The sequence below is a fragment of the Billgrantia hypersalina genome (genome assembly GCF_052584175.1).
This window is the reverse complement of the sequence record NZ_JBMIQI010000011.1, coordinates 1-55,287: the sequence shown is the minus strand read 5'-3', so window position 1 is coordinate 55,287 and position 55,287 is coordinate 1. Positions and strand designations below refer to the sequence as shown.

Genomic DNA, 55,287 nt, shown 5'->3' with positions numbered 1-55,287 from the left:
AGGCGCTCCTGATCGGCGGCCCCTAGCCGGCGTATGACAGGATCAATCATCGGCACCGCCGTCATGCACCGACCAGGCCCGACGCCATTCCAGCAGGGCGGGCCACAGCGCACGCTTGGCCTTGCTACTCTGCGCCAGCTCTGCCAGGTCGGGACCCTGCCAGCCAGGCAACCCGAGCAGCCCGACCTGCCCCTCGCGCATCTCGAGCAGCCGCTCCAGGGTGGCATCCCGGCCGAATACCAGCACGCGTTCCGGCGTCCAGCCGCGCCGCCGCGTCCCTTCGACGAAGGCTTGCAAGCCTTGGCGCGCCTCTTCCAACGGTGCCTCGACCGGCAGGTTCTCCATCGGTGGCCAGCGAAACGCCTCGAAAGCCAGCGCCGACTCAATGTCGATCGCCGCTGCCTTGAGCAGATTGCCGAGCAACTGCTGCTGGAGAGCGTCCGGCGGGTTCTCCTGCGGCACGACCACCAGCCAGCGCCCACCTAGACACGCCACCTGAAGGACAAAGCGCAGCGGCTCCTGAGCCGGCCTCTCCGCCTCGGAGGGCACCTCTTCGCTCGCCGGGAGCGCCGTCTCCTCGACGGGAGGCTCGATACCCAGCAGCTGACGGGCACGCCTGGGGGTGGACGAACGTGGCGGCTCCGTGACGGGTGCCGTGGGCGTCGCCTGGCGTGCGGCGGTATCGGCCTCGTCCAGCAGGGCCTGCAAGCGTTCTGCGGGAGGCGAAGCCGCAGGGCGCTCGGGCAGTTCCCATTCGCAGGCTTCGGACGGTCGCGCATGGGGCAACCGGTAGCGTGCCACCCAGGCGGTCAATCCCATCGCCTCCAGATACTGAAGGCGCTGCGGCTCGGTGGTCACGCGCCGGCGCCCCGACAGTTGGGGGAGTCGGGCCGGGCTTCGCCGCGGGCCGCCCACTCCTGAGGGGTATAGAGATGCAGGGCCAGGGCGTGCACCGGCCCGGCCAGCTCGTCGGCAAGCAGCGCATAGAGGCGCTGATGTCGCTTCACCGGCATCAGTCCCTGAAAGTGCTCGGATACCACCGTGACCTTGAAGTGCGTCTCGGAGTTGGCGGGTACGGCATGTCGATGACTCTCGTTCTCCACCGCCACGTGGGTGGGCTCGAGGGCCTGCAGCTTCTCTTCGATGACGGCCTGGATGCTCATGAGGGCTCCTCGATCATGGATGTGACGTCATTGTACTCGCTTGTTCGGCGACTGCACCTGGGCCACCTTATCGGCAACTTCACTTGTCGGGGCGGTTTCGGCCAGCGGCATTCGCGCCAGACTGGCGGCAAGCGCCAGCAGGCAAGCCACGCATCCGGCCCACAGCGTGGCCTGCACCGGTGCATCGGCGGCCAGGAAGGCGCCGACCAGCGCCACGCCGAGCGACTGCCCCACGGTGCGCGTGGTACTGAGCACACCCGAGGCACTGGTGCTGAGTTCGCGCGGTGCGCTGGTCATCATCTCGCGATTGTTGGGCGGCTGGAACAGCCCGAAACCGATACCGCACAGGGCCGTGCGCCAAAGGCTGTTCAGCACGCCGGTATCCTCGGGCAGCATGGCAAGCGAGGCGAGCCCCAGCATCAGCAGCACCAACCCCAGGCTCGCCATGAGGCTGGGGTTCACGCGATCGGCCAGGCGGCCGGCCATCGGGCCGACCAGCATGATGGCGAGCGGCCACGGGGTGAACAGCCAGGCGGTATGCAGCGGGGAAAAATGCATCTCCTGCTGGTAGAGGAACGATAGCGCGACGAAGGCGAGCCCCTGGCCGACGAAGGCAAGCCCCGAGGCGGAGACCGCCAGGCGAAAGCGCGGCACCTGAAACAGACGCGGCGGCAGGAGCGGATGGCTGGCCCGGCGCTGGCGCCGCAGGAACAGCCAGCCCGAGCCCACGCTGAGCGTCAGCCAGGCCAGCGCCTGCCACAGCGGCGCGCCGTGCCCCAGGACATCCATGGCCAGGAAGAAACTGCCCAGCATGACCACCGAGCCCAGGGCACCTCGGCCGTCGAAGCCGCCGCGACGCCCTTTCTCGTGGGGCAGCGCACGCCAGGCCAGCCACAGCGAGACGAGCCCCAGGGGCAGATGAAGGGCGAAAAGCCAGGGCCAACTGACCATCGAGAGTACCACTCCCCCCAGGGCAGGGCCGGCGGCGTAGCCACCGGCCACCACCAGGGCCGAAAGCCCCAGGGCGCTGCCTAGCAGCCGCGAAGGAAAGATTGACCGATAGAGCGAAGGTCCGATGGAGAGCGTCGCTGCCGCCCCCAGCCCCTGCAAGGCACGGAAGACCAGCAGCCACTCCAGGCTGCGCGACAGTGCCGCCCCCAGCGAGGCGACAACGAACAGCGCCAGCCCCGCTACGTAGAGCCGCCGCCGGCTAATCATCTCGCTGAAGGAGGCGCACACCAGCAGGAAGGCGGCACAGACGATCTGGAACAGGTTGGTGACCCAGACCGATCTGGCGGCGGACACTTCGAGATCGCGCGCGATGGAGGGCAGCGCGATGTTGACCATCGTGACGTCCACCACGGCCATCAGCGTCCCGAGAATCAGCGCCAGCACCGCCAGGCGTCGCTCGGGCCCCGGCAGGCCGTCGTCGCCGGGCCGGGTCGAAAAGAGTCGGCTCATGCGGTTTCCATCAAGGCAAGGTGCGTAACGAGAAAACCGGCCGCAGCCGGTTTCCATGTATTGCTTCGGACGAGACGGTCAATCCTGGTCGGTTTCCAGCAGCAGGGAATCGTCGACCTCGGAAATCTCCAGCGCCGTCTCGTCATCCAGATCGATCGCCAGGTAGCTGTGCTCGACCTGCAAGAAGCGCTGGAAGAGCGCCCAGTCCAGAGCTTCGGGCCACTGGCGCTCGTCCTCTTCCCAGGCGCGCAGCTCGGTCTCGAGGATCTCGAGGTAGCGCTCCCGCACGAAGGCTTCCAACGCCTCGGGCGTGTCCATCTCGGGAATCAGATAGACGGTACTTTCGCGTTCGACATCGGCCAGGGTGAGGTCGTCCTCCCCCATGGTGGGTTCCAGAGCGTTGATCCAGTCCACGAAATGCCGGGTCGGCCTGACGCTCAGGGCGGAGCGGTTGAGCAGTTTCATCGCGGTCTCCTCGACGTCGAAACGGTGATCATTATGGGTGCTAGCGCCGCCGCTTACCAATACTTCCGCCCTTCGGCGTGGCGCAGCCCGGGACTTTGCCGGAGACAGGCCCCGGAGCGCCGGACCGTCGATGAGGCGCTGTGAACCCATCTCTGGGAGCTACTTTTTCCCTCCATGACAAAAAGACATCCTCTTCGGCCTCCCTCCGACGCCCCTCCTCAGCCACCGCCCCCGGCGGAAGGAGGCGAGTCAAGGCCAGTCGCTCATGCTTCGCCCATTCCCGGAGCAACTACGCCTGGCCGAAGCCCAGCCCCATCACTCAACCTCGGGGCGCATGGCCGGGAACAGCAGTACATCCCGAATCGAGGCGCTATCGGTGAACAGCATGACCAGGCGGTCGATACCGATGCCCTCGCCCGCGGTGGGCGGCAGGCCGTACTCCAGCGCGCGCACGTAGTCGGCATCGTAGTACATCGCCTCGAGATCGCCGGCCTCCTTCTCCGCCGCCTGGGCGCGAAAGCGCTCGGCCTGGTCCTCGGCGTCGTTGAGCTCAGAGAAGCCGTTGGCGATCTCGCGCCCGCCGACGAAGAATTCGAAACGCTCGGTGACGAAGGGGTCGCTGTCCTTGCGCCGCGCCAGCGGGCTCACCTCGGTGGGGTAGTCGGTGATGAAGGTCGGATCCTTGAGCCGGTGCTCGACCGTCTTCTCGAAGATCTCGATCTGAATCTTGCCCAGACCCCAGCCATCCTTGACGTCGATATCCAGCCGCTCGGCAATCTGCCGCGCGGCGGACTCGTCGGCCAGCGCCTCGGCGTGAATATCCGGGTTGTATTCGAGAATCGACTCGAACACGCTGATACGCCTGAGCGGCTTACCGAAGTCGTACTCGTAGGTCTCGAGCACTTCGCCTTCGGCGTTGCGCACGGTGTTGACCACCGTGGTAGTCCCCAGCACCTGGCGAGCGACGGTACGCAGCATCTCCTCGGTGAGGTCCATCAGGTCATGATGGTTGGCATGTGCCTGGTAGAACTCGACCATGGTGAACTCGGGGTTGTGGCGCGTCGACAGACCCTCGTTGCGGAAGTTGCGGTTGATCTCGAAGACCTTCTCGAAGCCGCCCACCACCAGGCGCTTGAGGTAGAGCTCCGGCGCGATGCGCAGGTACATGTCGATGTCCAGCGCGTTGTGATGGGTAATGAAGGGGCGAGCGGTGGCACCGCCGGGAATCGGCTGCAGCATGGGGGTCTCGACCTCCATGAAGCCGCGCTCCTCGAAGAAGCGTCGCATGGCGCTGATCACCCCGGCGCGGATCTCGAACACCTTGCGCGAATCGGGGTTCATGATCAGGTCGACGTAGCGCTGGCGATAGCGCGCCTCCATGTCGGTCAGGCCGTGGAACTTGTCCGGCAGCGGGCGCAGGCTCTTGGTCAGCAGCTTGGCCTCCTCCATCATCACATAGAGGTCGCCCTTGCCCGACTTGTGCACCGGGCCGCGGGCGGCCACGATGTCGCCGATGTCCCAGCCCTTGATGTCCTCGAGCACCGCTTCCGGCAGCCCCTTCTTGTCGACATAGAGCTGGATCGTGCCGGAGGGGTCCTGGATCACCAGGAACGGGCCGCGCTTGCGCATGATGCGGCCGGCCACCGCCGCCGAACGATTCAGCGACTCCAGCTCCGCCTTGTCCTTCTCGCCCAGCTCGGCCATGAGCTCCGCGGCGAGGCTGTCGCGACGGAAGTCGTTGGGGAAAGCGCTGCCGCCGGTCTCGACGGCACGCTGCCGGCGCGCCGCCAGCTTGGCGCGGCGCTCGGCGATCAGGCGGTTCTCGTCGGTCTGGGGGCTGTCCGGGGAGGAGCTCTGGTTGGCCATGTCGCTACCTGTTGGGTCATCAGTTCGATGTTGGAATCGGTATCACACCGGGAGCTGCGGAACGACGCCGAGGCAAGGCGCCCCCGGATGAGACCGCGACTTTGCCGCGTGTCTCGAATCGAGGGGCTGCACCGAATCGGCGAACGCAGCAGGCTATAGGCCCTGTTTCAGGCTGGCTTCGATGAAGGCATCGAGATCGCCATCCAGCACCCGGTCGCAGTTGCTCGTCTGCACGCCGGTCCGCAGATCCTTGATGCGCTGGTCGTCGAGCACGTAGGAGCGGATCTGGCTGCCCCAGCCAATATCGGCCTTGGAGTCCTCCGCCTCCTGCTTGGCGGCGTTGCGCTTGTCCATCTCGTGTTCCCACAGCTTCGCCTTGAGCTGCTTCATGGCGAAGTCGCGGTTGGCGTGCTGGCTGCGCTGGCTCTGACAGGCCACCACGATGCCGGTGGGCTCGTGGGTGATACGCACCGCCGAATCGGTGGTGTTGACGTGCTGGCCACCGGCCCCGCTGGAGCGATAGGTGTCGACGCGCAGATCCGCCGGGTTGATCTCGACCTCGAAGCTGTCGTCGATCTCCGGCGACAGGAATACCGAGGCGAAGGAGGTGTGGCGACGGCCGCCCGAGTCGAACGGGCTCTTGCGCACCAGGCGGTGCACGCCGGTCTCGGTACGCAGCCAGCCGAAGGCGTGATCGCCCTGCACGTGGAGGGTCGCCGACTTGATGCCCGCCACCTCGCCGGCCGAAAGCTCGGTGATCTCGGCCTTGAAGCCGTGGTGTTCGCACCAGCGCAGGTACATGCGCAACAGCATGTTGGCCCAATCCTGGGCCTCGGTGCCGCCGGAGCCGGCCTGGATATCGAGGTAGGCGTTGTTGGCATCCATCTCGCCGGAGAACATGCGCCGGAACTCGAGCTTCGCCAGGCTCTCCTTGAGCCCGTCGAGCTCCTTGCGCACCTCGGCGACCGTATCCTCGTCCGCTTCCATCTCGGCCAGTTCGAGCAGGTCGCGGCTGTCCGCCAGGCCCTGGTCGAGTTCGTCGATGGTCTCGACGATGGCCTCGAGGGAAGCACGCTCCTTACCGAGCTTCTGAGCGTAGTCAGGGTCGTTCCATACGCCCGGGTCTTCCAGCTCTCGGGAGACTTCCTCTAGCCGATCCTTCTTTTCGGCATAGTCAAAGATACCCCCTCAGGACGTCTGTCCGCTCGGCCAGGTCCTTGATGGTGTTGTGGATGGGGTTGGTTTCCAGCATGGGCTCGCTCGCCTGAATCGCATGGGAAGACGGCTGCCGCAAGGCAGGCCGGGGCCGGCCTCGGCGGCACGGAAAAGGCGGTTATTGTAGCGAACTTGCCGAGGGGGCGCATCTACTGCACGGCCACAACGCAAGCGACCCGGCCAAGGCCGAGTCGCTTGCCCACGCGAAGCCGATGCTTAGAAGCGATAGGTCAACTGAGCGCCGAAGCCATGGGCTTCGTTTTTGTAGTCGGCGGAATAAGTTGAAGACACGCCTTCTACTAGGCCCCCGGTGGCAGGATTGAAGACCGAATCACCTCTTTGTTGATCAACGCGGGTGCTACGCTCCGTCAAGTAGGAGTAGGCAAAGTCCAAGGTCAAATTATCCATGGGCGTCCAACCGGCACCGATAGAGAAGACGCGGCGGTCGTCGGAAGGAATCCGTGCGCTGCGGTACTGATCGCTGGTGGGCGTAAAGTCAAGGGTGAGGCCGGCACGCAGCGCCAGCTGCGGATTGAGCTGGTATTCACCGCCGACGCCATAGGCCCAAGCGTTGGAATAGTCCTGCTGTTCAGAAGTAATAGGGGGACCATCCGCATCGTTGGGATCGACCACGCGGATTTCATCGAAGCGGCTCCAGCGGACCCAAGAAGCACCTGCCATGAGCTTCAAGCGGTCACTCATCTGCTGGGTCACGGAGAAGTTGATCGTTTCGGGGGTTGTCAGGTCCAGTTGAGCATCTCGATTCAAACGCTCAGGGGCAAACGAATCTACAAGCCCGGAGGGATCCGTTGCACGGTAGTTCCCCGTCAGGGTGTAGCTAACCTTGGAGCGATACGTCAAACCAAAGGTAGTTTCCGGCACCGGCTGAAACAAGACCCCGAGGTTGTAACCCCACGCATCGTCGTCGCCCTCGATACGGGCATCGATATCAGCGTCGGTATTGTTTGGGCTAAAAGGATTTGCAACCTGCCGGCGCAATTCACCGTCCACCCGGTTATAAGTGATACCCGCACCGATGGACCACTGATCATTAAAGCGATAGGAGACAGTCGGCTGCGCACTCATGACACGCAGCTCGGTGTAATTGCCAAGGTTGCGTCCAATAAAGTCGTCTTCGTATTCAGTCTTGGAGCCGAATGGGGCATAGACACCGAAGCCGAAGGCCAGTTGCTCGTTTACCGGGTGCGCATAAAAGGCAAAGGGAACCAGCGTCCCCGGTACGATATCTCCTTCCGCTGTTCCATCAGTGTGGACCGGCACTCCGTTACGAGTAGCAGAGGCGTTGTCGATATCGGTGTTGACGTTCAGATAGGTCCCGCCCGCGGTCAGTTGCGCCCGGTCGAGGAAGGACATGCCTGCCGGGTTGCCGAAGACGATGGTGGCGTCGTTGACGTTGGAGCTCCGGCCCGCGTGGCCATAGCCCTGCCCGCTGACGCTCTGCTCGTTGATCTGGTAACCGCCGGCATTGGCCTGGCTGGCGAAGGCGGCGGCCGCGGCGGCCGCTATGGTCACGGCCCAGGTGATCTTGTTGAACTTGTTCTGCATGGTCTCGACGTCCTCTATCCAGATGCGAGCTGGAGCTGGTTATGTGTCCCGCCCTCGCCGGAGCGGTGCCCTACTCAGCCAGTTTTCGCCAAACATCCGTTCGGTTCAAGTGCAAACGTTCGTTTTAATGCGAGAAAAGCTCATACTTTAGTTGTGTTTCGACGTCAGCCACTGAACTTTTTATCTTTGCTTGGCCGCATACCGTTCCGGGGCCTCGCCTCTGCGCTTGACCTGTGGGTAACCCACAGGTTTTACACTTCAAGCATGGTTCACAACGCCACGGAGTGTTTTCCATGAAGGTCAGCGAACTGGCCCGGCGCGCCGAGGTTACCGCCGAGACGGTGCGGCACTATACCCGCGAAGGGCTGCTGCATCCCAAGCGCGATCCGGACAACGGCTATCAGCTCTTCGGTCAGGCCGACCTGGAGCGGCTGCGCTTCATCCAGCGGGCTCGCACGCTGGGCTTCAGCGTGGCCGAGATCGGCGACATCCTGGCCCACGCCGACCAGGGTGATTCACCCTGCCCCATGGTGCGCGACCTGCTGGCCAGCCGGCTGCCGCAGATTCGTGCCCGTATCCGCGAGCTCGAGGCGCTGGCATCGCGCATGGAGCAGGCGCTCGAGACGTGGGCCGAGATGCCCGACGGCACGCCCGACGGCCACAGCCTGTGCCGGCTGATCGAGAGCTTTCCCGAGGCAGCGCCAGGGCAATGCGCGCACGTTGGCGAGGAGACGAAATGAGCCGCTATCATCACGAACGCAGCGTGCCGGGCATGAGTTGCCAAGGTTGCGTGAAGCGCATGCGCGAGGCGATCCAGGCCCTCGACCCCGAGGCCGAGGTCACTGGCTTCCCGGCCGAGAAGCGTCTGGCCGCGGCAACCGCTCTCGATGGGGACACGCTCGACCAGGCCCTCGAAGCGGCCGGCTACCCCGCTGACGATGCGCGCAGTCCCGCGCGATCCGAACATGAGCGTCACGTACCCGGCATGAGTTGCCAGGGTTGCGTGAAGCGCATGCGCGAGGCAATCCAGACGCTCGATTCCGAGGCCGAGGTCACCGGCTTCCCGGCCGAGAAACGCCTGGTGATCGCCTCCACTCTGGATGACGCCCAGCTCGATGACGCCCTGGAGCAGGCCGGCTATCCGGCACGCCCCCTCACCGACGCTGTAGCGGACACAGCGGCGCCTGAGGAGCCCGCATCCACGCCGGCCGTGAAACCCGCCGCCCCGGATGAGACAAGCAACCCGGCGGGAGGCGTCAGCCACCGCCTGTCGATCTCGGGCATGACCTGTGCGAGCTGCGTAAAGAGCGTACAACAGGCCTTGGAGCGTACACCGGGAGTGGCCACGGCGACGGTGAACTTCGGTACCCGCATCGCCCAGGTCCATGGACGCGTCGATGTCGATGCGCTGATCCAGGCGGTGGAGGACGTGGGTTACGGCGCCGAGCCCATCGTCGACCTGCGCCAGGCCGAGGCGGCCCGCGCCGAGCAAGACGCGCGCGAGTATCGCCGCCGCCTGCGCGGCAGCGCATGGTCGCTGGCGCTGGCCGTCCCGCTGATGGCCAGCATGTTCATCTACCATCCGCACCCTGTCGGCTGGGGGCGTCTCTATTGGCTCGTGGTTGGCCTGCTGACGCTGGCGGTGCTGGCCGGCCCGGGGCGGCACTTCTTCGTCAACGCCTGGAAGAACTTCCGCCACCACCAGGCCAACATGGACACCCTGGTCGCCATGGGCACCGGCACCGCCTGGCTCTACTCCATGGCGGTAGTGGTCTTTGCGCCCTGGTTGCCCCATGTGGCCCAGGGCATCTATTTCGAAGCCTCGGCCATGATCATCGGGCTGATCCTGCTGGGCAACGCCCTGGAGCTGCGTGCCAGAGGGCGCACCAGCGAGGCGCTCAAGCGGTTGCTCGACTTGCAGAGCCGTACGGCGCGGGTAATTCGCGACGGCGAGGAGCGAGAGCTGCCCGTCGACGAGGTCCGCGAGGACGATCGTATCCGCGTGCGGCCCGGCGAACGCCTGCCGGTCGACGGCGTCGTCACCGAAGGCAGCAGCCATATCGACGAATCGATGCTCACCGGCGAACCGCTGCCGGTGGCCAAGGGTCAAGGCGACGAGGTCAGTGCCGGCACCGTGAACGGCAGGGGGGGCCTCGTCTATCGTGCCACACGCGTCGGTGCCGATACGCGCCTGGGACAGATCACCGAGCAGGTGGCGCTGGCGCAGAACTCCCGTCCGCCCATCGGCGAGCTGGCCGACAAGGTGTCGAGCATCTTCGTGCCCGCGGTGATGATCATTGCCGTGCTTACGGCGCTCGCCTGGTTCAATTTCGGTGCCGAGCCTCGTCTGATCCATATGCTCGTCACTGCCACCACGGTGCTGATCATCGCCTGCCCCTGCGCCCTGGGGCTCGCCACGCCCATCTCGACCATGATCGGGGTGGGCAAGGCGGCGGAGCACGGCGTACTGGTGCGAAGCGGCGAGGCGCTGCAGACGGCGAGCCGACTCACCACGCTGGTGGTCGACAAGACCGGCACCCTGACCGAGGGCAAGCCGCGCGTCACCGAGGCGCACTTCCTCGAAGGCGACGAAGCGGAGCTGCTGGGCCTGGTCGCGGCGCTCGAGCGCGGCTCCGAGCATCCGCTGGCCACCGCCCTTCTCGCCTTTTCTCAAGAACGGGCCGAACAGGTCGGCGACCGGCCCATGAACGTTCGCGATTTCGATAGCGTCACCGGTGGCGGCGTCAAGGCCACCGGCCCCAACGGCGAACCGCTGCTGCTGGGCAACGCCCGGCTGCTGCAGCAGGCCGGTGTCGATCTCGCTGGCGCCACCGAACTGACCGCTGATCTGGAAGGTAAAGCGCGAACGGTCGTTCACCTGGCCGCCGGCGGAAGGCTTGTTGCCCTGTTCGGCATCAGCGACCCCCTGCGCGGCGATACCGTCGCGGCGGTCAAGCGCCTGCAGGCCGACGGGCTCAAGGTGGTGATGCTCACCGGCGACAACGAGCACACTGCGGCGGCCATCGCCCGCGAGGTGGGCATCGACGACTTCCGCGCGGGGCTCCTGCCCGAGGACAAGCACGCCGAGATCGAGCGCCTGCAGCGCGCCGGCGAAGTGGTGGGCATGGTCGGTGACGGCATCAACGATGCCCCCGCGCTGGCACGGGCCGATGTCGGCTTCGCCATCGGCCAGGGTACCGACGTGGCCATCGAGAGCGCCGGCATCACGCTGATGCGCAGCTCCCTGCACGGCATCGCCGACGCCATCGAGATCAGCCGCCTGACCCTGCGCAACATCAAGCAGAACCTGGTCGGCGCCTTCGGCTACAACGTGCTGTGCATTCCCATCGCTGCGGGCGTTCTCTATCCATTCACCGGCATGCTGCTGTCGCCGATGATCGCCGGCGCCGCCATGTCGCTGTCGTCGATCACGGTCGTCAGCAATGCCAACCGCCTGCGCCTGCTCAAGACCCGCGGCGATACCCCGTCGGAGCGCCGCGTGGCGGTAGCCGAATCGAAGGAGGCGCTGTCATGAGCTGGATCATCAATCTGGCGGGCCTGGCCCTGATCGTCGCCATCGTGTGGTGGTTCTGGTGGCGCCGCTGAGCCGGACACGCCAAACAGGAATAAGCGAGATGCTACGCTGAAGGAAATGGCTGGAGGGAGGTGGAGCCATGCCCAAGCTCAACGGTGTGCTGGAAACCGCGCTCTACGTCGACGACATGGATCGGGCGCGGGTCTTCTTCGAAGGCGTGATGGGTCTCGAGCCCTTCAACGCCGACCATCGCTTTACCGCCTACGATGCCGGCGCCAATACGGTGCTGCTGCTTTTCCTGCAGGGCGAGACGCTGGAAACCGTGGTGTTGCCCAGAGAGATGGGGACCATACCGCCCCACGACGGCAAGGGGCGGGTGCACCTCGCCTTCGCTATCGCCGAGCCCGAACTGGCTGCCTGGGAGCGCCAGCTTGACGACCACGGCGTTACCATTGAAGGCCGCACCCACTGGCCCCGCGGCGGCGAGAGCCTCTATTTCCGCGACCCCGACGGGCACCTGATCGAGCTGGCCACGCCGGGGGTCTGGCCTACCTACTGAGACTCTCGCCAGCGAGAGCCTGCTTCTCTATGTCGGCCGCGACCCTGACGGGCACCTGATCGAGCCAGCGCACCGGGCGTCTGGCCTAACTATCAGGAAACACCCATGTAGCGGCCGGGCTTGTGATTGAGGGCAATGATCAGGTTCAGCGCCACGGCACCCAGCACGGATAGGCCGACCCGCTCGGGGGGCAGCACGAAGAAGGCGGCAAGCATGATCAACCCGTCGATGCCGAGCTGTACGTAGCCGGCGCGCAGGCCGTAACGGCCCTGCAGGTAGAGCGCCAGGATGTTGATGCCGCCAAGGCTGGTGCGGTGGCGGAACAGTACCAGCATGCCGATGCCGATCAGGCTGCCGCCCATCAGCGAGGCGTAGAGCGGGTTGAGGCTGTCGAAGGCGACCCACCGGCCGGTCAGCTCGGAGAAAAGCGATACCAGCGCGATGGCGACGAAGGTGCGCAGGGTAAACGACCAGCCCATGCGCTTCACCGCCAGGAAATAGAACGGCAGGTTGATCAGGAAGAACCACACGCCGAAGCGCCAGCCGGTGGCGTACTGCAGCAGGAAGGCCATGCCGGCGGTGCTGCCGGTGAGCAGCAAAGCCTGGGTATAGAAGGCCACACCGAGCGCGACGAACAGCGTGCCCACCAGCATGGCCATCACGTCCTCGTAGGGGTGATGGGGATCGGTGGGCAGATCTCGTGGATCCATGCATGTTTCCTTGGATGATAAAGGGCAGCGCCGAATGAGGGCGGATTCTAGCGGGTACGCCCCGCGAAATCATTGACCCCGCTCAGCGACCCGCCATCCAGTGTCAGCTGCCCTGCGGCTCGGCGTACTCCACCATCAACTGCAGCGACTCCTGCCCCCGCCAGCGATTGCGATGCAGCCGGTAGGCACAGCGCAGCGTGTCCCCCATGACGAAGGGCGGCAGCTCCCCCGGCGTGAGCGCCCGGAACCAGATCGCCTTGAGGCTTGCCGCTCCGGTGGAGAGCACCATCGACAGGTGGGTGCCGTCGGCTCCCACGGCGCGCATCGACTCGACCAGGAACTGACCCTCGAACAGCGGCGCGTCGAACTCCCGCCCGTAGGGGCCCAGCGTCTCCAGTTCGAGCAGCGTCGCCAGTTGGAACTGCTCGGGGGCGAGCGCCCCGTCGGTCAGTATGTGAGGGTACAGCTCGACCTCGCCCAACTGCTCCCTCACTGCCTGGAGGAAAGCCATCCGAAAGGCCTCCAGCATTTCGACCGGCACGCCGACGCCGGCCGCACCGCGGTGCCCGCCGAAACGCGGCAGCGCTTCGGGAGCAAGCTCATGAGCACGTTGCAGCGCGTCGCGCAGATGCAACGCCTCGATGGAACGCCCCGAGCCGGTGAGCATGCCGGGTGCTGCCGCCGGGGTCAGCACCAGCGCGGGCCGGCCGAAGGAATGCACCAGGCGCGAGGCGACGATGCCCTGCACGCCCGGATGACCGCTCTCGAGAAAGACCATCAGAGCCGGTTGATCGGTCTCGAGCTGGGGCATGGCCAGGGCGCGCGCCTCCTCCACCATGTCCGCCTCGATTGCCTTGCGCGACTGGTTGTCGTCATCCAGCGTCTGCAGATGGCGCGTCGCCACGGCATCGTCCTCGGCCAGCATGAAGTGCAGCGCCGCGTAGGGGTCGTCGAGGCGCGAACGGGCATTGATGCGCGGGCCCATCTGGAAGGCCAGCGTCTCGGCGGAGAACGGCACGCTGTCCTCGCCCAGGCGCGCCGCCATGGCGCGCCAGCAGGCGGCCTCCATGCGGTTGATCAGCGTCAGGCCATGGCTGACCACGGCGCGGTTGGCCGGGCTCGCCCCCAGCGATACGCAGTCGGCCACGGTGCCCAGCGCCACGTAGGAGAGCCAGGCGGAGAGCTTGGGCGTGGCCTCGGGAAGGGCGCCCCACTCGATCAGCACGCTGCGCGCCAGCGACATCGTCAGCCAGGCCACCATGCAGCCGGCGATGGTGCGGTCGGGATACTGGCAATCGCTGCGTGTCGGGTTCACCACCGCATGCGCAGAGGGCGGCGGCCCCTCTACCGGCAGGGCATGGTGGTCGCTCACTACCACATCGATGCCCGCCGCCTTGAGCCGGGCGATGCGCGGCTCGTCACTGCTGCCGCAGTCGGCGGTAATTACCAGGCTCGGCCGCGGCGCGAGCGCCAGCGCACGCTCCACCAGCGGCAGGCTGATGCCGTAGCCGTCGTGGATGCGATGGCCGATCAGGCTGTGCAGCCGCGACTCGGGCACGCCGAAGAACTCGTTCAGCGTACGTCGGATCACGACGTGGGAGGTGATGCCGTCGACGTCGTAGTCGGTCAGGATGCCGATGTGCTCGCCATCGATCACAGCCCGGGCGATGCGCTCGGCGGCGCGGCGGCCATCGGCCAGGCGCTCCGGATGCTCGAGGTAGCGCAGGCTGGGCTGTGTGAGCGGGGCAAGCTCCCCTTCGTAACCGGCCAGGCGGCCGGCCAGCACGCGGGCCTGCAGTTCGGTCAGTCCCTCGGCACGGGCGCGGGCATAAAGCGCCTCATTGCGTGGGCGCGGCATCAACCGCGGTTTGAGTCGGGCGTGCAGGTCGGGAGGCGCGGTCACGTCCAAGCGTGGCTCCTGTTTAAGGCGGGTCTGGCTTGAAGAAGATCGGCACATTGAGCGCCTGGAGAGGTTGCATGCACCGCTCGGGTCGGACGGCGACAGGCCTTCCAGGAGGCGCTGTGACCCATCCCTGGGCGCTACTCTTGCCATCCGTGGCAAAAGACCTCCTCTTCGGCCTGCCCCCTTGCCCCTCGCTAAGTGGCTTCTGACGAGCTCCTTTCTAGCGCCGATTCTCGGCTACGAACGCCTGCACCTTCGCCAACTCCGCCGGCAGCACGGTGTAGCGCTCCTCGCGCTCCAGCAGGTCGTCCATGTGCGGCGGCAGCGGCACGCCGGGGAAACCGGCCTTGACCACCGCCTCGGCGAACTTGGCCGGATGGGCCGTGGCCAGGGTAATCATCGGCGTCGCGGCATCCGCCCGGGCGCGCTCGGCGGCACGGTAGCCCGTGGCGGTGTGCGGATCGAGCAGTTCCTTGGTGCGATGGTGCGCCTCGCGGATCACTTCGAGGATGGTGGCATCGTCGACGCTATGGCTGGCAAACAGGGCCCGCAGCCGCGTAAGGGGCGCCTCGGCCAGCGCCGTGGGCTCGCTCTGGAAGCGCTCCAGCAGTGCGGCCACGGCGGAGCCGTCGCGCTCGTAGGCCTCGAACAACAGGCGCTCGAAGTTGGAAGAGACGACGATATCCATGGAGGGTGCCAGGGTCGCCTTGAGTTCCTGCTTGGAGAAGTCGTTCTCGGCAATCGTGCGGTGCAGGATGTCATTGGCGTTGGTGGCGATGATGAACTGCTTGACAGGCAGCCCCATGCGGTAGGCCATGTAGCCGGCGAAGACATTGCCGAAGTTGGCCGACGGCACGCAGAAGCTGACTTGCCGATGCGGCGCGCCCAGCGCCACGCCGGCGGCAACGTAGTAGACGATCTGGGCCATGATGCGTGCCCAGTTGATCGAGTTCACCGCTACCAGGCGGGTGCCGTTCAGAAAGCCCTGGTCGGCGAAGCTCGCCTTGACCATGGCCTGGGCGTCGTCGAAGTTGCCCTCGATGGCGATATTGAAGACGTTGTCGGCCAGCACCGAGGTCATCTGGCGGCGCTGTACCTCGGAGACCCGGTTGTGCGGGTGCAGGATGAAGATGTCGAGGTTGTCGCAGTGGCGACAGCCTTCGATGGCTGCCGAGCCGGTGTCACCGGAAGTGGCGCCCATGATCACCGCTCGTTCACCGCGCTTGGCCAGGAAATGGTCGAGGATGCGACCCAGAAGCTGCAGGGCGACATCCTTGAACGCCAGCGTGGGACCGTGGAACAGCTCGAGGAGGAAGTGATTGGCGTCGAGCTGGTTGAGCGGCACCACGGCATCGTGGCTGAAGGTGGCGTAGGCGTCGCGAACGATGGTGCGGAAGGTCTCGTCGTCGATCTCGCCGTTGACGAACGGCTTCATCACGCGAAAGGCGATCTCGGCATAGGAGAGCCCGGCCATGGCCTCGAGCTCCTCGCTTGAGAGACGGGGAATCGCCTCCGGCACGTAGAGTCCGCCGTCGCTGGCCATGCCGGTCAGCACGACCTCTTCGAAAGAGAGCGCAGGCGCCTGCCCGCGAGTACTGATGTAGCGCATGGCTTACTCCTGCTCGTCCAGGGATTCCACGCGGATCCGCGTGACCGGCCCGGCGATATCCGCCATCGATTCGATCTGGCGGATCGCCTCGTTCATCTGCTTTTCGCGGCAGCTATGCGTCAGCAGGATGATCGGAACCAGCTCACCCTCGGTGGCCTCCTTCTGCACCAGCGCCTCGATGGAGATGCCCTGCTCGGAGAGGATGGTCGCCACTCGCGCCAGCACGCCGGGGCGGTCCACCGCCAGCAGGCGCAGGTAGTAGGCGGTGACGATGTCCTCCATGGGCAGGATCGGCAGATGGCCGTCATCCTCGCCAATGCCGCTGAAGGCCAGGTAGGGCACGCGGTAGTGATGATCGGTGGCGATGTCGCGGGCCACGTCGAGCAGGTCGGCCACGACTGCCGAGGCGGTGGGCTCGGAGCCGGCGCCGGCGCCGTAGTAGAGGGTCGGCCCCACCGCGTCGCCCATGATGGCGATGGCGTTCTTGACCCCGTGCACATTGGCCAGCAGCCGTTCCTTGGGAATCAGGGTCGGGTGGACGCGCAGCTCCAGTCCATGCTCGGTGCGCTTGGAGATACCCAGGTGCTTGATCACGTAGCCAAGATTGTCGGCCTGCTGGACGTCATCGAACGTCACCCGCGAGATGCCCTCGGTGTAGGCCTTCTCGAACTGCAGCGGCACGCCGTAGGCGATGGAGGCGAGGATGGTCAGCTTGTGGGCGGCGTCGATGCCCTCGACGTCGAAGGTGGGGTCGGCTTCGGCGTAGCCCAGCGCCTGGGCCTCGGCGAGCACGTCCTCGAAGGCGCGGCCCTCGCTGCGCATGTGGGTGAGGATATAGTTCCCGGTGCCGTTGATGATGCCGGCCACCCACTCGATGCGGTTGGCACCCAACCCTTCACGCAGCGACTTGATCACCGGAATCCCACCGGCTACGGCCGCCTCGAAGGCGACGATGACACCCTGCTCGTGGGCCGCCTGGAAAATTTCGTTGCCGTGTACGGCGACCAGTGCCTTGTTGGCGGTGACCACGTGCTTGCCGTTGGCGATAGCGGTCAGCACCAGCTCGCGAGGCACGTCATAGCCGCCCAGGACTTCGACCAGCACGTCCACATCCGGATTGCGGGCCACCTCGAAGACGTCGTTGGTGGTCTTGATACCGGTGAGGTCGCACTCCGGGTTGGTGCTGCGCAGCGCCACCTGCTCAATGATGATCGGGCGGCCGGCACGCCGCGCAATTTCGTCGGCGTTGCGCGTCAGCACGTTGAAGGTACCGCCGCCAACGGTCCCCAGACCACAGATTCCCACTCTCACCGGTTTCAATGTCCTGCTCCCCTGAAGGTGTCAATGTCCAGCGTTCATATGCCTGGCAGCTCTCTGTCTGCCATCACTCCGCCAGGCCAAGCATCTCGGCCAGGCGTTCGGCAGGTACGTACCCCGGCACCAGCCGGCCATCGGGCAACACAATAGCCGGCGTGCCCTGGACGCCCACGGCCATGCCCAGATGATACTGTTCCTCGACCGGATTGTAGCAGTCGGCGCTCCCCGAAATCTCTTCCTGGCGCTTGCCCGCGTTCATCGCCTCGCTGCGGTTGTCGGCACACCAGACCTGCTCGAGGATGCGCGCCCCCTCGGAGTCCATGCCCGCCCGCGGAAACGCCAGGTAGTGCACCTCGATGCCCATCTCGTTGAGCCTGGGCACTTCCTCGTGAAACTGGCGGCAGTAGGGGCAGGTGGTATCGGTGAAAACGACGAGCTCGGCGCGGCTGTCGCCGGTGCCGCGGAAGATCACCCTTTCGCTCTCGGGCACCTTGGCAAGCTCTCCGGCCCGCTCCACGTTGCGCGACTGCTCGGTCAGATTGGTCAGCCCTCCCTCGCCGTTCTCGTAGAGGTCGCCGACCAGGAAATAGTTGCCTTCGGCGTCACTGTAGAACGCCTCGCCGGTTTCCAGCCGCACCTGGTAGAAGCCCTCCAGCGGCGTCTCGTGCACGCTGGCGACGGGCATTGACTGGCCGTTGACCTGAAGATTCTCGGCAAGCCGTTCGGCAGGGTCGGCAAGGGCAGCGGAAGGCAACAGCAGCGCCGCAACGGGTGCGGCCAGCAAGGAAGCGGCAAGACGATGGGAGAACGCAATCATGAATCAGCCTCGAGGATGATGGTCGGCGTGCAGGGCTTCGAGCCGCGCCTGCGCCACATGGGTGTAAATCTGCGTGGTCGAAAGATCGCTATGACCGAGCAGCAGCTGTACGACACGCAGGTTGGCCCCATGATTCAACAGATGCGTGGCGAATGCATGCCGCAGCGTATGCGGCGACAGCGGTCGCGAGATACCGGCCGTGCGTGCGTGTGCCTTGATCCGATGCCAGAAGGTCTGGCGGGTCATGCACTGGTCGCCACGCCCGGGAAACAGTGCCGGCCGCGTCACGTCGCTCATCAAGGCGCCACGCCCGCTGCGGAGATAACGCGACAGCCAGTGTACGGCCTCCTCCCCCAGCGGGACCAGCCGATCCTTGTCTCCCTTGCCGCGCACCCGAACCACGCCCTGACGCAGGTTGACCGCATCCACGCTCAGCCCCACCAGTTCCGACACGCGAAGGCCGCAGCCGTATAGCACCTCAAGCATGGCGCGATCGCGCAGGCCGATGTCGGTGGCAAGGTCGGGGGCGGCCAGCAGGCGCTCCACTTCATCCTCCTCGAGGGTGTCCGGCAGGTTGGGCCGCACCCGCGGCAGGCGCACCTCGGCCAGCGGATCTCGCTCGATGCGCCCCTCGGCCAGCGCCCAGCGGTAGAAACCGCGCAGGCTGGAGAGCAGCCGGGCATTGCTGCGCAGCTGGTAGCCGCCGGCCCGACGTTCATCGAGCCAGGTGGGCAATAGCGTCTCGGCCGGCATGAGCAGCGTGTCGCCCGACTCGGCCAGCCGAGCCGCCCAGGCTTCCAGGTCGCGACGGTAGGCCGCCAGCGTATGCTCGCTCGCCCCGCGCTCGAGCCAGAGGGCATCGAGGAAGGTCTCGATCAATGCAAGGGACCGATTATCGTGTGTCATGGCATCGCCCGAATACGACGAAGCCCCGCCCCGCGTAAGCGGTGGCGGGGCCTGCTTGGCGCGAACGCCGTCAGCCATTCCGGATCAGGAAAGCTTTTCCTTGATACGAGCCGACTTGCCGCTGCGCTCACGGAGGTAGTACAGCTTGGCCTGACGCACGTCGCCGCGACGCTTGACCTCGATAGAGTCGACCAGCGGGCTATAGGTCTGGAAGGTACGCTCGACACCAACGCCGTGGGAAATCTTACGCACGGTGAAGGCGGAGTTCAGGCCGCGGTTACGCTTGCCGATCACCACGCCTTCGAAGGCCTGCAGACGCTCACGATTGCCTTCCTTGACCTTGACCTGCACGACGACGGTATCGCCCGGGGCGAATTCCGGCACCTGCTTGCTCATCTGCTCGGCTTCAAGCGCCTGGATCACCTTGTTCTTGCTGCTCATGACATTAACTCCTCGATAATCGGCACCGCCGCCACTTCAGGTCCGAGGGCGGTGCGTGATCCCGGCGCCCGAGACTGGCTCGAGAGCGCGGGAGATGATGGGTGACGCAGGTCCGCAAGCTCATACGAGTCAGCGCCCTGCACCTCCGCCCCAATCTACCTGGTAGACAGGGCGTATTCTTCGATGAACTCCGCGAGCAACTTGCGTTGCTCGGCATCCAGCGCCCTACCCTCCAGCAGGTCGGGGCGCCTCAGCCAGGTTCGCCCCAGCGACTGCTTGAGCCGCCAGCGCCGGATCTCACCGTGGTGACCGCTGAGCAGAACATCCGGCACCCGACGCCCGTCGATCTCTTCAGGGCGCGTATAGTGCGGGCAGTCCAGCAGCCCCTCGTTGAAGGAGTCCTCCACCGCGGAATCGTGGTGCCCCAACACCCCGGGTACCAGTCTTGCCGCGGCATCGATCAGCACCATGGCCGGTAGCTCACCGCCGCTGAGCACATAGTCGCCGATCGACCACTCTTCATCGATGTCGCTCTCCACGATGCGCTCATCGATGCCTTCGTAGCGTCCTGCCACCACCACCAGCGGGGGTCCGGACACCAGCTCGCGCACGCCCTGCTGGTCGAGCCGCCGCCCCTGGGGCGACAGGTAGATGACCCGGGGTTGCTGCCCCGTGGCCTCGCTGGCCCGCTCACGGGCGTCATGAATGGCCGCACGCAGGGTGTCGACCTTCATCAGCATGCCGGGGCCACCGCCATAAGGCCGGTCGTCCACGGTACGATGCCGGTCGGTGGCATAGTCGCGCGGATTCCAGAACTCCAGCGCCACGCGCCCTTGGCTGACCGCCCGCCCCGTGACGCCGTGCCGGGCAATGGCCTCGAACATTTCCGGGAACAGCGATACCACACCGACCCACATGCCCGGCCCGGCATCCGCCTCGACACTCAAAAGTCCGGGTCCCAATCGACGGACATGGTGCCACCCGCCAGGTCCACCTCGACGATCACCTCGTCGGGCAGGAAGGGCAGCAGCCGTTCGCGATCGTCGATGGCCGGCGGCACTCCCTCCGGGTCGCCCCTGACCACCAGCACGTCGTTGGCACCCGTCTCGAACAGGTAGGCGACACGACCCAACACCGCGCCCTCTCGGGTCACGACCGTAAGGCCTTCCAGCTGGTGCCAGTAAAATTCATCGCCGCCCAGCTCGGGCAACTCTGCCTTGGGCAGCAGGATCTCGGCGCCGGCGGCGCGCTCGGCAGCCTCGCGCGAGTCGATGCCCTCCAGCAGGGCTACCAGGCCCTTGCCGTGACGCCGCCCCTGAAGCAGGCGGTGGCGGCTCAGCGCATCACCCTGGCGCAGCACCCACTCGTCGTATTCGAGGATGCCGTCCATCGGGCTGGTATGGGAGTAGACCTTGAGCCATCCCTTGACGCCGTAGGGGCTGGTCAGCTTGCCCAGCACCACGTGGTCGTCGCGTTCGCTGCGTGCGGCCTGCTCACTCATGACGTTACCGCGGCAACGCAGGCTCAGGCCTGCTTGCGGGCTTCCTTGACCAGCTCGGCCACACGGTCGGACATCTGGGCACCCTGGTCCTGCCAGTGGGCAATGCGATCCAGGTCGACGCGCAGACGCTCTTCCTGACCGCGGGCGATGGGGTTGAAGAAGCCCAGACGCTCGATGAAGCGGCCGTCGCGGGAGTTGCGTGAATCGGTCACGGTCAGGTGGTAGAAGGGACGCTTCTTGGCGCCACCACGTGCCAGACGAATGGTAACCATGGCGTTAAATATCCTTCGGTTGAGGTTACGTTTAATACCGATGCGCCGGCCCCGGCGAACGGCCGGGGTTCTCGGCAACTGCCAGGAAAGCGGGTCCGTGGACCCGCTTTCGCGTCATTCGGTCACTTCTTTTACAAGCGTGCAGCCGGGCATAGCCACGGTCCTGCCATGAAGACGCAGCATTCTACGGAAATCAGCCCCGCTTTGAAACCCTTTTTCTCGGGCCTCGCCAGCACGGCTCTATCGCCAGGGGAAGCCGCCGGGACCACCCATGCCCCCCATGCCGCCGGGACCGCCAGGGCCACCAGGGCCGCCGCCGCCCATCATGCCGGACATGCCGCGCATCATCTTCTGCATGCCGCCCTTCTTGCCCGCCTTCTTCATCATCTTCTGCATCTGCTTGTGCTGCTTGAGCAGGCGATTGAGGTCGGGCACCTGCAGGCCGGCACCGGCGGCAATGCGCCGCTTGCGTGAACCGTTGATGATCTCGGGCTTGCGTCGCTCCTGGGGTGTCATCGAATTGATCAGTGCCTCGAGCTTGCCCAGCTCCTTCTCGGGACCGGGCCCTTGCGCCAGTTCCGCCATCTGACCCATGCCCGGCAGCTTGCCGAGCAGGCCGCCCATGCCGCCCATCTTCTTGAGCTGCTGGAGCTGGTCGCGAAAGTCCTCGAGGTCGAAGCCCTCGCCCTTCTTGACCTTCTTGGCGAGTTGCTCGGCCTTCTTCTTGTCGACCGTGCGCTCGGCCTCCTCGATCAGCGACAGCACGTCGCCCATGCCGAGGATGCGCGAGGCCACCCGATCCGGATGGAAGGGCTCAAGGGCGTCGACCTTCTCGCCCACGCCCATGAACTTGATCGGCTTGCCGGTGATGTGGCGCACCGACAGCGCGGCACCGCCACGGGCATCACCGTCGGCCTTGGTCAGAATGACGCCGGTCAACGGCAGCGCCTCGTGGAACGCCTTGGCCGTGTTGGCGGCATCCTGACCGGTCATGGCATCGACCACGAACAGGGTTTCCTGCGGCTGGCAGGCCCGATTCAGTTCGGCGATTTCGTCCATCATGGCTTCGTCGATGGCCAGACGGCCGGCGGTATCGACGATCACGACGTCATGGAACTGGATCTTGGCATGCTTGATCGCCGCCTCGGCGATGGCAACCGGCTTCTGGTCACTGCGTGAGGGGAAGAAATCCGCCCCCACCTCGCTTGCTAGCGTCTCGAGCTGATCGATGGCCGCCGGGCGATAGACGTCGGCGGAAACCACGAGCACCTTCTTCTTTTCGCGCTCCCTGAGATAGCGTGCCAGCTTGGCCACCGAGGTGGTCTTGCCCGCCCCCTGCAGGCCGGCCATGAGGATCACGGCAGGCGACCCCTTGAGCGAGAGGCCCACGTTGGCCTCGCCCATGGTTGCCTCGAGCTCCTGCTGGACGATCTTGACGAACTGCTGACCGGGCGAGAGGCTCTTCGACACCTCCTGCCCCACGGCACGCTCGCGGACCCGCTCGATGAAGTCCTTGACCACCGGCAGGGCAACATCGGCCTCGAGCAGTGCGCGGCGTACCTCACGCAGCGTGTCCTTGATGTTGTCCTCGGTCAGGCGCGCCTGGCCCTTGATGGACTTGAGCGTCTGGGAAAGCCGCTCGCTGAGGTTCTGGAACATACGCCACTCCGGCTGATGTCGGGCTGTCGGCTCGGGCCATGCCTCGAAACGCGTCGAGAAGCACCTGCGACGAAGCGTCACGCTTGCGACAGGATCACGGCAGGCCGGCGGGAAACAGCCCCGGTAAAGCGGTTGAAGAATCTGGCCGACATTATACGCCTTGCAGCGGACAGTCTCCATGCATGGCCCCCTCGCTACGGCTGTGCGGCGCAGCGAGGATTGGTTATAGTGGCCCCATCCAACGAGATGCACTGACGCCGGATACGGCGCACGGACGACACTGATGCAGGCGCTTCCTCTGGCCATCATGGCCTTTCTTCTCTACCTGGGTGCTGCCTCCTGGCAGGGGCTCACGCTGCTGCGGCGCGTTCCGCAGCGTCCGGCGCTGGTGCGCACCCTGGGCATGCTGGGCCTGCTGTTCCATCTTCCCGCAGCACTGCAGTTGATCGACCAGAGCCCAGGGCAGATGCCCGGCCTGTCGACCAGCGCCGCGGTACTGACCGCCATCATGATCGTCCTGCTGCTGGGCGTCAGCCTGGCCAAGCCGGTGCTCAACGTGGCGGTGGCACTGTTCCCCATCTCCGGTCTCGCCCTGCTGCTGGCGGTGGGCCTGCCGAGTCCGGAGCGAACCGGCGGCATGACGCCGGGCATCGCGCTGCATGCCATGAGCTCGGCACTGGCGTTCGGCGTGCTGTTCATCGCCGCCTGCCAGGCGGTGCTGCTGGGGCTGCAGAATCAGGCCCTGCGTCACCATCACATCCGCGGCATGGTGCAGGTGCTTCCCCCGCTGACCACCATGGAACGGGTGTTGTTCGAACTGATCTGGGCCGGCATGGTCCTGCTCACCTTGTCGATCGTCAGTGGCTTTCTATTCCTCGACAGCATGTTCGCCCAGCACCTAGCGCACAAGACCATCCTGTCACTGGCCGCCTGGGTGATCTTCGCCATCTTGTTGATCAGTCACCACGTGCTGGGCTGGCGTGGCATGCGCGCCGTGCGCTGGACGCTGGGCGGGTGCGCCGTGTTGCTGCTGGCCTACTTCGGCAGCAAGTTCGTGCTCGAGGTCATCCTCAACCGCAGCTGAGGGTGCTTCCCCTGAGGCGGAAGTCGCCTTGACACCGAAGGGCCGAATCCCTACAAACGGGGCTGACACGCCAACGAGGATCCAACGACCTTGAGCGACGACTTCCCATTGGGATTGCTGTTCGGCCTGCTTATCCTACTCATCTGCCTTTCCGCCTTCTTCTCGAGCTCCGAGACCGGCATGATGTCGATCAACCGCTATCGGCTGAACCACGAGGCCAACAGCGGGGACAATCGGGCTCGCCGGGTCCTGAGGCTGCTGGCGCGCCCGGACCGGCTCATCGGCGTGATCCTGATCGGCAACAACCTGGTGAACAACCTGGCGGCGGCCATCGCGACCGTGCTCGCCATTCACTTCTTCGGCGAAGTTACCGGTCCCGCGGTCGCTCCTCTGATCCTGACCATCGTGATCCTCATCTTCGCCGAGGTCAGTCCCAAGACGTATGCCGCGATCAAGCCCGAGCGTGTCGCCTACCCCTCTTCGCTGGTGCTGGAGCCGCTGCTCAAGCTGCTCTACCCGTTCGTGTGGCTGGTCAATGCGATCTCCAACGGCCTGCTCCGACTACTGGGCATCAAGAGCCTCGAGGGCGGGGGAGACAACCTGACCCGTGACGAACTGCGCACCGTGGTGCACGAGGCGGGCACGCTGATTCCCCATCGCCACCAGGCGATGCTGCTGTCGATACTCGATCTGGAAAACGTCACGGTCAACGACATCATGGTGCCGCGTCACGAGGTGGTAGGCATCGACCTGGACGACGACCTCGAGGCCATTCTGACCCAGATCCGCACCAGTCAGCACACCCGATTGCCGGTGTACAAGGGCGACATCAACAACATCATCGGCATGCTGCATCTGCGTAATGCGGCGCGCTTCCTGTCACGCGACGAAGTCACCAAGGCGTCGATCGTGCAGGAGGCCCGCGAGCCTTATTTCATTCCCGAGTCGACGCCGCTGCATACCCAGCTGCTCAACTTCCAGAAGCAGAAGCGGCGTATCGGTATCGTGGTGGACGAATATGGCGACGTGGAGGGGCTGGTCACGCTGGAGGACATTCTCGAGGAGATCGTCGGCGAGTTCACGACCGACGTGGCCGGCCAGGACCAGGAGATTCATCGGCAGGACGACGGCAGTCATGTGATCGATGGCACCGCCAACATTCGCGACGTCAATCGCGCCTTGGGCTGGAAGTTGCCCACCGACGGCCCCAAGACCTTGAACGGCCTGATCCTCGAGCATCTGGAGGCCTTTCCCGACGGTCCCACCTGCCTGCAGATCGGCAGCATTCGCATGGAAATTCTCGAGGTCCGCGACAACCTCATCACTTCGGCTCGCTGCTGGCAGGCGATACGCGGCCGCCAGCGTCAACCTTGATCAATGCCTGGGCAAAGCCGCCTTGCGTGGACAGGCCCAGCTGTCGCCTTCAGCCTTGAGTGCGCGTACGTGCGCCTCCAGGCGGTCACGGCGAGCGAGCCTGGGCGGAATCGGCTTGCCGAAATAGAGCGCCACCCGAGCGCGCAGGCGCCGCGGCCGCTTGGATAGCGCCGGACCGCCGCAGTGCGAGGTCCAGGAGCCCCACAGCCCGGCCAGGCCGGCAGGAATCACCGGCACCGGATCGCGCGCCAGGATCGTCTCCAGACCGCGTCGGAAGGCATGCACCTCGCCGTCAGGCGTCAAGCGCCCCTCGGGAAAGAGCATGACCACTTCGCCGCTGCGCAGTGCGCGACTGACTTCCTCCAGCGCACGGCGCACGCTGCCGGGATCACGCCGGTCGGACTCCACCGGAATCGCCCCCACCAGGCGGAACAGCCAGTTGAGCCAAGGCGATTCGTAGATCGGCCGATCCATCAAAAAGCGCAGCGGACGCGGGCTCGCTCCACCCATGACCAGCGCATCCATGAAGCTGACATGGTTGCACACCACCACCGCGGCACCCTTGGTCGGGATATGCTCGAGACCGCGCAGACGCAAGCGATAGCAGCCATGCACCAGCAGGAAAATAAGGAAACGAATGAAGGGCCGCGGTGAGCGAACCAAACGCCAGCCTCCCAGCAGCAAGAGGAAGCCGAGCAGCGCATACAGAACGAGCTTCACGCGATATCGGACCGATGCCTGAGGCCGGCAAGAATGGTGGAGAGCAATTGGTCGAGCAGCTCCGGGACCTCGAGCTGCTGGCCCTGCCAGTAGCCCAGGCGCTCGTTGAGCCCCAGCTGTACCAGACCATGTACGCTACCCCACAGGGTACGTCCGAGGCGCCTGGCTTCGAGGTCGCCAAGCGCCGGCTGGTACTCCTTGAGGCCGTTCTCGACGCGCAGGAACAACGCCTCGATCATGTCGGTCTGCCGCTGGTCGAGCTCACCTTCCTGTGCCAGCGGATAGTCGAACAACAACTGCCAGCGAAAAGGCTCGCGCTGGGCGAACTGCCAGTAGGCCAACGCCAGCGCCCGCATCTGCTCTTCGGGTTCGACCCCCTGGGTCAGGGGCTCGATGACCATGCGCAAGCGCGCCAGCGTCTCGATATTCACGTGTTGCAGCAAGTTGCCGAAGCTTCCATAGAGCTTGAGCAGGGTGCTCGGCGCGCAGCCCACCTCGCGGGCCAGTGCACGCAGCGAGAGCGCATGCACGGGATTGCCCTGCAGCCAGTCATCGCATGCGGCCATGACCTGGGCATGGAGCGCTTCGGGCGCATGCTGTCGGGGACGAGCCATCGGGTTCCTCGCAGAACGTAACGCATCACAGGGCGGAATGGTTTGCCCGGTGGTTTAGGATAGCGCACATCGAACACTGTTTTCGACCATTCCAGGCCAAGCCTTTTCAGTCTTCTTCGACTTGGCTACCCTGACGCCACCCCAATATGCGGAGACTCCATGGCCGGCCGCCTCTATATCCCCCCGCTCGAGATGGCTCGACTGCTGCCCGAGCTGCGCCAAGCGGCACCCTTGCTGACCGCCGCCAACCTGGCGCCGAGACGCCCGGTCTCTCACATACGCATGGAAGCCGGCACGGCCTGCCTGAGCCAGGTGTTCTGGGGATTGACGCCCTCGTGGCTGACCGTGCTCGACCACGCGCCCCACTGCGCCCGGGCGGAGTCTCTCGATGAACGGCCGATGTTCCGTGACGCCTTCGCCTCGCGACGCAGCCTGATACCGGCCGGGGGCGTTTTCCTGTGGAAGCCGCAGCCGCGCTTCAAGCAACCGTTCCTGGTCACCCGGGTCGACCGCGGTCCGATGCTGCTCGCGGGGATATGGTGTCGCTACCACACGACCCTGACCGAGCACGCCGATTCGATGGCGCTGGTGACAGTGCCGACCAATGCTTTTCTGGCCCCGCTCGGCGACAGGCTACCGGCACTGATCGACGCCGCCGATGCCATGCGCTGGCTCGACCCGAGCACGCCGGTGGAAACCGCGCGAGCGCTGTTGCGCCCTGCCCCGCGGGAACTGTTGGGTGCCTTTCCGGTATCTAGAAGGGTGAACAACCCTGCCAACCAGGATCCCGCCTGCGCCCACCCGACGGGCCCCATGCTGCGCTGGAACGAACAGGAGACATAATGCCCAAGCCCCGCCTGCCCCTGCCTTGCCGAATTTCCCAAACTTCGCTGCCATGGCTTGCGAGTCTTTTACTGGCCGGTTGCATGCTGCCCGGGCTCGCCCAGGCGCAGCCGTCCGATGCCGCCCACGAGGAAGCAATCGACGAGGTGGTGAAGCCTCATGTCAGTCCCCACGACAGCCGTGACTATCGGGTGCTATTGCTTGAAAACGGACTCACGGCGTTGCTGGTCAGCGATCCCGAGGCCGACCAGGCAGCGGTATCGATGAATGTCGGCGTGGGTAGCGCACAGGACCCGGACGACCTGCAAGGGCTTGCCCACTTCCTCGAACACATGCTCTTCCTGGGCACCGAACCCTATCCCGAAGCCGATGCCTACCAGGACTACCTGCAGCGACACGGTGGCAGCCACAACGCCTTCACCGCGCCGCAGGATACCAACTACTTCTTCGACATCGAGCCCGAGGCGCTGCCCGGCGCACTGGACCGCTTCAGCCAGTTCTTTCTCTCGCCGCTGTTCAACCCCGAGAAGCTCGAAAGCGAGCGCAACATCGTGCATTCCGAATACATGGCACGAATACGCGACGACGGTCGGCGCGAAAACGACGTCCTCAACCAGGTGCTCAACGATGCCAACCCCACCACCCACTTCTCGGTAGGCAGCCGCGAGACGCTGGCCGACCGACCGGATGACGAGCCCTCCCTGCGCCAGCGGGTCATCGAATTCTACGAGCGCTACTACGATGCCAACGTGATGCATCTGGCGCTGGTCGCACCACAGCCGCTCGATGAATTGGAAACCCTGGTGACCGAGCGTTTCGCCAACATCGCCGACCGCGACCTGGAACGCCCCGTGATCGAGGAGCCTCTGGTCGAGGAGGAGAACCTGCCACGCTACGTGGAGCTGCAGTCGATACGCGACAGTCGCCATGTGAGCTTCATGTTCCCGGTATCGGATCCGCTGCGCCACTATCGCCACAAACCCGCCGACTTCCTCGCCCACCTGTTGGGGCACGAAGGCGAAGGCAGCCTGTTCGCGGTACTGCGCGAGGCCGGGCTGGCCGACGGGCTTTCCGCCGGCGTGGGACGTGGCGACGAGCGTCACGCCCTCTTCTCGGTCAGGGTCAGCCTGACACCGGCCGGGGCCGAACGCATCGACGAGATCCAGGCCACATTGTTCGCCGCCATCGAGCAGATTCGCGAGAGCGGCCTGGAGGAGTGGCGCTACGCCGAACAGGCCCAGCTTGCCGAGCAGCAGTTCCGCTTCCAGCAGCACGGATCGTCGCTGCAGAGCGCCATGCGCCTGGCCATGAACCTGGCCCGCTTCCCGGTGGAGGATGTGCAGTATGCCGCTTACCGCATGGATGGCTTCGAGCCTGAATTGACCCAGCGGTATCTCGATGCACTGCGCCCCGAGTCGCTGCTGCGCGTCTACAGCGGCCCCGAGGTCGAGGGTGAACGGAATTCGCCCTGGTTCGACACGCCCTGGCGCGACGTCGAGCCGGCAGCGGACGCCGCACAACCGCTGGCGGGTCTTGCCCAACCCGACCCCAATCCTTTCATCGCCGAGGACGTGACGCTACTCGACATCCAGGACGAGCGCCCCAGGCAGCTGCTGGAAGAGGAGGGCTTCGGCCTCTGGCACATGGCGGACACCAGCTTCAATACGCCCAAGGTGGAGTGGCGCTTCAGCCTGCAGCACCCCGACGCCAGTAGCGACCCACGCCACGCCGTACTGGCCGACCTGCTCGCCGGCTGGCTCGACGATAGCCTCAACGAGGAATTTTATTCGGCTCGCCTGGCGGGGCATGACGTCGATGCCTATGCCCATGCCCGCGGCATCACGCTCGCCTTTTCGGGCTGGCGCGATCGCCAGGACCGGGTCATGCGCCGCACCCTAGAGCAGCTTCTCGAAGGCGAAATCGACGAGGCAAGCTTCGAGCGGGTGCGCTACCGCCACCAGCGCGAATGGCGCAACGCTCCCCAGGCGGCGCTGTTCCGCCAGGGGCACCGCACCCTGGCCGAGGCACTGATTCGCCCGCATTGGCCACCCCAGCGCCTGCTGGAAGCCAGCCGCGAAATGACAGTGGAAGACCTGCGTGAGTTCCGCGAGACGTTCCTTGGCGAACTGCGCCTGCAGGCGCTGGCCATCGGCAACCTGGATGCCGAACTGGCCCGCCGTGAAGGACGGCTCGTGGCCGAGATGCTCGCCCCCACGCAACCGCAGGAGGCGATTCCCGACCTGGTACCGCTGCGTGTCGATGACGACCTGCCGACGCTGCACCCCCATACGACCCGGGAAGAGTCGCTGGTGCTGCGCTACTTGCAGGGTAGCGATCGCTCACTCGACACCCAGGCACGCCTTTCGGTGCTGGGGCAGGTCATCGACACACCCTTCTATCAGCGCCTGCGTACCGAAGAACAGCTGGGCTACGTGGTCAATGCGGGCTATTCACCGCTGCTCGACGCCCCGGGGCTGAGCCTGCTCGTGCAGTCTCCCGACACCCCGAGCGGTGAGATCCAGGACCATATCGATGCCTTCCTCGAGGCGTTCAGCCAGCGCCTGGCTGCGATGGAGGACGACGACCTGGCCCCCTACCGTCAGGCCGTGCGGGATAACCTGCTGCAACGCGATACCAGCCTGTCGGAGCGGACCAATCGACTGTGGCGCGCCCTGTCCTTCGGCGATACCGATTTCGACCGCCGCGAGCGTCTGGCACGGCGCGTGCTGGAGGTCACTGCCGACGATCTGCGCGAAACCTGGCCCGAGCTGCTCGAGGCTGCCAACGCCACCGTTGCCTACGACCCTGGCGACGAACCCAGCGACGTGGCCACCCTGACCCGTCATCTGGAGCCAATACCCGAAGCCGACGACTGAGCCACACCGGCCCCCAACGACAGCACCCGGCCAAAGGCCGGGTGCTGTCGCATCGAGCTTGGAACACTTGAGAAGCCCTTTAATCGAAAGCCTGGGCCGGCATCATCGCTTCCACGTGCATGACGAGCTCCTCGAGAATCAGGCGGTCGCGGTCACTAAGCGACACTTGGTTGAGTCTTTCGATTTCACGCGCAAAATCCTTCAACGTGAAGCCGGCCACGGCCGCATCGTTCATGCGTTCCCAGCGGTAGGCCTCCCAGCGCGCCTGCTCCTCGCTGCTGAGGGTGTCGGGGTAGTTGCGTGCCCGATAGCGAAACAGCATCTCCTCCAGGCGGGCATCCTGAAAGGCGAAGCGCGCATCGACCAGATCCCAGGCCGGGGTTTCGCGCACCCGCTGCATCTGCTGCCGGTCGGCAGGCGAGAAGAAGCCGCCGCTATAGAGCATCAGGTCCGGGTCGTGGGGGCCCTCGGGAGGCGGCTGGGCAAAGACCTCCCTCACCTTCTGCGCCACCTCCGGGCTTGCCATCAGCTGTCTCCAGTTGGCCCGGCAGGCGGTCAGGTCGAGCCCAAGGCGCTCGACGATCTCACCGTACTCCCCCTGCCGCGGACCCTCGGCATCCTTGAGCGCCGCGGCAGGCAGGATCACCGGGCTGCGATTGATATGAATGACCTTTAGCGGAATCCGCTCCGCCCCTTCCGCCAGGTCGTCACTGCTGACGAAGACGCGCTGGCGGATCTGCTCGGCATCCATTTCGATCAGGTCCTGGGGCGCGACGGAAAGGTCGTAGACGATGACCCCGTTGGGATTGGTGGGATGCTCGGCCAACGGCATGACCAGCGCGCTGCAGCCACGGCTGGCCGGGTAGCGGCGCGACACGTGGAGCACCGGCTTGCGTCCGGCAATATCGAGCCGCCTGGCCACCTCGTGCTTGCTACGCAGCGCAAGCAGGTGGTCGAAGAGTCGCGCATTTTGCTCTCTGAGCAGCCGGGCCAGCGCGATGGTGGCGCGCACGTCGGCAACGGCGTCGTGAGCGCCCTCATGGGCGATGCCGTTGGCTGCCGTCAGGTCCTCCAGCCGGAAACTGGGGGAGCCATCCTCACGGCGCGGCCATTCGATGCCGGCAGGACGCAGGGCGTGAAAGGTTCGCACGGCATCGATCAGGTCCCAGCGCGAGTTGCCGTTCTGCCATTCGCGGGAGTAGGGATCGAGCAGGTTGCGGTAGAACAGGCAGCGGCTGACTTCGTCGTCGAAGCGCAGGCTGTTGTAGCCCAGCGCACAGGTCCCCGGCTCGCTCATCAGCGCATGGATGCGCCCGGCGAACTCGGTTTCGGGCACGCCACGGCGACGCGCCTGTTGCGGTGTGATACCGGTAATCAGGCAAGCCTGGGGATGCGGCAGGTAATCATCCGCCGGCTTGCAGAAAAGTTCGATCGGCTCGCCAATCTCGTTGAAATCGGTGTCGGTGCGTATCGCGGCAAACTGCGAAGGCCGGTCGCGCCGGGGATCGGCGCCGAAAGTTTCGTAGTCGTGCCACAGAAATGTCATCGGGGCGGCATTGGGCTTCGCCATGGGCGCGGTGTCTCCTGACGGCGTCCTGAGCGGCACAGACTAACATAGCACCGCCACCGACTCAGCCGGGAACACGGCGCTGGGGCCGTGCGAGCCTGGACCAAGGCGTCCGAGGCCTTCCCGATCGACGACGCGTCTGCCGCTTCTCAACTTCTCGGCAGGGTGACGTTGAGCTCGAGCACTGAACAATTGTCCTCGCTGTCCAGGCTGATGTTGATGGCGTCGTCATCCACCTGCACGTAGCGTCGGATCACTTCCAGCAGCTCCTTCTCCAGCATCGGCATGTAGTCGGGCTGGCCGCGCTGGCTGCGCTGGTGCGCCACGATGATCTGCAGCCGCTCCTTGGCTACCGAGGCGGATTTCTTGCGCTCGCGCTTCAGGAATTCCAGTAACTTCACCGGCGACCTCCTCCGAACATGCGGCTCAGCAAGCTCTTCTTCTGGAGCTCATGAAAACGCAGGGGGACTTCCTCGCCCAGCAGGCGCGACACGGTGTCCATGTAGGCCTGCCCCGCATCGCTATCGTCATCGTGGGTCACGGGTACGCCCTGGTTGGAGGCACGCAGCACCGCTTCCGACTCGGGAATCAGGCCGATCAGGTCGATGGCCAGGATCTCGCGGATGTCTTCGAGATTGAGCATGTCGCCATGATCGACCCGCGCTGGATTGTAGCGGGTGATCAGCAGGTGCTCCTTGACCGGATCCTCACCGCGCTCGGCACGCCGCGTCTTGGAGGCAAGCAGGCCCAGGATGCGGTCGGAGTCGCGTACCGACGAGACTTCAGGGTTGGTGACCACGATCGCCTCGTCGGCGTAGTACATGGCCAGCTGCGCACCTCGCTCGATGCCTGCAGGGGAGTCGCACAGGATGTAATCGAAGTCCTTGCCCAGGGTCTCGAGGATCTTCTCGACCCCTTCGGGCGTGAGGGCATCCTTGTCGCGGGTCTGCGAGGCCGGCAGGATGTGCAGGTTGTCGACCCGCTTGTCACGGATCAGCGCCTGGTTGAGACCGGCTTCGCCCTGTATCACGTTGACCAGGTCGTAGACCACGCGACGCTCGCAACCCATGATCAGGTCCAGGTTGCGCAGCCCCACGTCGAAATCGATCACGACGGTCTTGTTGCCTCGCAGCGCCAGCCCGGTGGCGATGGCCGCTGCACTGGTCGTCTTGCCGACCCCACCCTTGCCTGAGGTCACTACGATGATCTTGGCCAAGTTGCACGTTCCTTTGGATAGCGATTGAATGACAAAAGGTGCCGCGGTCGTTGCTAACCCAGCGCAGTAATGCCCAGCTGGGCATCGCGAAGCACGACCTGCACCGAGGCGCCTAGCAGATGCGGGTCGATATCCTCGAGACGCTTGTAGGTTCCCGCCACCGAGAGCAGCTCGGCATGCAGCTCCCGACAGAAGATTCCCACTTCCGTGTCGCCGTGGATACCGGCCAGGGCGCGTCCACGCAGGGCGCCATAGACATGAATGCTGCCTGCCGCCAGCACCTCGGCCCCGGCGTTGACGGCACCGACGACCACCAGGTCCCCCCCGGGGGCGCTCACCTGCTGCCCCGAACGTATCGTGCCGCGATAGATGCGGCCGCCGCTGCCCGCTTCGAGCTGGCTGGCCTCTGGCGCGACGGTCTCGACCGGGGTTTCGATAGGGGGCACCTCCTCGAGCGAGCGGGCGCGCGAGGCGTCGGAAGGGGGGAACCAGCCAAGCCCCAGCGCCCAAGCCGACTGTTTGACAGGATCGGCACCACCGCGAACCGCGACGGGCAGCAGCTTGTGAGACCGGCAAACGGCACAGATCCGCTCCAGGGCCAGATGGGGCTCGTCGAGCTTCTCGACGCTGAGGACCACGGGCGTGTGCTGGAAGAAGGCGGGGGATTGGCTAAGCTTGCCCGAAAGCTGTTCCCGGATCTGCTCCGGATCGGCGCTCGCCAATTCCATGACCGTCATGGGCAGCATGCCCCCCTTGAAGGTGAATGCCATGTCTGCCCTGTCCAATTTGAGGCTCATTGCCGGACTCCACTCGGGTGTTGTCGGGTCGTGGGACTAAGCTAAGCGACTCCCATCCCCCCTGCAACTGATGATACGGCCAGCCAGTACGTCGGCCATTGTCGCCGTTTAGCCACACATTCCTGTCGCAACAGACTTTTCCATAGCCGCGGCGCGTGCTTAGATATCATACATTAGACGAAAGACGCTGCCCCGACAGCTACAAGAACAACGGCTGATGCAGCAGCCTGCCGTGTCGCTTATTTCAGGATGTCTCATGCCCGGATTCCTTCGCCGCCTCTTTGCCCCCCGCTGGCAACACCCCGACGCCCGGGTTCGGTGTCAGGCCGTGGCCAGGCTCGACCCGGCTCGGCCCGAGCAGCGCGAGGCGCTGGAAGCCCTGTGTCTCGACGCGGATGCCACCGTCCGTGGGACGGCACTGGACCGAATCGACTCGGTGGATATCCTGCTCGCCCTGTCGAGCCGTCAGCCGGAGCTGCCCGAAGTGCGTCGTCGGCTGACCACCCTGCTTACCGGACAGGCCGGCAACCTGGATCTGGCCCAGCGCCTGTCCATCGTCGAGGGGCTCGACGACAGGGGCCTGCTGTCGCGCGTGGCGCTCGAGGGTGACAACCAGCAGCTGCGCCTGGCTGCCGTGGCGCGGCTGACCTCGGAAGAGGATCTGATCGAGCAGGCTTGCGATAACGGCATTGCCGCCGTCCGCCATGCCGCTGCGGCACGGGTGACCAGCGAAGCCGGTCTGCAGCGCATGGTCCAACAGGCACGTCGCGACCGTCATGTCATGCGCCAGGCGCGCGAGCGCCTGAATCGGCTGCGTACCGATGCCGCCACCCAGGCGGCGGCTCGAGAACAGCGGGCGGCCCTGCTGCAAAAACTGGAAGCGCATGCCCGCGCCCCCTGGGAGCCGCTCTATGCCGGCCGTTTCCGGCACCTGCTGCGCGAGTGGGAGGCTCTCGGCGACCTGCCCGACGCAGAGCAGGAGCGTCGCTTCCAGGATGCCAGCCTGCGCTGTCGCAAGGTCATCTCGGATCACGAGGCCCATGAGCACGCCGTCGCCGAATCGGACCGTCGCCGCGAACAAGCCGCCGAAGCCCGGGAGGCACTACTCGAGACGCTGGAGGAGAGCCTGGCCAGCCTGCCCCGCGGCGATCGCCTGACCGGGCAGGACATTGCCAGCTTGCGCTCGCAGAAGGTGCTCCTGGCCAACCGCTGGCAAGCGCTCTCCGACCTGCACGTTACCGACGAGGCGCTGCGTGAGCGCTACGACACCGTGCTGGCGGACTATGACCGGGTGCTGCAAACCTGGGAACGCCTCGAAGCACACAGCGACGAGATCGAACAGGCCCTCAGGGAACAGGACATCGCGCGATTGTCAGCCACCATCGAAGCCTGCCGGTGGCCGGACGAGCTGCCGCCATCCCCCCTGCTGGCCCGAGCGCAACGGATGCTGGCAGGCCAGGCACAGGCGACATCCGACGATATCGAAGAGCGTCTGGCGCGATTCTCGCAGGATCTCGAGCAGCTGGAGCAATTGCTCGATCGTGGCGCCTTCAAGGGCGCCAGCCGCCTTCACCAGAGCCTGCGCCACCGGGCCGACGCTCTGCCGGCATCCCGTTTGCGCCCACACCAGGCGACACTCAAGCGCCTCGGCGCCAGACTGGCCGAACTTCGCGACTGGCGCGGCTTCGTTGCCGGTCCCAAGCGAGAACAACTGTGTCAGGCCATCGAGCAGCTCGCCGACGACACCACTCTCTCCGATGCCGAGCTCGACCGCCGCCATCGCCAGTTGGTGCGTGATTGGAAGGGCCTGGGCGATGCCGCCGCCAGCCGCGAGCTCTCCGAGCGCTTCCGCAGCGCCTCCGACCGCATCCATGAGCGGCTGACCCCATGGCATGAGCGGCAGGCCCAGGAGCGGGCACGCAACCTTGAGGCACGCATCGCCCTGTGCGAGCAGCTCGAGGCCCTGCTCGACGCCCCCGCCAACGACGCCGACCCCGATGCCTTGCGGCGCATCCGCGATCAGGCACGTGAGGAGTGGCGCCGTCACTCTCCCGTGCCACGTGACCAAGCTCAGGCCATTGGCCGTCGCTTTGGCCGCATCCGCTTCGCCCTGCAGGGCCTGATCGACCAGCGCGCCAAGGAGGTGGCCGACGCCAAGCGCAGCCTGATCGACGACGCCTGCGAGCTGGCCGATAGCCCCATGCCCCCAGAGGTGCGCGCCGAGAAAGCCAAATTGCTGCAGCAGCGCTGGCGGGAGCTCGGCCGCGCACCGCGTGGGGAAGAGCAGACCCTGTGGCGTGAGTTCCGGGCGGCCTGCGATCGTATTTTCGCCATGCGCGAGGCCCAGCGTGACGACCGGGTACAGCAGTTGCGCCAGCGCCTCGACGAAATGCAGGCGCTCATCGATCGCCTGGATGCGTGGCAACCGGCCCACCCGGCCGATAGCCACGTCCTGGAACAGGCCATCGAACGAGCCGCCGCCCTGGAACCGCTGCCTTCGGGACGCCGTACCGAAGGCATGCGGCGGCGCTGGAGCGGCATCGTACGCGCCCGCCGCGAGCGTCTGGCGCGCTTGGCGGTGGTGGATGAGATCCAGCGCTGGAAGTCATGCCGCCCCCTGCTCGATGCCCACCTGGCGGCAGATGCCGAATGTCTCGAGGGGCTCGCCTGCAGAAACGTTTCACTCGATCCCGGGCTCGATCTGGCCGAGGACATGCGCAACGCCCATGAACAGCGCAACGCCGCGCGGCAGAACCCACCGCCTCCCGAGGAAGTCCGCGAGCAGCTGGCGCGCCTGCGCGTTCATCTCTCGCTGCTGGCCATGGGGCGAATCAGCCAGCATGACGAGCCGTTGCGGCTGGCCATTCAGGTCGAGCGGCTCAACGAAGGCCTCGGCCGCGAATTGAGCCGTGCCGACGAGGTCCGCATGGTGCTGCGTAACCTGTTGGCCACCGGACCGGTCTCGCCCGAGCAGTGGGAGCGGGAAGTGGGCGAGTTCGACTCGCTGCTCACCCGCCTCACGCGCCTGCCGCCCCCTTGACGTGCGCCGGAGCACGAAAACGGGAGGCCCGGAGGCCTCCCGCAAGTGACTCGAACAGCACCACTCACCCCATGAATTGACCACCATTGATATCGATGTTGGCGCCGGTAATGAAGCCCGATTCCCTGTCGGCCAGGAAAACCACCAGCCTTGCTATCTCTTCAGGCGTGCCGTAGCGCTTCACCGGGATGGTTTCACGTATGGCTTCGCGTACGTTCTCGGGAATCTTCATGATCATGTCGGTGGCAATGTAGCCGGGCGAGACGGTGTTGACCGTGATGCCCTTGGTGGCGGTCTCCTGGGCCAGTGCCATGGTCAGGCCATGCATGCCGGCCTTGGCAGCCGAGTAGTTGACCTGGCCGAACTGGCCCTTGCGGCCGTTGATCGACGAAATATTGATGATGCGCCCGTACTTATTCTCGAGCATGCCCTCGATAACGCTGCGACAGGTGTTGAATACACTGTTGAGGTTGGTGTCGATCACCTGGTGCCACTGATCGGGCGACATCTTCTTCATCGTGCCGTCACGGGTGATCCCGGCGCAGTTGACCAGCACGCTGATCGGCCCGTGAGCCGCCTCGATCTCCTTGACGCCGGCTTCACACGCCTGGTAGTCGGTCAGATCGATACCCGACAGCGTGATATTGTCGAATCCGTCGGCTTTCTGTGTCTCTAGCCAGGTCTTGGCCTTTTCCGGATTGTGGTAGCCTGCCACCACGTGGTAGCCCGCTTTCGCCAGTGCACGACAGATCGCCGAACCGATGCCGCCGGTGCCCCCGGTGACCCATGCTACGGATGCTGTTTGAGTCATATTCCACCTCCCTGATCATGACGCTTGTTTTCTCGATGCTTGACCTAACGCGGCAGGCCAGCCATAACAGGATGCTGGCTGAAGGCATTGCCTTCAAGCTCCCCCCATTGATTATGGACGCATGCGCCGCGCTTGCACGAACAACGTCGCTCACCTTGACACAGCGCAGAAAAAGCGTAGAATACGCCACACGTTGATGCGGGGTGGAGCAGTCTGGTAGCTCGTCGGGCTCATAACCCGAAGGTCGTCGGTTCAAATCCGGCCCCCGCTACCAAATATGAAAACCGAGGCCATGAAGCCTCGGTTTTTTATTGCCCGCTCCATGAAGAACCGACGACCGTCGGTTTCGCGCTTCGTTTCAACGTCAGCGGCTCCGTCACTCGTTCACACCGCAACGCTCCGCCTCACAGTATCGCCAGGTTCCGCGAGGCCAGGGCTATGCTGCGATCGTCCCCGCTGGTGCCACGGCAGAAATCCTCCCGGTAGAAGCGGCGCACCAGGTCACGCCGCCGCAGCCGTCCCTGGCGCAGGTCATCGAGCCAGTGGCTGAGCTGGCCTGCCACCTGCGCACCGTCGTGCGCCACCAGCCTCTCGGCGGCGCCATCGCTCATCAGGGCGATGCCGGTCAGGTCTGTAACCGGTACGCTGCCATACTGCACCTGTTCGAAGGCCAGGCGTTCGTCGACAAAGACCGTATGATTGGCAAACTCTCCCCTGCCACGCTCGCCTAGCGTCGAAAGGTGCGGCACGAGTTCCACCTCACCGTCTTCCTGCGACTCGCCGGGCACCGCCCGCTCCAGCACGATCTCGCCATCGCCGACCTTGAGCCACACTAGCCTCTCGCGGCCGACCAGAGTCAGCAACAGCGTGCAACGCAGGTCGCGAACCGGCCGGCACTGCTCGGCAGCGCGATCCATCAGGCAGCCCCGGGCATGGCGCGTCAAAAGTTCGACGAACTGGCCAAGCGTCTCGAGCCCCGGCTCGTCGCGTCCGTCAAGCAGCCACGAAAGCTGTGTTTCCAGGGTGTTGGCCAGGCGCAGCATGGCGGAAACCAAAGTGCGCGCCCCCAGATCGGAGGCCGGCGAGCTTCCTGCCCCATCGGCCAAGACGAGTGCAGGCCGCAAGCCGGCTACGGCATCGGTGGCGTCCTGGCAGGAGATGGGCGGCGTGTTCTCGATATGAGCCAGCCCGGCAGTGGCAACCGCCAGGGTCGACCAGGTGGCTGTCGATGCACTCTCGAGCCGACTCTGCTCAGCGGGCATGCAGCACCTGCGATCGCTGCGGTCGGCCTGGCGTCGCCAGCCGCACGGCATGCTCGCCGGCCGCCATCGCCTCGCGATAGTCACTCAATGCAGCATGCCACTGCGGCAGAGTGGCACGTTGAACGGGGGCGTCGGCTCCGATCGTGAAGGTGGTCACGAACATGTCGCGAAGGGTATCGGGCAGCTCGCTCCAGAGTTCGTACCACACCCCCTGCGGCACGTCACGCTGCCCGCGACCGTAGGCGAAATTGCCTCGCCTGAGGTTGCGCACCGGGTCGTCGCCGCCGACGATGTCATACGGGTGACGCCCCAGCATCAGGCATTTGAACAGCACGATCGCCAGCGAGAAGGCCTCGCTGCGTGGCGAACGCACGATGTGGCGGAACGAGACGCCCTGATGCTCCTTGGGCGTCATGTCCGGACTGCCCACGGGGCAAGGGTAGAAGGTACCGTCGACCCGCAGCTGATAGCTGTCGCAGTCGATCAGCGTCACCTGCTCGGACGACGGTACGCAGAAGACGTTGTTGAGGTTGTAATCGCCGATGCAGACCCCGGCCTCGTGCAACTGCTGGACGATTTCGACGAAGCGGATCAGGTAGCCGACGATGCGGCGACGATCCAGGCCGGGGAAATAGCGCTGGTAAAGCAGGGCATGAGCGAGGAAGCTCATCTTCACGCCGCGCGCCCGGTACATGGCGAAGCCGATCCAGCGCTGCTGCTCGTCGAAGACGCGGATCAGGGGCCAGCAGACATCGCGGGTCATGTGGGCGTCGCGCAGGCCACGCATGGCTTCGACCTTGCGGTGCAACTCCTCGCCGCGCTTGTCGAGCACCTCGGGGTAGTACCACTTGACGATCACGTCGGGACGGTCGCGCAGGGCGAATATCTCCCCCTCGCCCCCCCGTTCGAGACGCTTGCCGAGCCGGCGGACCTTGCCCTGTGCATCCGTCACCACCAATGCGCGTGCAACCACTCGGCCTCCTTCGACGCCACGCATTCGTCTAAATGCTGTCCCAGCTGTCGGTCGGCGGTAGCTTGACCTGATCGGTGGTCGAAGATGATGCCGAAACGCGACTCATGCTGGCCGACAGCCAGAGGAAGAACTCACGGAATTTCAAGCCATCGAGGCGCTTGGCGGGCCGGGTGGAAAAGGCACCGAGCGCCTCGAGGTCGGCCTCCTCGACGCCCACCGGCATCACCACCAGTTTACGCTGCTGGGCCAGGGCCCGCGCTCTCGCCGAGGCTGCCTGCCACTGGTCGGTCGGCACGCCGTCGCTGATCACGACGAGCCAAGGCTGGTAGTAGGCTACCCCCGCCTTGCGGTACGCCGCGGTGCGCTCCTCCAGGCGATCCAGCGCCAGTTCCATGGCACTGCCCAGTGGTGTCAGGCCGGAGGCGGTGAACTGGCGACACTGGGATATGTGCATGGCCGTCGTGAAGGGAAGCTGTTCGGTCACCTTGCCGCCTGCGGTGATGACGCCGAGCTCGACCGAACAGGCGGCCATGTCGTCCTCCTGGATGGCCGAAATGAAGGCCTGGACGCCGGCGTTGAGTTCACGAATCGGCGGGCCGAACATCGACGCGGAGGTATCCAGCACCAGCATGCACGCGCAACGAGGTGAAGGGTTGTCGATCAGGTCGCTATCGCCGTTCAGTCGGTACGTTGCCATCCCACGAATCCTCATGTCTGGGCGCCCAGCCTCGATACGGCCAGACGAACACGAGACTACCACAGCCCCGAGCCGGATGCCGCGCCCGCTGACCAACGCGGCACAGCCCCCTTGAATCCCACCGCCATTACCCGCATCTTTCGATCAAACTCACCTTTTGTGCAAGGCCAAATCCCATGTCCATCGTCGACCCTCGCAGCGGTGCTCCCCTGACGGCGCCTCAGGATTCCTCCTCACCATCGCCGGACGCCTCGCCCGGCGACGAACAGCTGATCATCGATGTCGGTCGCGACAACATTCAGCAGCTGCTGGAGTTCTCCATGCAGGTGCCGGTACTGCTCGATTGCTGGGCGCCCTGGTGCCAGCCCTGCAAGGCGCTGATGCCCATTCTCGAAAAGCTGACCCGGGAGTATCGCGGCGCCTTCATCCTGGCCAAGCTCAACATCGAGGAGAACCAGGAGATTGCCGCCCAGCTTGGCGTGCGTTCGGTGCCGGACGTCAAGCTGGTCAGTCAGGGCGGACTGGTGGATCACTTCCAGGGCGCGCTGCCGGAGAAGGAGATCCGCGAGTGGCTTTCACGCTACTTTCCCGCCCCCGAAGATGCTCCGGCGAGCCCCGAGGAGCAGGCCGCCGAAGCCCTGGCCCAGGGTGACGCTGCCACCGCCCGCGCCATCTATGAACAGCTCGTACAGGAAAACCCGGAACATTACGCCTATCAGGTTGAGCTGGCGCGGGCACTGGTGGCGGAAGGGCGCAGTCAGGAGGCCCTCGCCCTGCTCGACAACCTGCCGCCCGAAGAGCGCGATTCGGCCCCGGCTCGCGGCGTGCGTGCCAGCATCGAATTCCGCAAGGAGGCGCCTTCCGACGAGGAGCTGGCCGCCCTGGCCGGGCGCGACGACAGCGAAGCGAGATACAAGCGTGCCCTGCGCCAGGTTGCCGATGGCGACTACGAGGCCGGGCTCGAGGGGCTCCTTGACGTGATGCGCAAGGATCGCGGCTATGAGGACGACGCAGCGCGCAAGACGCTGCTACGGGTCTTCGACGCCCTGGGCGCCGACCACCCCCTGACCGTGACCTACCGCCGCAAGCTGTTTACCCTGCTTTATTGAGCAACGAAGGGCGACCCAGCCTGGGCCGCCCTCTCCTTCCGCCTCAAGTTGCTTCAGCCCTTCAGGACACTATCGAGGCGCGCCAGCGCCGCTTCGAGCTGCGACGCGGTGGTACCGAAATTCAGGCGCACGAACCCCGGCCAGCCGAAGTCGGCACCGTCGGAGAGCGCGACGCCTGCCTCGTTCACCAGGATCTGCTGCGGCGAACCCTGTCGCTGGACGAGCCCTTCTGCGCGGCGCAGGTCGAGCCAGGCCAGGTAGGTCGACTGCGGGACACTCATGCTCACACCCGGCCACTGGGCCACGCGCTCGACCAGGCTCCGGCGATGGCCACGCAGCACCTCGAGCAACGCTTGCCGCCACGGATTGCCGGAAGCATAGGCCACCTCGGCGGCGACAAGCCCCAGCACATTGACGTCCGGCAGCAGGCCTCGCTTCGCCGCGGCGAAGCGCTGGCGCAGCGAGACATCCGAAATCACCGCACACGCGGCAGTGAGCCCGGCGAGGTTGAAGGTTTTCGACGGAGCCCACAGCGTGATGATGCGTGCCGCCAGGCCAGGAAACGCCGCAGCCAGCGGTCGATGCGCGGCTCCCTCGTCAAGCAGCAGGTCGCAATGCAGCTCATCGGACACCACCAGCAAATTGTGTCGTTCGACCAGCGATGCCAGGCCGGCCAGCTCCTCCTGGCTCCACACCCGCCCGGTGGGATTGTGGGGATGACACCACAGCAGCAGCCGCGTCTCGGGGGTTATCGCCGCTTCCAGTGCCTCCAGGTCAAGGCGCCAGGGCTCGCCGGGCGCGCTCGGCTCGGCCAAGGTCGCCTGCTGGGCCAGTCGGCCGGTGCGCTCGGCCACCTTGAGGAACGGCGGGTAGATGGGCGTTATCGTCAGCACGCCCTCCCCCGGCTCGGTCAGCGCCAGGCTGGCCAAGTGCAGGGCCGGCACCACGCCGGGCAGCCACAGCTGCCACTCCGGCTCGATCTGCCAGCCGTATTCCCGCGCGCTCCACTCGCAGAGAGTACGCTTGAGGCTGTCGGACACCTGCCCGTAGCCGAAGACGCCATGCTCGACCCGGGCATGCAGCGCCTCGATGACCTCGGGAGGAGAACGAAAATCCATGTCGGCCACCCACAGCGGCAGGATACTGGCATCATAGCGATGCCATTTCTGCGACGGCCATTCGCCCCGCTCGGGGTGGCGCCGCTCGATGGGCGTGGCAAAATCGAACTCCATGTTCTCTCCTCGGGAAGTAGCGATATGAGCGAAACCATGCCGCAAAGCGGCTTCTATGCCAAGGTACGCCGGGGCGTTCCGGCGCTGATCGGGCAGTGGCGTTGCCTGGGTCAGGGCGACCCGGATCGCCTCGCGCTGATTCTGGCGGAGACCGCTCGCGTGGCGCACCTGGGCGAGCCCGAGGCAACGCCCGACGGGGCGACGCTCGAGGCATGGAGCGAGTCCGAAACGGGTGACGACGTCCCTCTCTGGGCCGCGCGTACCGCTACCTTCCTGCTCATTCAGATGCCGTCGCGACCGGTACCGAGAAGCGATGAGGAGGCCTGCGCCTGGGCCTACTGCTGGCTGCGAAACCGCGACTTCGAGAGCGTCGACGAGGCGCGCGCCGCCCTGCCCGTCCACCTGCAAGAGAAGCTGATCCATGCGGTAGGCGCCGCCTGGGCCGATCGCCAGGGGCTGCGCCTCATCTAGCCCTCCACACCCAAGGAAAAATCATGGATGTTCCCCTGAGCTGGCAGCTGGCCAAGCTGTTGGTATCGATCGGCATCGTGCTCGGCCTGTCGGTGGTCGCCGAGCGTGTGAGCACTCGTGTGGCGGGACTGCTCGCCGGCTATCCGCTGGGCACCGCGATCGCCCTGTTCTTCATCGGCCTGGAAATCTCACCGGGCTTTGCCGCCGAAAGTGCCGTGTTCAGCCTGGCAGGCTTCACCGCAACCATGGCGCTGGGTGGCGGCTACCTGCTGTGCGGGCGACGCGACGGCTTGCGCGGCGTGCTTGGCGGTACCGCAGGCGGCCTGGTTGCGTGGTGGCTGGCAAGCCTCGTGCTGACACGCTTCGAGTTCGACCGCCTGAGCGGCACCCTGGTCACCCTGCTCGCCATCTTCGCCTTTACCTGGCTCTATCGGCACCTGCCGGATACGCGAGCCGCGGCCCGGCCCGGCGGCTCGCGCTGGCCGGCGCTGGCGCTTCGCGCAGGGCTCGCCACCGCCATCGTGTTCCTGGTTACCGCCTTGGCCCACGTGCTGCCGGTCTCCTGGGCCGGCATGCTGGCGGCCTTCCCGATTTCGATGTATCCACTCCTGGTGATTCTGCACCTTACCCACGGTGCCGCGCCGGCCGCCACGGTCATCAAGCATTATCCCGCCGGCCTCGGTGCGCTGCTGTGCTATACGCTCTGCGTATCGCTCACCTACGCCGCGCTGGGCCTGTTATGGGGCACTCTGGCCGGTTTCGCCGCCGCGACGCTGTGGCTGCTGGGCTGGATGCGATTGCAAGCCTGGCAAGGCGCAAGACGAGCGGCCGGTACTTGACCTAGCGTTTGCTCGGGGCAATGCTGGCAGTCTGCTACCGGCATGTCCCAAAATCACAAGACGAAAAGGAACCTCCATGTTCGTGCGCACCATCGAGCCTGCCTTCTACGACACCGATGCCCTGGGCCACGTCAACAACACGCGCCTGCCCGCCTGGTTCGAGCTGGCGCGCAACGATCTCTTCCGCCTGTTCACGCCGGACCTGGACCCGCGCAAGTGGCGGCTGATCATGGCACGTATGGAAGTCGATTACCGCGCCGAGCTGCACTACGGCAACGAGATCGAGATTCGCACCTATATCTCGCGGCTGGGCAACAGCTCCTTCACCGTCACCCAGGAGGCGTGGCAGAAAGGCGAGCTGACCAACCTGGGCCACACCGTGATGGTGCACTTCGATCATGGCACCAAGCGCGCCGTCCCCATCGAGGGGGAGCTGCGCGATGCGCTGAAAGCCCACCTGCAGCCGATCGAGGAGCCGACCGGCGCATGACCCCAGCCGTCAAGGCGCTGGAACGCGACGGCGCACATTTCGAGCTGCTAGCCTATGATCATGATCCTCGTGCGCCGGCCTACGGCGAGGAAGCGGCACGCGCCCTGGGGCTCGACCCTCGAGGCGTTTTCAAGACCCTCATCGCCCGACTCGACGACGGTCGGCTGGCGGTGGGCATCGTGCCGGTCACCGGCCAGCTTGACTTGAAGGCGCTGGCCAAGGCCGCCGGCGCTCGACGCGCGAGCATGGCCGAGGCAGCCGAGGCCGAGCGTGCCACCGGTTACGTGCTGGGCGGCATCAGCCCGCTGGGCCAGAAAAAAAGATTGCCTACCTTTATTGATGCCAGCGCCCAGGCGTTCGACAGGCTTCATGTCAGCGGCGGCCGGCGCGGGCTGGAGATCGCCCTGTCTCCTGCCGACCTGATCCGCCTGTGTCAGGCTCATCTTGCCCCGCTGGCCCGGGAATGAATCCGGCATGAGCCGATCTCGATCCCGAGGGGTCAAAGGCTATGTCCCGCAGCATGCGGGCCATTCATCGCTGGCAGGAGTCGCCTATGGCTATCCGCTACAATCTCTGGCTCGATCCCGATAATGTCGCCCAGCATCGGGCCGTGGAAGCCGATCTGGAGCGCTACTTCATGGAGCGCTTTGCCGACTATCCGCATATCCGCTTGTTCGGTGCCGATCCCTACGATTATGATGCGCCGTTCAATCGCCTCTACGATGTGCTGATGGCACGGGCCAACGAGTACTGCGAACGCCAGTGGCGTGGCTATGTGCCCTCGCCCGAGCAGCTCAACCGGACCTTCTTCCGCGCCGTGGGCCGCTCCAACAAGTTCGTGCGAGACGCCGACGATGGTGATCCAAACCGACCAAATGCCTGACACCCGACAGCTCGCCATCATCGCCGAGCAACTGGGACGTGCCCCGCGCGGCATCGAGGCGGTCGCTGCCACCGATGGGGAAGGCACGCCGCTGGTGCTGCGCATGGCACCCATCGTCGACGGCAAACCTTTCCCCACCCTCTACTGGCTCTGTTCCGAGCGCCTCAAGATCGACATTTCGCGCATCGAAGCCAGCGGAGTCATCAAACAGATTGAATCGAGGCTACAGCAGGACGCCGATTTTCTTGCCGCCTACCATGCCAGCCATCGCGATTATGTCGAGACCCGTTGGCGCTGCATGAGCGAGGCGCAGCGCAGCGAAGTCGAACGGCTCGGCTACGAGAGCGTGATGCGTGAGCGGGGCATCGGTGGCATCGCCAACTGGGATCAGGTTCGCTGCCTGCACACACAGTACGCCCATCACCTGTGCGGCCATAACGTGATCGGCCAATGGCTCGATGCCGAGTTCGCCGTGGCGGATTGCTTGCCCTGAGAGCCCCCTACAGCGCTTTCGAAGCGCCTCCCTGCCAGCTAGGATAAGAGCTTGCCAAGGAGAAGCGCATGTCGAGATTCTGTGTCTATCTGGGCTCCCGCGAGGGTCGGGATCCCGCCTTTCTCAAAGCCACTCGCGCCCTCGGCCATGAGCTGGCCGCTCGCGGTCACGGCCTGGTTTATGGCGGAGCTCGCATCGGCCTGATGGGCGAGCTGGCCAACGCCGTGCTGGACGGTGGCGGGGACGTGATCGGGGTGATGCCCGACCATCTGGTGGAGCGTGAGCAGGCCCATACCGGACTGCCTAGCCTCATTCGCGTGAACAACATGCACGAGCGAAAGGCCAGTATGGCGGCCCATGCCGATGCCTTTATCGCGCTGCCCGGCGGCATCGGCACCCTGGAGGAGCTGTTCGAAGCCTGGACCTGGCAGTACCTGGGGCTGCACGACAAGCCCATCGGCGTGCTGGATACCGCCGGCTTCTACGCCCCGCTGCTGGCGTTTCTCGACAATACCGTGGAGCACGGCTTCCTCAACGCACGCACCAGAACCCAGTTGGTCGATGCCGAGGAGCCTGCGGCCCTGCTGGATGCGCTGGAGGCCCGTCTCGCTGCCGCCCGCTCCTAGGAGAACGTCATGCATGCTATCGCCATCGAACAGGAGCGCCTGCACTGGCGCGAGCTTCCCAGCCCCGAAGGACCCGGCCCCGGTGAAGTGCGGCTGCGTGTCGCCTGGGCCGGCGTCAATCGCGCCGACTTGATGCAGCGCGCCGGCCATTATCCGCCACCCCCCGGGGTCAGCGAGGTCCCCGGCCTCGAAGTTAGCGGTACGGTGGTCGACGTCGGCCCCGGTGTCGATGGCCTGCGCCCGGGCGAGCAGGTTTGCGCCCTGCTCGCCGGAGGTGGTTACGCCGAGGAAGTCGTCGTAGATGCCCGCCAGGTGCTGCCGCTACCCGAGGGCTTCGGCTTGCGCGAGGCGGCGGCCCTGCCCGAGGTGTTCGCCACCGCCTGGCTCAACCTTTTCATGGAAGGGCAGCTGTCGGCAGGCGAGCGAGTTCTGCTGCATGCCGGCGCCAGCGGCGTCGGTACCGCAGCGATACAGCTCTGTCGCGCCTTCGGCCGCCCTTGCTTTGTCACGGCGGGCAGCGATGCCAAGCTCACCGCTTGCCGTGAGCTTGGTGCCGACGCCGTCTTCAACCGACATGAGGGGAGCTTCGTCGATGCCGTCAAGGCATGGGGCGGTGCCGATATGATCCTCGATCCGGTGGGCGCCGCTTATCTGGAAGACAATCAACGCGTCCTCAACGCCGATGGCCGCCTCGTGCTGATCGGTCTGATGGGCGGACGACGTGCAGAACTCGACCTGGGTCGCATGCTGATGAAGCGTCAGCGCCTGATCGGATCGACCCTGCGCGCCAAGCCACCGGCGGCCAAGGGCGTCATTCTCGAGGCGCTACTGGCACATGTCTGGCCTCGCCTGGTCAGTGGCGAGATTCGCCCGTTGATCGACCGCACCTGGCCGATCGACGAGGCGGAGGCGGCGCACGCCTACGTGCAGGAGGATGCCAACATCGGCAAGGTGCTGCTGGCGGTGAGCGGGGAGGGCTGAGCGAACGCAAGTCAGCTGCTGTCGGCAAGGGTACGCTGGTAGGTGAGTTGCAGCAGGCGTGCATCCTCGGCGGCACGATGCCGGCATATTCCCAGTTCCTGCACCAGTGCCTCTCGCGTTCTGTGCCACAGGGCAAGCTGACTTTCGCTTAGCAGGATACGCAGCGCCTCGAGGCGAAAGGCAGGCAGCATTCCCGCATGGTGAAACAGCAGGGAGAGCCAGGTGTTGTCGTAGCCCCAGCTGTCGCTGTAGGCGACGCCGATCTCGCCCAGCTCGTCATTGAGCCAGCGCGCGACGTGAGCGATCGGTAACCCCTCACGCTGCAGGCGTGCACGAGAGATGCCGTGCAGCAGCTCAGCCTTGGGGTCCCAGTGCGTCCACTCCTCTAGCGGCTGGACGAGGAAGGCGCAGCAGCTCCCGTCGGCCCGTGCAAGGCCGATCTCGATCGGGTAGCTACCGCGCCCGAATCCGGACGCCTCGATATCCAGCAATGTCGGCAGCGTCACGAATGGGCAGGTCCTCAGAAGCAGGGCGGCATGGCATGAGCCGTGGCCGGTAACGTACGGTTAGTGTCGGGCCTGGACCATCTCGCTGTCCAGCTCGCCCCCATCCATCCCGGCGTGGCGATCGGCAAGGACCTGCCAGCGTTCGGCCTGAGCGGCATCCACAGGCAACCCCAGCTCACCGAGGCGATACGCTTTGGCAAGCCTCATGGCGGCCAATGGATGGCCTGCCTCTCCGGCGCGGGCATACCAGGTCACGGCACGCTCCTCACGACGCGGATACTGGGCGCAGCCATGCTCGTGGATGCGTCCGGCCTGGTATTGGGCCTTGAGATTGCCGGCCTGCGCCGCCTCGATGACGTAGCGGGCCCCGCGCGCCTTGTCCTGGGGGCTGACGCCTCGCTGGAAGAGCATGTGGCCATAGAGCGAGAGCGCAGCAGGATGGCCGGCGTCGGCACAGCGCGCGAAGAGATGCATGGTCAACCGCTGGGTCCGCGGGGAGCGCGGCAGCCAGCGTGTATGGAACAGCTGTTCCGCAAGACGGTATTCGAGTCGTGTGAACAGTGATGATGCCTGCGTCATTGTGCAAACAACCTTGCGTTCGTCTTGAACCGGCCGCATGGCGTTTCGCACCACCCTGTGGTCTTCGCCATGGCCTGTCTTGAGCTTGCCGCGGACTCCGCCGGGCCGCTGAGGGTGGCCAGCATACGCTCGCCCCGGCGGCGACTCAACCCCCATGATTTGCTGCCTCGGTAGGCCTCGGCTAGCATGGCTCTGGATGTGAACAAGAACGCTACCGATCCTACCCTTACCAGGAGCGAAAATGCAGACGCGACCGCTTGGCGACACTGGCATCGAGGTCAGCCGCCTGTGCCTGGGCACCATGACCTTCGGTGAGCAGAACAGCGAAGCCGAGGCCCATGAACAGCTCGACCGCGCCGTAGCCTTCGGCATCAATTTCATCGATACAGCCGAGATGTATCCGGTACCGCCCCGCGCTGAAACCCAGGGCCTCACCGAAAAGTTTATCGGCAGCTGGCTCAAGCGCCGAGGTAGCCGCGACGACGTGATCATCGCCTCCAAGGTGACCGGTCCGGGCCTCGAGCATATTCGTGGCGGTCCACGCCTCGACCGCGATCACATCCACCGGGCCATCGACGCCAGCCTCAAGCGGCTCCAAACCGATTATGTCGATCTCTATCAGTTGCATTGGCCCGAGCGCGCTACGAACTACTTCGGCCGGCTGGGCTACGAGCACGATGATGAGCAGCAGCCCATCCCGCTGGAAGAAACGCTCGACGCACTCAAGGAGTTGGTCGAGGCAGGCAAGGTTCGCGCCATCGGTCTTTCCAACGATACGCCCTGGGGCGTGATGAAATCGCTGCAGCTCGCCGAGCGCCTGGAGCTGCCACGGGTTGCTTCGGTCCAGAACCCCTACAACCTGCTCAACCGTACCTTCGAGGTCGGCCTGGCCGAGATCGCCCATCGCGAGAACGTAGGGCTGCTGGCCTATTCGCCGTTGGCCTTCGGCGTGCTGTCGGGCAAGTATCTCGCTGGCAAGCGGCCCGAAAGCGCTCGCCTGACATTGTACGAACGCTTCAAGCGCTACACCTCGCCACTGGCCGAGCAAGCCACCCAAGCCTACGTCGACATTGCACTCAAGCATGATCTCGATCCGGCCCAGATGGCACTGGCCTTCGTCAATTCGCGCAGCTTCCTGACCAGCAACATCATTGGCGCCACCACCATGGAGCAGCTCGAGGACAACCTGGCCAGCGAGTCGCTCAAGCTCGAGCAGAGCGTGATCGATGCCATTGACGAGGTGCACAAGCGCATCCCCAATCCCAGCCCCTGACCCCTCCCCCTTACGACGCACCATGTCCCGGGGCTATCGCCCCGATAGCCCCGGGGCCGTTTGGCTGCTGATATAATCGGGGTCCCGATTCGCCTCATTCTGGTACAGGAGTGCCCATGCTGAGCGTCATCTCGCCAGCCAAGACGCTGGATTTCGAGACCCCCGCCACCACGAAGCTCCACTCGCAGCCGGACTACCTCGAGCGCAGCCAGGAGCTGATTCGGATATTGCGCGACTATTCCCCTCAGCAGCTCAGCGAGCTGATGGGAATCAGTGACAAGCTGGCCGGGCTCAATGCCGCACGCTTCGCCGAATGGCGCCCACCCTTTACCGCGAACAATGCCAAGCAGGCGGCCCAAGCGTTCCAGGGTGACGTCTATGTCGGGCTCGAGGCCGCCACCTTCAGCGATGACGACAATACCTTCGCTCAGCAGCACCTGCGCATCCTCTCGGGGCTGTATGGCCTGCTTCGCCCGCTCGATCTGATCCAACCCTACCGTCTCGAGATGGGGATCCGGCTGCCCAACCCGGCCGGCAAGGACCTCTACGCTTTCTGGCAGGACGCTCTGACGGAGGCGCTCGACCGTGCCATCGCCGAGAGCGGCTCCAAGGTTTTGGTGAACCTGGCTTCCAACGAGTACTTCAAGGCCATCGATGCCAAGCGGCTAGACGCCCGCGTGGTAAATCCGGTGTTCAAGGACGAGAAGAACGGCCAATACAAGATCATCAGTTTCTATGCCAAGAAGGCACGCGGGCTCATGGCTGCCTGGATGATTCGCCAGCGCCTGGATGACCCCGAAGCGCTCAGGGACTTCGATGTTGCTGGCTATACCTTCAATCCAGCCATGACGGAAGGCGATACACTGGTGTTCACTCGCCGCGAAGGTCAATCGTAGGCTCAGAAAAAGCGCAGCGGGCGCGACGCGCGCGGCTTGAGAAAACGTTGATGTATCTGGCGGAAACGCTCGTCATCACAGCGCTCAAGCCACTCGTAGGCCACCATATCGGCACTCACCGGCGTCGCTCCCGCGCTAACCATGCGCTCGCGGGCTAGCTTTGCCTCCTCAGCGCGCCGACTGACTGCCGCCTCGCCCAGCCAGTAGACCTCATAGCCTGCCTCCAGCAGTCCCAGGCCGGTCTGCATCACGCAGATATGCGCTTCACTGCCGCTCAGGACGATCTGTCTCCTGCCGCTACTGGCCAGCGCCCTGGCAAAGTCCGGCTCGGCATGCGCATTGAAATGCATCTTCCGCCAAAGGCGAATGTCAGGCAGCGCCTCCAGCAGTCGCGGATCGGTCCCGCCCAAGCCCTGCGGATACTGCTCGGTCAGCCAGACCGGTATGGACAGGGCACAGGCGACCCCGCCAAGCCACGACGCCTCGGCGACTGCCTGGTTGCCTCCGTCGATCACGGGTAACAGGCCCGCCTGAAGATCGATGATCAGCAGCAGACTCTCTTGGGCCTTCAAGCGCATGGATTTCCCCTTTTTTAGCATCACTTCCGACAGCATAACCGCTAGAATGGGACTCCCCAATTACGCTTCCCCCTCCCTACAAGAGAATTGCATCCGATGCGACATTTTCTGGTCATGCTCATGGTCGCCATGCTGGGCTTCGGCCTCGCTGTTGAACATGCCGAAGCCCGCCGCCTGGGCGGCGGTGGCAATGTGGGCAGCTTCTCCCGCTCGGCCGACCGTCCGGCGGCCTCTCCCAATCAGGCCGCACCCGCACGACAGGCTCAGCCGAACCGCGTCGCCGGCTCGCGCATGCCCGGCATGTTGGGCGGTATGCTGGCCGGCGGGCTGCTTGCCGCCCTGTTCTTCGGAGGGGCTTTCGACGAGCTGCGGCTGATGGACATTCTGCTGATTGCCGGGCTCGGCTTCCTGCTGTTCCGCCTCCTCGCGCGCCGCCGCACAGCCGTGGCCGGCGGGCCGCAGCCGAGCGAGCATCAGCCAGGCGCTGCACCCCAAGCGTTCCAGTCAGCCCCGGGCGCCGCCGCGGGCAGCGGCTCCTTCGCCAGCTTGCCGGCCTGGTTCGATCGCGAGCGGTTCCTTTCCGGCGCCAAGGAACATTTCATGACCCTGCAGCGCGCCTGGGACAACAACGATTTCGGTGGCATCCAGGAGTACGTCACACCGGAGCTTTATAACCTGCTGCGTGAAGAGCGCAGCCGGCAGCCGGCGAACAACCGCACGGAAATCGTGCGTCTCTTCGCCGAGCTGGGCGACGTGCGTGAAGTCGGTCGCCAGGCCGAGGCCACGGTGATCTTCCATGGCATCCTCGACGAGAACGGCAACCAGAGCGAGTTCAACGAAACCTGGCACCTGATTCGCGAAGTGCAAGACGGCGCACCGTGGTACCTACAGGGCATCGAACAGAACGCTGCCGTTTGAGGATTTACAGCGCCGGCAATGCCAAGGGCTGGCCACGCCTCGCGCGGGGCTGGCTCAATGTGGCTGCGTCCCGGGGTTCCACAGGCTGAAGCGACGGCGAGCTCGGGTTCAGCCTGAAACGTCCTACCATCTCGGCCAGCCGATCGGCTTGCTCACGCAGTTGGTCGGCAGCCGAAGTGGTCTCTTCCGCCAGCGCAGCGTTCTGCTGCGTCATCCTGTCGAGCTCCGCCACGGCGATGTTGACCTGACCGATACCATCGCTCTGCTCGCTGGCGGCATGGCTGATTTCCCCCAGCATGCAGGCTACCCTGTCCACTCCTGCCATGAGTTCCTGCATCGCATCGCCGGTCTCACGCACCAAGTGCGTGCCACGTTGCACTTTCTCGCTCGAGGCCTCGATGAGTTGGCGTATGTCGCGTGAGGCGGCGGCACTGCGCGTGGCCAGTTGCCGCACCTCACCGGCCACCACGGCAAAGCCCCTGCCACTCTCTCCCGCCCGCGCTGCCTCGACCGAAGCGTTGAGAGCCAACAGGTTGGTCTGGAAAGCGATGTCGTCCATCACTTTGACGATATCGGCGACCCGCATAGAGGCATTCTGGATCTCGCCCATCGTTGCGATGACGTGTTCCACCTTGCCGCTGGTCCGTTGCGTCAGGTCTGACGCTGCCTGGGAGAGCGAGCTCGCTTCCTGCGAAGAGGCTGAGGTATTGGCAACGGTGCCATTGATTTCTTCCATGGAGGCCGACGTCTGCTGAAGGCTGGAGGCTGCCTGGTCGGTGCGCCGGGACATATCATGTCCCCCAACGGCGATTTCCTGGGCAGCCACACGCACCGAGTCGCTGCTGCGTCTTACCTCAGCCAGGACGTCGTGCATCTTGTCGGCAAAGGCATTGAACTGCACGGCCAACTCGCTGCTCTCATCCCGGCCTTGAACCGGTAGACGCAACGTCAGGTCGCCGTCACCCTCGGCAATCCCCCGCATGGCGTGGGCCGTGCGTCGTATAGGCCGGAAAAGCGTCTTCAACAGCAAGGCAATAATCGCCAGGCTGGCCACCATGATCAGAGCCACGATCGCCACAACAACAAGCACCGCACGGTTGAGATCGGCAAAGAGTTCATCACGGGGAATCTGGGCAAACGCTATCCACTCGGTACCCGGCACTCCGATGGCAGCTACCAGCTGTTCGTCTCCCTGTTCATTCTTCGCGATGGCATAGCGATACCCCTCCCCGCTCAACAGTTCAGGCGCAATGTTCTCCCAACCCGGCAGGGCTTCAATGGGTTGCCCGATCCTTGCTGCCCCATCCGGGTGGATGCTGATGGTTCCGTCTCGACTCGCCAGGAATATGCTGCCACTCTCCCCCAGACGATAGTTGCGTATGGTGTCCGCCCTGTCTTCAAGTGAATAGCCGACGCCGGCGATTCCGACACGCTCACCATCAGCCTCGATGATATGGTTGATGAAGACCTGGACCTGACCGGCTTCGTCGTCGACGTTCAACTGGTAGATGTCACCATCCCTGGCATCCACCAGTTCGTAGAACCAGTGGTCGCGCTCACGGCTAAGCGTGCGCTCGATGCCACTCGCCGTATAGTAGTTGCCGCTGCGTGCCGAAACGTAGAAAACGATGCTGGCACCGGTACGCTGCTGAATGTCCCTGAAGTACTCCACCGCCCTTGCGGTCTCTTCGGCAGGTTCCCCTTCTGAAAGCCAGGCCTGCAGGTAAGGGTTGTAGGCAAGGCTCTGGGCGGTGGTTATGGGGCCGGTCAGTGTCGCATCGATATCGTTGCGGATGCTCACCAGCGTGGCTGGCAATTCCTCCATGGTGACTCTTTCCGTGACGAGTCCACTGAACAGCCTGTATTGAACGATTGTGGAACCGCCGACAATCAGCAGAATGCTCAGGCTGATGCAGAGCATCAGCTTCTGGGCTATCGTGAGGTTATTCATGTTGGTTTCCCTTGGCTGAGGCGTATCGTCAGGGGAGACACGCCAATCTGACCATTCGGTCAACACGGCTATCGGCTGCCAAGGGTAAATCTGTAGGGTAGGCGCTGCTTTCTATTATTCCTCCGCATCCTCCTCGATTTCTTCGCTGACATCCTCCAGGCTCTCTTCCACCTCCTCCATGGATTCATCGATATTGCGCTCGGTCCTGTCTCCCAGGCCCATATTGTCGCAGCCTGCCAGCCCTATGCTGGCAGCAGCAGCCCACCACGCAACGACCAGGCATTTCCTTGGGTGCATTCGCTCTGCTCTCGGCTTAATGATCCTGTAAGGCTAACGCTACTTGCTGTCCGGCATCCGCGCCACTCGTTCCTGTATGGAGCTGTTCGCCTTTGTAAGGCGCTATTTCACGAATCCCCCGTCCACTTTCGAAGCTGGGATCTATAGTTTCACCAGTTCCCGACTGAAGGGGTCCGGGGAAGGCCACAAACGAGAAAACCCCGCGTTCTTTCGAACGCGGGGTTTGGGAAGAGATGCCTGACAATGTCCCGGGCGGCGCTCCGCTACTCTCGCATGGGGGTGAGACCGCCCGGCCCTTCGCGGCACTGCCGCGAGGGCGGTCGAAC

The 55,287-nt window shown here is 65.1% G+C and carries 55 protein-coding genes and 1 tRNA gene (1 of these 56 only partly in view); 21 read left to right on the top strand and 35 right to left on the bottom strand.

The window, feature by feature from the left end; genetic code table 11:
* The 8 genes from rimI to ACOJCM_RS07250 form a co-directional block, all read right to left on the bottom strand.
* A protein-coding gene (gene rimI / locus ACOJCM_RS07285; protein WP_445211401.1) for a ribosomal protein S18-alanine N-acetyltransferase crosses the window boundary here: on the bottom strand, positions 1-50 show its 5' end (the start). 412 nt of this gene lie to the left of the window's left edge; only the first 50 of its 462 coding nucleotides appear in the window; its start codon is at positions 48-50; its stop codon lies off the left edge, out of view.
* Positions 43-858, bottom strand: coding sequence for a hypothetical protein (locus ACOJCM_RS07280; RefSeq protein ID WP_445211400.1), 816 nt, complete (start codon positions 856-858; stop codon positions 43-45). The genes rimI and ACOJCM_RS07280 overlap by 8 nt, the downstream gene beginning before the upstream one ends.
* Positions 855-1,163, bottom strand: coding sequence for a BolA family protein (locus ACOJCM_RS07275; RefSeq protein ID WP_445211399.1), 309 nt, complete (start codon positions 1,161-1,163; stop codon positions 855-857). The genes ACOJCM_RS07280 and ACOJCM_RS07275 overlap by 4 nt, the downstream gene beginning before the upstream one ends.
* A gap of 27 nt (positions 1,164-1,190) precedes the next feature.
* Positions 1,191-2,624 (bottom strand): MFS transporter, encoded by a 1,434-nt coding sequence (locus ACOJCM_RS07270; protein ID WP_445211398.1) that lies wholly within the window; start codon positions 2,622-2,624, stop codon positions 1,191-1,193.
* A 78-nt stretch (positions 2,625-2,702) separates the two neighbouring features.
* A complete protein-coding gene (locus tag ACOJCM_RS07265) occupies positions 2,703-3,089 on the bottom strand; it encodes a hypothetical protein (RefSeq protein ID WP_197449449.1) in 387 nt (128 codons plus the stop codon).
* A 315-nt stretch (positions 3,090-3,404) separates the two neighbouring features.
* On the bottom strand, positions 3,405-4,955 hold the full coding sequence (lysS, locus tag ACOJCM_RS07260) for a lysine--tRNA ligase (protein ID WP_445211397.1): 1,551 nt from the start codon (positions 4,953-4,955) through the stop codon (positions 3,405-3,407).
* Positions 4,956-5,108: 153 nt separating this feature from the next.
* Positions 5,109-6,207 (bottom strand): peptide chain release factor 2 gene (prfB, locus tag ACOJCM_RS07255; protein WP_445211396.1). Its coding sequence is split into 2 segments (ribosomal slippage): positions 5,109-6,131 and positions 6,133-6,207, totalling 1,098 coding nucleotides; the frame shifts between segments, so codons are not numbered across the junction.
* A gap of 179 nt (positions 6,208-6,386) precedes the next feature.
* Positions 6,387-7,736, bottom strand: coding sequence for an OmpP1/FadL family transporter (locus ACOJCM_RS07250; RefSeq protein WP_445211395.1), 1,350 nt, complete (start codon positions 7,734-7,736; stop codon positions 6,387-6,389).
* A 293-nt stretch (positions 7,737-8,029) separates the two neighbouring features.
* Here ACOJCM_RS07250 and ACOJCM_RS07245 point away from each other — a divergent pair, with 293 nt between their 5' ends.
* The 3 genes from ACOJCM_RS07245 (at position 8,030) to ACOJCM_RS07235 (ending at position 11,830) form a co-directional block, all read left to right on the top strand.
* A complete protein-coding gene (locus tag ACOJCM_RS07245; RefSeq protein ID WP_445211394.1) occupies positions 8,030-8,476 on the top strand; it encodes a MerR family transcriptional regulator in 447 nt (148 codons plus the stop codon).
* Positions 8,477-8,721: 245 nt separating this feature from the next.
* A complete protein-coding gene (locus tag ACOJCM_RS07240) occupies positions 8,722-11,271 on the top strand; it encodes a heavy metal translocating P-type ATPase (RefSeq protein ID WP_445212060.1) in 2,550 nt (849 codons plus the stop codon).
* 139 nt (positions 11,272-11,410) lie between these two features.
* Positions 11,411-11,830, top strand: coding sequence for a VOC family protein (locus tag ACOJCM_RS07235; RefSeq protein ID WP_445211393.1), 420 nt, complete (start codon positions 11,411-11,413; stop codon positions 11,828-11,830).
* A 92-nt stretch (positions 11,831-11,922) separates the two neighbouring features.
* Here ACOJCM_RS07235 and ACOJCM_RS07230 read toward each other — a convergent pair whose 3' ends face one another.
* The 11 genes from ACOJCM_RS07230 to ffh all read right to left on the bottom strand — a co-directional run bounded on the left by ACOJCM_RS07230 (position 11,923) and on the right by ffh (position 22,965).
* Positions 11,923-12,540, bottom strand: coding sequence for a YitT family protein (locus tag ACOJCM_RS07230; RefSeq protein WP_445211392.1), 618 nt, complete (start codon positions 12,538-12,540; stop codon positions 11,923-11,925).
* Positions 12,541-12,643: 103 nt separating this feature from the next.
* The gene (locus ACOJCM_RS07225) at positions 12,644-14,398 is read right to left on the bottom strand and encodes a single-stranded-DNA-specific exonuclease RecJ (protein WP_445212059.1); all 1,755 of its coding nucleotides are present in this window, start codon (positions 14,396-14,398) and stop codon (positions 12,644-12,646) included.
* Positions 14,399-14,663: 265 nt separating this feature from the next.
* Complete coding sequence (thrC, locus tag ACOJCM_RS07220) at positions 14,664-16,052, bottom strand: threonine synthase (RefSeq protein ID WP_445211391.1); 1,389 nt, start codon at positions 16,050-16,052, stop codon at positions 14,664-14,666.
* A 3-nt stretch (positions 16,053-16,055) separates the two neighbouring features.
* A complete protein-coding gene (locus tag ACOJCM_RS07215) occupies positions 16,056-17,372 on the bottom strand; it encodes a homoserine dehydrogenase (RefSeq protein ID WP_445211390.1) in 1,317 nt (438 codons plus the stop codon).
* 64 nt (positions 17,373-17,436) lie between these two features.
* The gene (locus ACOJCM_RS07210; RefSeq protein ID WP_445211389.1) at positions 17,437-18,186 is read right to left on the bottom strand and encodes a DsbC family protein; all 750 of its coding nucleotides are present in this window, start codon (positions 18,184-18,186) and stop codon (positions 17,437-17,439) included.
* 3 nt (positions 18,187-18,189) lie between these two features.
* Positions 18,190-19,092, bottom strand: coding sequence for a site-specific tyrosine recombinase XerD (xerD, locus tag ACOJCM_RS07205; RefSeq protein WP_445211388.1), 903 nt, complete (start codon positions 19,090-19,092; stop codon positions 18,190-18,192).
* An 84-nt stretch (positions 19,093-19,176) separates the two neighbouring features.
* A complete protein-coding gene (gene rplS / locus ACOJCM_RS07200) occupies positions 19,177-19,533 on the bottom strand; it encodes a 50S ribosomal protein L19 (RefSeq protein WP_111412830.1) in 357 nt (118 codons plus the stop codon).
* A gap of 155 nt (positions 19,534-19,688) precedes the next feature.
* Positions 19,689-20,450 (bottom strand): tRNA (guanosine(37)-N1)-methyltransferase TrmD, encoded by a 762-nt coding sequence (gene trmD / locus ACOJCM_RS07195; RefSeq protein WP_445212058.1) that lies wholly within the window; start codon positions 20,448-20,450, stop codon positions 19,689-19,691.
* A 26-nt stretch (positions 20,451-20,476) separates the two neighbouring features.
* Positions 20,477-21,034, bottom strand: a complete 558-nt coding sequence (gene rimM, locus ACOJCM_RS07190; RefSeq protein ID WP_445211387.1) for a ribosome maturation factor RimM — start codon at positions 21,032-21,034, stop codon at positions 20,477-20,479.
* A 23-nt stretch (positions 21,035-21,057) separates the two neighbouring features.
* On the bottom strand, positions 21,058-21,306 hold the full coding sequence (gene rpsP / locus ACOJCM_RS07185; protein WP_104204845.1) for a 30S ribosomal protein S16: 249 nt from the start codon (positions 21,304-21,306) through the stop codon (positions 21,058-21,060).
* 240 nt (positions 21,307-21,546) lie between these two features.
* Positions 21,547-22,965, bottom strand: coding sequence for a signal recognition particle protein (gene ffh, locus ACOJCM_RS07180; protein ID WP_445211386.1), 1,419 nt, complete (start codon positions 22,963-22,965; stop codon positions 21,547-21,549).
* Positions 22,966-23,248: 283 nt separating this feature from the next.
* Here ffh and ACOJCM_RS07175 point away from each other — a divergent pair, with 283 nt between their 5' ends.
* A complete protein-coding gene (locus ACOJCM_RS07175) occupies positions 23,249-24,049 on the top strand; it encodes a cytochrome C assembly family protein (RefSeq protein ID WP_445211385.1) in 801 nt (266 codons plus the stop codon).
* Positions 24,050-24,139: 90 nt separating this feature from the next.
* A complete protein-coding gene (locus ACOJCM_RS07170; RefSeq protein ID WP_445211384.1) occupies positions 24,140-25,423 on the top strand; it encodes an HlyC/CorC family transporter in 1,284 nt (427 codons plus the stop codon).
* Here the strand turns inward: ACOJCM_RS07170 and ACOJCM_RS07165 are convergent, their stop codons facing one another.
* Together ACOJCM_RS07165 and ACOJCM_RS07160 are read right to left on the bottom strand one after the other, a co-directional pair.
* A complete protein-coding gene (locus ACOJCM_RS07165) occupies positions 25,424-26,143 on the bottom strand; it encodes a 1-acyl-sn-glycerol-3-phosphate acyltransferase (protein WP_445211383.1) in 720 nt (239 codons plus the stop codon).
* The gene (locus ACOJCM_RS07160) at positions 26,140-26,757 is read right to left on the bottom strand and encodes a TetR/AcrR family transcriptional regulator (RefSeq protein ID WP_445211382.1); all 618 of its coding nucleotides are present in this window, start codon (positions 26,755-26,757) and stop codon (positions 26,140-26,142) included. Before ACOJCM_RS07160 ends, ACOJCM_RS07165 begins: the two co-directional genes overlap by 4 nt.
* A 159-nt stretch (positions 26,758-26,916) precedes the next feature.
* On the opposite strand from ACOJCM_RS07160, the gene ACOJCM_RS07155 reads away from it, so the two are divergent.
* Together ACOJCM_RS07155 and ACOJCM_RS07150 are read left to right on the top strand one after the other, a co-directional pair.
* On the top strand, positions 26,917-27,600 hold the full coding sequence (locus ACOJCM_RS07155) for an SOS response-associated peptidase (protein ID WP_445211381.1): 684 nt from the start codon (positions 26,917-26,919) through the stop codon (positions 27,598-27,600).
* Entirely contained in the window at positions 27,600-30,476 is a 2,877-nt protein-coding gene (locus ACOJCM_RS07150; protein ID WP_445211380.1) for an insulinase family protein, read from the top strand. Before ACOJCM_RS07155 ends, ACOJCM_RS07150 begins: the two co-directional genes overlap by 1 nt.
* Positions 30,477-30,555: 79 nt before the next feature.
* On the opposite strand, the gene sbcB is transcribed toward ACOJCM_RS07150, so the two are convergent.
* The 4 genes from sbcB to minC all read right to left on the bottom strand — a co-directional run bounded on the left by sbcB (position 30,556) and on the right by minC (position 34,056).
* Positions 30,556-32,046 (bottom strand): exodeoxyribonuclease I, encoded by a 1,491-nt coding sequence (sbcB, locus tag ACOJCM_RS07145; RefSeq protein ID WP_445211379.1) that lies wholly within the window; start codon positions 32,044-32,046, stop codon positions 30,556-30,558.
* Between the two features lie 146 nt (positions 32,047-32,192).
* Entirely contained in the window at positions 32,193-32,444 is a 252-nt protein-coding gene (gene minE, locus ACOJCM_RS07140; RefSeq protein ID WP_104205310.1) for a cell division topological specificity factor MinE, read from the bottom strand.
* A complete protein-coding gene (gene minD / locus ACOJCM_RS07135; RefSeq protein WP_445211378.1) occupies positions 32,441-33,259 on the bottom strand; it encodes a septum site-determining protein MinD in 819 nt (272 codons plus the stop codon). Before minD ends, minE begins: the two co-directional genes overlap by 4 nt.
* A 53-nt stretch (positions 33,260-33,312) precedes the next feature.
* Positions 33,313-34,056 carry a septum site-determining protein MinC gene (gene minC / locus ACOJCM_RS07130; RefSeq protein WP_445211377.1) on the bottom strand — a complete coding sequence of 248 codons (744 nt, stop codon included), beginning with the start codon at positions 34,054-34,056 and terminating at the stop codon, positions 33,313-33,315.
* A 256-nt stretch (positions 34,057-34,312) separates the two neighbouring features.
* Here minC and ACOJCM_RS07125 point away from each other — a divergent pair, with 256 nt between their 5' ends.
* Positions 34,313-37,096, top strand: a complete 2,784-nt coding sequence (locus ACOJCM_RS07125; RefSeq protein ID WP_445211376.1) for a DUF349 domain-containing protein — start codon at positions 34,313-34,315, stop codon at positions 37,094-37,096.
* A gap of 64 nt (positions 37,097-37,160) precedes the next feature.
* Here ACOJCM_RS07125 and phbB read toward each other — a convergent pair whose 3' ends face one another.
* Entirely contained in the window at positions 37,161-37,907 is a 747-nt protein-coding gene (gene phbB, locus ACOJCM_RS07120) for an acetoacetyl-CoA reductase (RefSeq protein ID WP_445211375.1), read from the bottom strand.
* A 197-nt stretch (positions 37,908-38,104) separates the two neighbouring features.
* Between phbB and ACOJCM_RS07115 the strand changes: the two genes are divergently transcribed.
* A tRNA-Met gene (locus ACOJCM_RS07115) sits at positions 38,105-38,181 on the top strand.
* A 130-nt stretch (positions 38,182-38,311) separates the two neighbouring features.
* On the opposite strand, the gene ACOJCM_RS07110 is transcribed toward ACOJCM_RS07115, so the two are convergent.
* From ACOJCM_RS07110 to ACOJCM_RS07100, 3 genes are read right to left on the bottom strand one after another with little or no spacing between them, the layout of a single operon-like run.
* Complete coding sequence (locus ACOJCM_RS07110) at positions 38,312-39,169, bottom strand: protein phosphatase 2C domain-containing protein (protein WP_445211374.1); 858 nt, start codon at positions 39,167-39,169, stop codon at positions 38,312-38,314.
* Positions 39,159-40,142: a kinase gene (locus tag ACOJCM_RS07105; RefSeq protein ID WP_445211373.1), complete on the bottom strand. Its 984-nt coding sequence runs from the start codon at positions 40,140-40,142 to the stop codon at positions 39,159-39,161. Before ACOJCM_RS07105 ends, ACOJCM_RS07110 begins: the two co-directional genes overlap by 11 nt.
* Before the next feature lie 28 nt (positions 40,143-40,170).
* Positions 40,171-40,839 carry a vWA domain-containing protein gene (locus ACOJCM_RS07100; RefSeq protein ID WP_445211372.1) on the bottom strand — a complete coding sequence of 223 codons (669 nt, stop codon included), beginning with the start codon at positions 40,837-40,839 and terminating at the stop codon, positions 40,171-40,173.
* A gap of 176 nt (positions 40,840-41,015) precedes the next feature.
* On the opposite strand from ACOJCM_RS07100, the gene ACOJCM_RS07095 reads away from it, so the two are divergent.
* Entirely contained in the window at positions 41,016-41,948 is a 933-nt protein-coding gene (locus ACOJCM_RS07095) for a tetratricopeptide repeat protein (RefSeq protein WP_445211371.1), read from the top strand.
* A gap of 53 nt (positions 41,949-42,001) precedes the next feature.
* Here the strand turns inward: ACOJCM_RS07095 and ACOJCM_RS07090 are convergent, their stop codons facing one another.
* A complete protein-coding gene (locus ACOJCM_RS07090) occupies positions 42,002-43,180 on the bottom strand; it encodes a MalY/PatB family protein (protein ID WP_445211370.1) in 1,179 nt (392 codons plus the stop codon).
* 36 nt (positions 43,181-43,216) lie between these two features.
* On the opposite strand from ACOJCM_RS07090, the gene ACOJCM_RS07085 reads away from it, so the two are divergent.
* The 8 genes from ACOJCM_RS07085 (at position 43,217) to ACOJCM_RS07050 (ending at position 47,963) form a co-directional block, all read left to right on the top strand.
* Positions 43,217-43,651, top strand: coding sequence for a hypothetical protein (locus tag ACOJCM_RS07085; protein ID WP_445212057.1), 435 nt, complete (start codon positions 43,217-43,219; stop codon positions 43,649-43,651).
* 23 nt (positions 43,652-43,674) lie between these two features.
* Positions 43,675-44,490, top strand: coding sequence for a hypothetical protein (locus ACOJCM_RS07080; RefSeq protein ID WP_445211369.1), 816 nt, complete (start codon positions 43,675-43,677; stop codon positions 44,488-44,490).
* 76 nt (positions 44,491-44,566) lie between these two features.
* A complete protein-coding gene (locus ACOJCM_RS07075) occupies positions 44,567-44,980 on the top strand; it encodes an acyl-CoA thioesterase (RefSeq protein ID WP_445211368.1) in 414 nt (137 codons plus the stop codon).
* Positions 44,977-45,447 carry a Cys-tRNA(Pro) deacylase gene (gene ybaK / locus ACOJCM_RS07070; protein ID WP_445211367.1) on the top strand — a complete coding sequence of 157 codons (471 nt, stop codon included), beginning with the start codon at positions 44,977-44,979 and terminating at the stop codon, positions 45,445-45,447. The genes ACOJCM_RS07075 and ybaK overlap by 4 nt, the downstream gene beginning before the upstream one ends.
* Positions 45,448-45,533: 86 nt before the next feature.
* On the top strand, positions 45,534-45,863 hold the full coding sequence (locus tag ACOJCM_RS07065) for a hypothetical protein (protein WP_445211366.1): 330 nt from the start codon (positions 45,534-45,536) through the stop codon (positions 45,861-45,863).
* On the top strand, positions 45,835-46,356 hold the full coding sequence (locus ACOJCM_RS07060) for a DUF501 domain-containing protein (RefSeq protein WP_445211365.1): 522 nt from the start codon (positions 45,835-45,837) through the stop codon (positions 46,354-46,356). Before ACOJCM_RS07065 ends, ACOJCM_RS07060 begins: the two co-directional genes overlap by 29 nt.
* 68 nt (positions 46,357-46,424) lie before the next feature.
* Positions 46,425-46,982: an LOG family protein gene (locus ACOJCM_RS07055; protein ID WP_445211364.1), complete on the top strand. Its 558-nt coding sequence runs from the start codon at positions 46,425-46,427 to the stop codon at positions 46,980-46,982.
* Positions 46,983-46,991: 9 nt separating this feature from the next.
* Positions 46,992-47,963, top strand: coding sequence for an NAD(P)H-quinone oxidoreductase (locus ACOJCM_RS07050; RefSeq protein WP_445211363.1), 972 nt, complete (start codon positions 46,992-46,994; stop codon positions 47,961-47,963).
* Positions 47,964-47,974: 11 nt separating this feature from the next.
* Here ACOJCM_RS07050 and ACOJCM_RS07045 read toward each other — a convergent pair whose 3' ends face one another.
* Together ACOJCM_RS07045 and ACOJCM_RS07040 are read right to left on the bottom strand one after the other, a co-directional pair.
* On the bottom strand, positions 47,975-48,469 hold the full coding sequence (locus ACOJCM_RS07045; protein WP_445211362.1) for a hypothetical protein: 495 nt from the start codon (positions 48,467-48,469) through the stop codon (positions 47,975-47,977).
* A gap of 60 nt (positions 48,470-48,529) precedes the next feature.
* On the bottom strand, positions 48,530-49,048 hold the full coding sequence (locus ACOJCM_RS07040; protein WP_445211361.1) for a tetratricopeptide repeat protein: 519 nt from the start codon (positions 49,046-49,048) through the stop codon (positions 48,530-48,532).
* A gap of 241 nt (positions 49,049-49,289) precedes the next feature.
* Between ACOJCM_RS07040 and ACOJCM_RS07035 the strand changes: the two genes are divergently transcribed.
* Both ACOJCM_RS07035 and yaaA read left to right on the top strand, forming a co-directional pair.
* Positions 49,290-50,321 carry an NADP(H)-dependent aldo-keto reductase gene (locus ACOJCM_RS07035; protein WP_445211360.1) on the top strand — a complete coding sequence of 344 codons (1,032 nt, stop codon included), beginning with the start codon at positions 49,290-49,292 and terminating at the stop codon, positions 50,319-50,321.
* Between the two features lie 116 nt (positions 50,322-50,437).
* Positions 50,438-51,217, top strand: coding sequence for a peroxide stress protein YaaA (gene yaaA / locus ACOJCM_RS07030; RefSeq protein ID WP_445211359.1), 780 nt, complete (start codon positions 50,438-50,440; stop codon positions 51,215-51,217).
* 2 nt (positions 51,218-51,219) lie between these two features.
* On the opposite strand, the gene ACOJCM_RS07025 is transcribed toward yaaA, so the two are convergent.
* Positions 51,220-51,795 (bottom strand): isochorismatase family protein, encoded by a 576-nt coding sequence (locus ACOJCM_RS07025; protein WP_445211358.1) that lies wholly within the window; start codon positions 51,793-51,795, stop codon positions 51,220-51,222.
* Between the two features lie 96 nt (positions 51,796-51,891).
* Here ACOJCM_RS07025 and ACOJCM_RS07020 point away from each other — a divergent pair, with 96 nt between their 5' ends.
* The gene (locus ACOJCM_RS07020) at positions 51,892-52,713 is read left to right on the top strand and encodes a Tim44 domain-containing protein (RefSeq protein ID WP_445211357.1); all 822 of its coding nucleotides are present in this window, start codon (positions 51,892-51,894) and stop codon (positions 52,711-52,713) included.
* A gap of 4 nt (positions 52,714-52,717) precedes the next feature.
* On the opposite strand, the gene ACOJCM_RS07015 is transcribed toward ACOJCM_RS07020, so the two are convergent.
* Positions 52,718-54,664 carry a methyl-accepting chemotaxis protein gene (locus ACOJCM_RS07015; protein WP_445211356.1) on the bottom strand — a complete coding sequence of 649 codons (1,947 nt, stop codon included), beginning with the start codon at positions 54,662-54,664 and terminating at the stop codon, positions 52,718-52,720.
* Between the two features lie 114 nt (positions 54,665-54,778).
* On the bottom strand, positions 54,779-54,961 hold the full coding sequence (locus ACOJCM_RS07010; RefSeq protein ID WP_445211355.1) for a hypothetical protein: 183 nt from the start codon (positions 54,959-54,961) through the stop codon (positions 54,779-54,781).
* Positions 54,962-55,287 lie beyond the last annotated feature (326 nt).

What these genes read in the sequence shown, in the direction of transcription:
- ACOJCM_RS07060 (WP_445211365.1), top strand. Translation starts at nt 45,835, where the DNA reads ATGGTGATCCAAACCGACCAAATGCCTGACACCCGACAGCTCGCCATC.
- ACOJCM_RS07020 (WP_445211357.1), top strand. Translation starts at nt 51,892, where the DNA reads ATGCGACATTTTCTGGTCATGCTCATGGTCGCCATGCTGGGCTTCGGC.
- ACOJCM_RS07015 (WP_445211356.1), bottom strand. Translation starts at nt 54,664, where the DNA reads ATGAATAACCTCACGATAGCCCAGAAGCTGATGCTCTGCATCAGCCTG.
- ACOJCM_RS07050 (WP_445211363.1), top strand. Translation starts at nt 46,992, where the DNA reads ATGCATGCTATCGCCATCGAACAGGAGCGCCTGCACTGGCGCGAGCTT.
- ACOJCM_RS07085 (WP_445212057.1), top strand. Translation starts at nt 43,217, where the DNA reads ATGCCGCAAAGCGGCTTCTATGCCAAGGTACGCCGGGGCGTTCCGGCG.
- ACOJCM_RS07055 (WP_445211364.1), top strand. Translation starts at nt 46,425, where the DNA reads ATGTCGAGATTCTGTGTCTATCTGGGCTCCCGCGAGGGTCGGGATCCC.
- rimM (WP_445211387.1), bottom strand. Translation starts at nt 21,034, where the DNA reads ATGAGTGAGCAGGCCGCACGCAGCGAACGCGACGACCACGTGGTGCTG.
- ACOJCM_RS07025 (WP_445211358.1), bottom strand. Translation starts at nt 51,795, where the DNA reads ATGCGCTTGAAGGCCCAAGAGAGTCTGCTGCTGATCATCGATCTTCAG.
- ACOJCM_RS07235 (WP_445211393.1), top strand. Translation starts at nt 11,411, where the DNA reads ATGCCCAAGCTCAACGGTGTGCTGGAAACCGCGCTCTACGTCGACGAC.
- ACOJCM_RS07250 (WP_445211395.1), bottom strand. Translation starts at nt 7,736, where the DNA reads ATGCAGAACAAGTTCAACAAGATCACCTGGGCCGTGACCATAGCGGCC.
- xerD (WP_445211388.1), bottom strand. Translation starts at nt 19,092, where the DNA reads ATGACACACGATAATCGGTCCCTTGCATTGATCGAGACCTTCCTCGAT.
- ACOJCM_RS07175 (WP_445211385.1), top strand. Translation starts at nt 23,249, where the DNA reads ATGCAGGCGCTTCCTCTGGCCATCATGGCCTTTCTTCTCTACCTGGGT.
- ACOJCM_RS07210 (WP_445211389.1), bottom strand. Translation starts at nt 18,186, where the DNA reads ATGATTGCGTTCTCCCATCGTCTTGCCGCTTCCTTGCTGGCCGCACCC.
- ACOJCM_RS07075 (WP_445211368.1), top strand. Translation starts at nt 44,567, where the DNA reads ATGTTCGTGCGCACCATCGAGCCTGCCTTCTACGACACCGATGCCCTG.
- ACOJCM_RS07125 (WP_445211376.1), top strand. Translation starts at nt 34,313, where the DNA reads ATGCCCGGATTCCTTCGCCGCCTCTTTGCCCCCCGCTGGCAACACCCC.
- ACOJCM_RS07155 (WP_445211381.1), top strand. Translation starts at nt 26,917, where the DNA reads ATGGCCGGCCGCCTCTATATCCCCCCGCTCGAGATGGCTCGACTGCTG.
- ACOJCM_RS07065 (WP_445211366.1), top strand. Translation starts at nt 45,534, where the DNA reads ATGGCTATCCGCTACAATCTCTGGCTCGATCCCGATAATGTCGCCCAG.
- minC (WP_445211377.1), bottom strand. Translation starts at nt 34,056, where the DNA reads ATGAGCCTCAAATTGGACAGGGCAGACATGGCATTCACCTTCAAGGGG.
- trmD (WP_445212058.1), bottom strand. Translation starts at nt 20,450, where the DNA reads ATGTGGGTCGGTGTGGTATCGCTGTTCCCGGAAATGTTCGAGGCCATT.
- phbB (WP_445211375.1), bottom strand. Translation starts at nt 37,907, where the DNA reads ATGACTCAAACAGCATCCGTAGCATGGGTCACCGGGGGCACCGGCGGC.
- ACOJCM_RS07100 (WP_445211372.1), bottom strand. Translation starts at nt 40,839, where the DNA reads ATGGCAACGTACCGACTGAACGGCGATAGCGACCTGATCGACAACCCT.
- ACOJCM_RS07160 (WP_445211382.1), bottom strand. Translation starts at nt 26,757, where the DNA reads ATGGCTCGTCCCCGACAGCATGCGCCCGAAGCGCTCCATGCCCAGGTC.
- ACOJCM_RS07035 (WP_445211360.1), top strand. Translation starts at nt 49,290, where the DNA reads ATGCAGACGCGACCGCTTGGCGACACTGGCATCGAGGTCAGCCGCCTG.
- ybaK (WP_445211367.1), top strand. Translation starts at nt 44,977, where the DNA reads ATGACCCCAGCCGTCAAGGCGCTGGAACGCGACGGCGCACATTTCGAG.
- thrC (WP_445211391.1), bottom strand. Translation starts at nt 16,052, where the DNA reads ATGCGCTACATCAGTACTCGCGGGCAGGCGCCTGCGCTCTCTTTCGAA.
- ACOJCM_RS07110 (WP_445211374.1), bottom strand. Translation starts at nt 39,169, where the DNA reads ATGCCCGCTGAGCAGAGTCGGCTCGAGAGTGCATCGACAGCCACCTGG.
- ACOJCM_RS07240 (WP_445212060.1), top strand. Translation starts at nt 8,722, where the DNA reads ATGAGTTGCCAGGGTTGCGTGAAGCGCATGCGCGAGGCAATCCAGACG.
- ACOJCM_RS07010 (WP_445211355.1), bottom strand. Translation starts at nt 54,961, where the DNA reads ATGCACCCAAGGAAATGCCTGGTCGTTGCGTGGTGGGCTGCTGCTGCC.
- ACOJCM_RS07080 (WP_445211369.1), top strand. Translation starts at nt 43,675, where the DNA reads ATGGATGTTCCCCTGAGCTGGCAGCTGGCCAAGCTGTTGGTATCGATC.
- ACOJCM_RS07225 (WP_445212059.1), bottom strand. Translation starts at nt 14,398, where the DNA reads ATGCCGCGCCCACGCAATGAGGCGCTTTATGCCCGCGCCCGTGCCGAG.
- ACOJCM_RS07275 (WP_445211399.1), bottom strand. Translation starts at nt 1,163, where the DNA reads ATGAGCATCCAGGCCGTCATCGAAGAGAAGCTGCAGGCCCTCGAGCCC.
- rpsP (WP_104204845.1), bottom strand. Translation starts at nt 21,306, where the DNA reads ATGGTTACCATTCGTCTGGCACGTGGTGGCGCCAAGAAGCGTCCCTTC.
- ACOJCM_RS07265 (WP_197449449.1), bottom strand. Translation starts at nt 3,089, where the DNA reads ATGAAACTGCTCAACCGCTCCGCCCTGAGCGTCAGGCCGACCCGGCAT.
- yaaA (WP_445211359.1), top strand. Translation starts at nt 50,438, where the DNA reads ATGCTGAGCGTCATCTCGCCAGCCAAGACGCTGGATTTCGAGACCCCC.
- rplS (WP_111412830.1), bottom strand. Translation starts at nt 19,533, where the DNA reads ATGAGCAGCAAGAACAAGGTGATCCAGGCGCTTGAAGCCGAGCAGATG.
- ACOJCM_RS07150 (WP_445211380.1), top strand. Translation starts at nt 27,600, where the DNA reads ATGCCCAAGCCCCGCCTGCCCCTGCCTTGCCGAATTTCCCAAACTTCG.
- sbcB (WP_445211379.1), bottom strand. Translation starts at nt 32,046, where the DNA reads ATGGCGAAGCCCAATGCCGCCCCGATGACATTTCTGTGGCACGACTAC.
- ffh (WP_445211386.1), bottom strand. Translation starts at nt 22,965, where the DNA reads ATGTTCCAGAACCTCAGCGAGCGGCTTTCCCAGACGCTCAAGTCCATC.
- ACOJCM_RS07040 (WP_445211361.1), bottom strand. Translation starts at nt 49,048, where the DNA reads ATGACGCAGGCATCATCACTGTTCACACGACTCGAATACCGTCTTGCG.
- ACOJCM_RS07095 (WP_445211371.1), top strand. Translation starts at nt 41,016, where the DNA reads ATGTCCATCGTCGACCCTCGCAGCGGTGCTCCCCTGACGGCGCCTCAG.
- ACOJCM_RS07230 (WP_445211392.1), bottom strand. Translation starts at nt 12,540, where the DNA reads ATGGATCCACGAGATCTGCCCACCGATCCCCATCACCCCTACGAGGAC.
- ACOJCM_RS07245 (WP_445211394.1), top strand. Translation starts at nt 8,030, where the DNA reads ATGAAGGTCAGCGAACTGGCCCGGCGCGCCGAGGTTACCGCCGAGACG.
- lysS (WP_445211397.1), bottom strand. Translation starts at nt 4,955, where the DNA reads ATGGCCAACCAGAGCTCCTCCCCGGACAGCCCCCAGACCGACGAGAAC.
- ACOJCM_RS07270 (WP_445211398.1), bottom strand. Translation starts at nt 2,624, where the DNA reads ATGAGCCGACTCTTTTCGACCCGGCCCGGCGACGACGGCCTGCCGGGG.
- ACOJCM_RS07090 (WP_445211370.1), bottom strand. Translation starts at nt 43,180, where the DNA reads ATGGAGTTCGATTTTGCCACGCCCATCGAGCGGCGCCACCCCGAGCGG.